This is a genomic window from Kineococcus sp. G2, assembly GCF_037154035.1.
Taxonomy (GTDB): domain Bacteria; phylum Actinomycetota; class Actinomycetes; order Actinomycetales; family Kineococcaceae; genus Kineococcus.
This window is the reverse complement of the sequence record NZ_JBBBEM010000016.1, coordinates 1-57,671: the sequence shown is the minus strand read 5'-3', so window position 1 is coordinate 57,671 and position 57,671 is coordinate 1. Positions and strand designations below refer to the sequence as shown.

Annotated in this window: 50 protein-coding genes and 1 tRNA gene (1 of these 51 running past the window's edge); 28 read left to right on the top strand and 23 right to left on the bottom strand. The window is 74.4% G+C overall.

Going from position 1 to position 57,671, the window contains the following annotated elements; genetic code table 11:
* The 5 genes from V9U69_RS03445 to V9U69_RS03425 all read left to right on the top strand — a co-directional run.
* Positions 1-842 carry the final stretch of a phosphoketolase family protein gene (locus tag V9U69_RS03445; protein ID WP_337059901.1) on the top strand. Its footprint begins 1,612 nt before the window's first position, so the window shows 842 of its 2,454 coding nt (coding positions 1,613-2,454); the start codon falls outside the window, past its left edge; it ends in the stop codon at positions 840-842.
* Between the two features lie 37 nt (positions 843-879).
* Entirely contained in the window at positions 880-1,836 is a 957-nt protein-coding gene (locus V9U69_RS03440; protein ID WP_337059900.1) for a threonine/serine dehydratase, read from the top strand.
* An 86-nt stretch (positions 1,837-1,922) separates the two neighbouring features.
* The gene (panD, locus tag V9U69_RS03435) at positions 1,923-2,330 is read left to right on the top strand and encodes an aspartate 1-decarboxylase (RefSeq protein WP_442907568.1); all 408 of its coding nucleotides are present in this window, start codon (positions 1,923-1,925) and stop codon (positions 2,328-2,330) included.
* A gap of 114 nt (positions 2,331-2,444) precedes the next feature.
* On the top strand, positions 2,445-3,572 hold the full coding sequence (corA, locus tag V9U69_RS03430) for a magnesium/cobalt transporter CorA (protein ID WP_337059898.1): 1,128 nt from the start codon (positions 2,445-2,447) through the stop codon (positions 3,570-3,572).
* Positions 3,573-3,655: 83 nt separating this feature from the next.
* On the top strand, positions 3,656-3,979 hold the full coding sequence (locus V9U69_RS03425) for a chorismate mutase (protein ID WP_337059897.1): 324 nt from the start codon (positions 3,656-3,658) through the stop codon (positions 3,977-3,979).
* A gap of 806 nt (positions 3,980-4,785) precedes the next feature.
* On the opposite strand, the gene V9U69_RS03420 is transcribed toward V9U69_RS03425, so the two are convergent.
* Positions 4,786-5,712 (bottom strand): ABC transporter substrate-binding protein, encoded by a 927-nt coding sequence (locus V9U69_RS03420; RefSeq protein WP_337059896.1) that lies wholly within the window; start codon positions 5,710-5,712, stop codon positions 4,786-4,788.
* 253 nt (positions 5,713-5,965) lie between these two features.
* Here V9U69_RS03420 and V9U69_RS03415 point away from each other — a divergent pair, with 253 nt between their 5' ends.
* The gene (locus tag V9U69_RS03415) at positions 5,966-8,668 is read left to right on the top strand and encodes a putative bifunctional diguanylate cyclase/phosphodiesterase (RefSeq protein ID WP_337059895.1); all 2,703 of its coding nucleotides are present in this window, start codon (positions 5,966-5,968) and stop codon (positions 8,666-8,668) included.
* Between the two features lie 40 nt (positions 8,669-8,708).
* Here the strand turns inward: V9U69_RS03415 and V9U69_RS03410 are convergent, their stop codons facing one another.
* Positions 8,709-10,025, bottom strand: coding sequence for an aminotransferase class V-fold PLP-dependent enzyme (locus tag V9U69_RS03410; RefSeq protein WP_337059894.1), 1,317 nt, complete (start codon positions 10,023-10,025; stop codon positions 8,709-8,711).
* Positions 10,026-10,161: 136 nt separating this feature from the next.
* On the opposite strand from V9U69_RS03410, the gene V9U69_RS03405 reads away from it, so the two are divergent.
* The 6 genes from V9U69_RS03405 (at position 10,162) to V9U69_RS03380 (ending at position 17,181) form a co-directional block, all read left to right on the top strand.
* Positions 10,162-12,255: a putative bifunctional diguanylate cyclase/phosphodiesterase gene (locus tag V9U69_RS03405; RefSeq protein WP_337059893.1), complete on the top strand. Its 2,094-nt coding sequence runs from the start codon at positions 10,162-10,164 to the stop codon at positions 12,253-12,255.
* Between the two features lie 203 nt (positions 12,256-12,458).
* Positions 12,459-13,730, top strand: a complete 1,272-nt coding sequence (locus V9U69_RS03400) for an ABC transporter substrate-binding protein (protein WP_337059892.1) — start codon at positions 12,459-12,461, stop codon at positions 13,728-13,730.
* 5 nt (positions 13,731-13,735) lie between these two features.
* Positions 13,736-14,680, top strand: coding sequence for a carbohydrate ABC transporter permease (locus V9U69_RS03395; RefSeq protein WP_442907569.1), 945 nt, complete (start codon positions 13,736-13,738; stop codon positions 14,678-14,680).
* Complete coding sequence (locus V9U69_RS03390) at positions 14,677-15,594, top strand: carbohydrate ABC transporter permease (RefSeq protein ID WP_337059890.1); 918 nt, start codon at positions 14,677-14,679, stop codon at positions 15,592-15,594. Before V9U69_RS03395 ends, V9U69_RS03390 begins: the two co-directional genes overlap by 4 nt.
* A gap of 3 nt (positions 15,595-15,597) precedes the next feature.
* Positions 15,598-16,212 carry a hypothetical protein gene (locus V9U69_RS03385; RefSeq protein ID WP_337059889.1) on the top strand — a complete coding sequence of 205 codons (615 nt, stop codon included), beginning with the start codon at positions 15,598-15,600 and terminating at the stop codon, positions 16,210-16,212.
* A 54-nt stretch (positions 16,213-16,266) separates the two neighbouring features.
* Positions 16,267-17,181 (top strand): NADP-dependent oxidoreductase, encoded by a 915-nt coding sequence (locus V9U69_RS03380; protein ID WP_337059888.1) that lies wholly within the window; start codon positions 16,267-16,269, stop codon positions 17,179-17,181.
* Between the two features lie 51 nt (positions 17,182-17,232).
* Here the strand turns inward: V9U69_RS03380 and V9U69_RS03375 are convergent, their stop codons facing one another.
* From V9U69_RS03375 to V9U69_RS03355, 5 genes are all read right to left on the bottom strand, one after another.
* Entirely contained in the window at positions 17,233-18,063 is an 831-nt protein-coding gene (locus V9U69_RS03375; protein ID WP_337059887.1) for a DivIVA domain-containing protein, read from the bottom strand.
* Positions 18,060-19,199 (bottom strand): globin domain-containing protein, encoded by a 1,140-nt coding sequence (locus V9U69_RS03370; protein ID WP_337059886.1) that lies wholly within the window; start codon positions 19,197-19,199, stop codon positions 18,060-18,062. Before V9U69_RS03370 ends, V9U69_RS03375 begins: the two co-directional genes overlap by 4 nt.
* A gap of 18 nt (positions 19,200-19,217) precedes the next feature.
* Entirely contained in the window at positions 19,218-19,691 is a 474-nt protein-coding gene (locus V9U69_RS03365; protein ID WP_337059885.1) for a hypothetical protein, read from the bottom strand.
* A 228-nt stretch (positions 19,692-19,919) separates the two neighbouring features.
* Positions 19,920-22,214, bottom strand: coding sequence for an endo-1,4-beta-xylanase (locus V9U69_RS03360; RefSeq protein WP_337059884.1), 2,295 nt, complete (start codon positions 22,212-22,214; stop codon positions 19,920-19,922).
* Positions 22,215-22,368: 154 nt separating this feature from the next.
* The gene (locus V9U69_RS03355; protein ID WP_337059883.1) at positions 22,369-23,583 is read right to left on the bottom strand and encodes a hypothetical protein; all 1,215 of its coding nucleotides are present in this window, start codon (positions 23,581-23,583) and stop codon (positions 22,369-22,371) included.
* A gap of 180 nt (positions 23,584-23,763) precedes the next feature.
* On the opposite strand from V9U69_RS03355, the gene V9U69_RS03350 reads away from it, so the two are divergent.
* The 7 genes from V9U69_RS03350 to V9U69_RS03320 are packed head-to-tail and all read left to right on the top strand — an operon-like array spanning position 23,764 to position 31,220.
* Positions 23,764-24,684, top strand: coding sequence for a carbohydrate ABC transporter permease (locus V9U69_RS03350; RefSeq protein ID WP_337059882.1), 921 nt, complete (start codon positions 23,764-23,766; stop codon positions 24,682-24,684).
* Complete coding sequence (locus tag V9U69_RS03345; RefSeq protein WP_337059881.1) at positions 24,674-25,588, top strand: carbohydrate ABC transporter permease; 915 nt, start codon at positions 24,674-24,676, stop codon at positions 25,586-25,588. Before V9U69_RS03350 ends, V9U69_RS03345 begins: the two co-directional genes overlap by 11 nt.
* Before the next feature lie 59 nt (positions 25,589-25,647).
* Positions 25,648-26,973 carry an ABC transporter substrate-binding protein gene (locus V9U69_RS03340; protein ID WP_337059880.1) on the top strand — a complete coding sequence of 442 codons (1,326 nt, stop codon included), beginning with the start codon at positions 25,648-25,650 and terminating at the stop codon, positions 26,971-26,973.
* Positions 26,974-27,014: 41 nt separating this feature from the next.
* Positions 27,015-28,346, top strand: a complete 1,332-nt coding sequence (locus V9U69_RS03335) for an ABC transporter substrate-binding protein (protein ID WP_337059879.1) — start codon at positions 27,015-27,017, stop codon at positions 28,344-28,346.
* Between the two features lie 45 nt (positions 28,347-28,391).
* Complete coding sequence (locus V9U69_RS03330) at positions 28,392-29,507, top strand: Gfo/Idh/MocA family protein (RefSeq protein WP_337059878.1); 1,116 nt, start codon at positions 28,392-28,394, stop codon at positions 29,505-29,507.
* 34 nt (positions 29,508-29,541) lie between these two features.
* Positions 29,542-30,486 carry a PmoA family protein gene (locus V9U69_RS03325; RefSeq protein WP_337059877.1) on the top strand — a complete coding sequence of 315 codons (945 nt, stop codon included), beginning with the start codon at positions 29,542-29,544 and terminating at the stop codon, positions 30,484-30,486.
* On the top strand, positions 30,483-31,220 hold the full coding sequence (locus V9U69_RS03320) for a cupin domain-containing protein (protein WP_337059876.1): 738 nt from the start codon (positions 30,483-30,485) through the stop codon (positions 31,218-31,220). Before V9U69_RS03325 ends, V9U69_RS03320 begins: the two co-directional genes overlap by 4 nt.
* Before the next feature lie 36 nt (positions 31,221-31,256).
* Here V9U69_RS03320 and V9U69_RS03315 read toward each other — a convergent pair whose 3' ends face one another.
* Entirely contained in the window at positions 31,257-31,496 is a 240-nt protein-coding gene (locus V9U69_RS03315) for a hypothetical protein (RefSeq protein ID WP_337059875.1), read from the bottom strand.
* Between the two features lie 183 nt (positions 31,497-31,679).
* On the opposite strand from V9U69_RS03315, the gene V9U69_RS03310 reads away from it, so the two are divergent.
* The gene (locus tag V9U69_RS03310; protein ID WP_337059874.1) at positions 31,680-32,231 is read left to right on the top strand and encodes a hypothetical protein; all 552 of its coding nucleotides are present in this window, start codon (positions 31,680-31,682) and stop codon (positions 32,229-32,231) included.
* On the opposite strand, the gene V9U69_RS03305 is transcribed toward V9U69_RS03310, so the two are convergent.
* The 7 genes from V9U69_RS03305 to V9U69_RS03275 form a co-directional block, all read right to left on the bottom strand.
* Positions 32,221-32,721, bottom strand: a complete 501-nt coding sequence (locus tag V9U69_RS03305) for a hypothetical protein (protein WP_337059873.1) — start codon at positions 32,719-32,721, stop codon at positions 32,221-32,223. The genes V9U69_RS03310 and V9U69_RS03305 overlap by 11 nt on opposite strands.
* Before the next feature lie 113 nt (positions 32,722-32,834).
* On the bottom strand, positions 32,835-34,160 hold the full coding sequence (locus tag V9U69_RS03300) for an extracellular solute-binding protein (protein ID WP_337059872.1): 1,326 nt from the start codon (positions 34,158-34,160) through the stop codon (positions 32,835-32,837).
* Between the two features lie 95 nt (positions 34,161-34,255).
* Entirely contained in the window at positions 34,256-35,128 is an 873-nt protein-coding gene (locus tag V9U69_RS03295; RefSeq protein WP_337059871.1) for a phytanoyl-CoA dioxygenase family protein, read from the bottom strand.
* 58 nt (positions 35,129-35,186) lie between these two features.
* Positions 35,187-36,080, bottom strand: a complete 894-nt coding sequence (locus V9U69_RS03290; RefSeq protein ID WP_337059870.1) for a carbohydrate ABC transporter permease — start codon at positions 36,078-36,080, stop codon at positions 35,187-35,189.
* Between the two features lie 2 nt (positions 36,081-36,082).
* Complete coding sequence (locus tag V9U69_RS03285) at positions 36,083-37,033, bottom strand: carbohydrate ABC transporter permease (RefSeq protein ID WP_337059869.1); 951 nt, start codon at positions 37,031-37,033, stop codon at positions 36,083-36,085.
* Positions 37,033-38,340: an ABC transporter substrate-binding protein gene (locus V9U69_RS03280; protein ID WP_337059868.1), complete on the bottom strand. Its 1,308-nt coding sequence runs from the start codon at positions 38,338-38,340 to the stop codon at positions 37,033-37,035. Before V9U69_RS03280 ends, V9U69_RS03285 begins: the two co-directional genes overlap by 1 nt.
* Before the next feature lie 62 nt (positions 38,341-38,402).
* A complete protein-coding gene (locus V9U69_RS03275) occupies positions 38,403-40,043 on the bottom strand; it encodes an alpha-N-arabinofuranosidase (RefSeq protein WP_337059867.1) in 1,641 nt (546 codons plus the stop codon).
* Positions 40,044-40,305: 262 nt separating this feature from the next.
* Between V9U69_RS03275 and V9U69_RS03270 the strand changes: the two genes are divergently transcribed.
* A complete protein-coding gene (locus V9U69_RS03270) occupies positions 40,306-41,331 on the top strand; it encodes a LacI family DNA-binding transcriptional regulator (protein ID WP_337059905.1) in 1,026 nt (341 codons plus the stop codon).
* 55 nt (positions 41,332-41,386) lie between these two features.
* Here V9U69_RS03270 and V9U69_RS03265 read toward each other — a convergent pair whose 3' ends face one another.
* The 4 genes from V9U69_RS03265 to V9U69_RS03250 all read right to left on the bottom strand — a co-directional run bounded on the left by V9U69_RS03265 (position 41,387) and on the right by V9U69_RS03250 (position 44,374).
* Positions 41,387-42,466, bottom strand: coding sequence for a nucleotidyl transferase AbiEii/AbiGii toxin family protein (locus tag V9U69_RS03265; protein WP_337059866.1), 1,080 nt, complete (start codon positions 42,464-42,466; stop codon positions 41,387-41,389).
* A complete protein-coding gene (locus tag V9U69_RS03260; RefSeq protein WP_337059865.1) occupies positions 42,457-43,266 on the bottom strand; it encodes a type IV toxin-antitoxin system AbiEi family antitoxin domain-containing protein in 810 nt (269 codons plus the stop codon). Before V9U69_RS03260 ends, V9U69_RS03265 begins: the two co-directional genes overlap by 10 nt.
* Positions 43,267-43,435: 169 nt before the next feature.
* A tRNA-Thr gene (locus V9U69_RS03255) sits at positions 43,436-43,508 on the bottom strand.
* Positions 43,509-43,567: 59 nt separating this feature from the next.
* On the bottom strand, positions 43,568-44,374 hold the full coding sequence (locus V9U69_RS03250; RefSeq protein WP_337059864.1) for a formate/nitrite transporter family protein: 807 nt from the start codon (positions 44,372-44,374) through the stop codon (positions 43,568-43,570).
* Positions 44,375-44,557: 183 nt separating this feature from the next.
* On the opposite strand from V9U69_RS03250, the gene V9U69_RS03245 reads away from it, so the two are divergent.
* Together V9U69_RS03245 and V9U69_RS03240 are read left to right on the top strand one after the other, a co-directional pair.
* Entirely contained in the window at positions 44,558-46,084 is a 1,527-nt protein-coding gene (locus V9U69_RS03245; RefSeq protein WP_337059863.1) for a mannitol dehydrogenase family protein, read from the top strand.
* A complete protein-coding gene (locus V9U69_RS03240) occupies positions 46,081-46,824 on the top strand; it encodes an HAD family hydrolase (protein ID WP_337059862.1) in 744 nt (247 codons plus the stop codon). The genes V9U69_RS03245 and V9U69_RS03240 overlap by 4 nt, the downstream gene beginning before the upstream one ends.
* 52 nt (positions 46,825-46,876) lie before the next feature.
* On the opposite strand, the gene V9U69_RS03235 is transcribed toward V9U69_RS03240, so the two are convergent.
* On the bottom strand, positions 46,877-48,415 hold the full coding sequence (locus V9U69_RS03235; protein ID WP_337059861.1) for an alpha-N-arabinofuranosidase: 1,539 nt from the start codon (positions 48,413-48,415) through the stop codon (positions 46,877-46,879).
* Positions 48,416-48,501: 86 nt separating this feature from the next.
* Between V9U69_RS03235 and V9U69_RS03230 the strand changes: the two genes are divergently transcribed.
* Together V9U69_RS03230 and V9U69_RS03225 are read left to right on the top strand one after the other, a co-directional pair.
* Positions 48,502-48,807, top strand: a complete 306-nt coding sequence (locus V9U69_RS03230) for a GNAT family N-acetyltransferase (RefSeq protein WP_337059860.1) — start codon at positions 48,502-48,504, stop codon at positions 48,805-48,807.
* A gap of 28 nt (positions 48,808-48,835) precedes the next feature.
* Complete coding sequence (locus V9U69_RS03225; RefSeq protein WP_337059859.1) at positions 48,836-49,945, top strand: LacI family DNA-binding transcriptional regulator; 1,110 nt, start codon at positions 48,836-48,838, stop codon at positions 49,943-49,945.
* A gap of 43 nt (positions 49,946-49,988) precedes the next feature.
* Here the strand turns inward: V9U69_RS03225 and V9U69_RS03220 are convergent, their stop codons facing one another.
* On the bottom strand, positions 49,989-51,959 hold the full coding sequence (locus V9U69_RS03220) for a serine/threonine-protein kinase (protein ID WP_337059858.1): 1,971 nt from the start codon (positions 51,957-51,959) through the stop codon (positions 49,989-49,991).
* 196 nt (positions 51,960-52,155) lie between these two features.
* On the opposite strand from V9U69_RS03220, the gene V9U69_RS03215 reads away from it, so the two are divergent.
* Together V9U69_RS03215 and otsB are read left to right on the top strand one after the other, a co-directional pair.
* A complete protein-coding gene (locus V9U69_RS03215; RefSeq protein ID WP_337059857.1) occupies positions 52,156-53,613 on the top strand; it encodes an alpha,alpha-trehalose-phosphate synthase (UDP-forming) in 1,458 nt (485 codons plus the stop codon).
* Positions 53,610-54,389 (top strand): trehalose-phosphatase, encoded by a 780-nt coding sequence (gene otsB, locus V9U69_RS03210; protein WP_337059856.1) that lies wholly within the window; start codon positions 53,610-53,612, stop codon positions 54,387-54,389. The genes V9U69_RS03215 and otsB overlap by 4 nt, the downstream gene beginning before the upstream one ends.
* A 21-nt stretch (positions 54,390-54,410) precedes the next feature.
* Here the strand turns inward: otsB and V9U69_RS03205 are convergent, their stop codons facing one another.
* Entirely contained in the window at positions 54,411-55,598 is a 1,188-nt protein-coding gene (locus tag V9U69_RS03205; protein WP_337059855.1) for a cation:proton antiporter, read from the bottom strand.
* Positions 55,599-55,655: 57 nt separating this feature from the next.
* Complete coding sequence (locus tag V9U69_RS03200; RefSeq protein WP_337059854.1) at positions 55,656-56,138, bottom strand: cation:proton antiporter regulatory subunit; 483 nt, start codon at positions 56,136-56,138, stop codon at positions 55,656-55,658.
* Positions 56,139-56,523: 385 nt separating this feature from the next.
* On the opposite strand from V9U69_RS03200, the gene V9U69_RS03195 reads away from it, so the two are divergent.
* A complete protein-coding gene (locus V9U69_RS03195) occupies positions 56,524-57,600 on the top strand; it encodes an ABC transporter ATP-binding protein (protein WP_337059853.1) in 1,077 nt (358 codons plus the stop codon).
* Positions 57,601-57,671 lie beyond the last annotated feature (71 nt).

Below are 57,671 nucleotides of genomic sequence, written 5' to 3'. Positions count from 1 at the left end.
TGCCCAGCCTGAACGTCCTGCTGACGTCCACCGCCTGGCGCAACGACCACAACGGCTTCTCCCACCAGGGACCGGGCCTGCTGCAGGTGGCGATCACCCAGCGCCCGGAGGTCTCGCGGGTGTACCTGCCGCCGGACGCGAACTGCCTGCTGTCGGTCGCGGACCACTGCTTCCGCTCGCGGAACTACGTGAACCTCATCGTCATCGACAAGCAGCCGCAGCTGCAGTACCTGTCGATCGACGAGGCCGTCGAGCACTGCGCCCGGGGCGCGTCGGTGTGGGAGTGGGCCGGCAACGACGACGGCCGGGCCGACCCGGACGTCGTCCTCGGCTGCGCCGGCGACGTGGTGACGATGGAGACGGTCGCGGCCGCGCAGATCCTGCGCGAGCGGCTGCCGCAGCTGCGCTTCCGCGTCGTCAACGTCGTGGACCTGATGTCGCTGCAACGGCCGAAGGACCACCCGCACGGCATGAGCGAGCTGCGGTTCCGGGAGCTGTTCACCGACACCGTCGACGTGGTGTTCGCCTTCCACGGCTTCCCCGGTGCGATCCACCAGGTCGTGCACGGACGCCCCGACGCCGACCGCTTCCACGTGCGCGGGTTCATGGAGGAGGGGACGACGACCACGCCGTTCGACATGACGGTGCGCAACCGGGCGTCGCGGTACCACCTGGTGATGGACGCCCTGAACAACGCCCGCCGCCTGCCCCCCGGCGCCGGGAAGCTCATGGAGTACTGCGAGGCGCAGCTGGCCCGGCACCGCGAGCACGTCGTGGAGCACCTGGAGGACATGCCCGAGGTGCGGGAGTGGTCCCTGGGCGAGACCACGACGCTGGCCTGATCCGGCACCGCGCGGGAGCGGGGGTAGCGTCGCGGCCGTGACGCACCCCGCCCCCGCCGCCACCACCCGCGAGGACGTCGCGGCCGCCGCCGAGAGGATCGCCGGCCGCGTGCGGCGCACCCCCGTCATCGACGTGACGCTGCCGGTGGGTGGACGGGAGGTGCCGGTCACGCTGAAGCTGGAGCTGCTGCAGCACACCGGGTCCTTCAAGCCGCGCGGGGCGTTCCACCGGGTCCTCACCGCTCCCGAGCTCCCGTCGCTGGTGGTGGCGGCCTCCGGCGGCAACCACGGTCTCGCCGTCGCGCACGCCGCCCGTGCGCTGGGGGTCGCCGCCGAGGTGTTCGTGCCCGTCTCCGCGCCCGCCGTGAAGGTCGAGGGCATCCGGGCCCGCGGCGCTCGCGTCACCCTGGTGGGCGCCTCCTACGCGGAGGCCGCCGCCGCGAGCGCGGAGCGGGCCGGCGCCCCGGGTGCGCTGGCCGTGCACGCCTACGACGACCCGGCGGTGCTGGCCGGGCAGGGCACGGTGGCGCTGGAGCTGTCCGAGCAGGCGCCCGGCCTGGACACCGTGCTGGTCGCCACCGGCGGCGGTGGGCTGATCGGCGGCATCGCCGCCTGGTGCGGCACCGGCACCCGGGTGGTGAGCGTGGAGACGCGCGGGGCGCCGACCCTGCACGCCGCCCTGGCCGCGGGCCGTCCGGTGGACGTGGAGGTCGGCGGCCTGGCGGCGGACTCGCTGGGGGCGCGGCGCATCGGCGAGCACGGCTTCGCGAGCGCGGTGGCGGCCGGGGTGCGGGCGGTGCTGGTGAGCGACGAGGCGGTGCGCGCGGCCCGCAGGTGGTTGTGGCAGGAGCTGCGCGTGACCGCCGAGCCCGGCGGGGCGGTGGCGCTGGCGGCGCTGCTGGACGGGGCCCACGCGCCCGCCGACGGCGAGCGGGTGGGCGTGGTGGTGTGCGGGGGCAACGCGGACCCGCACGAGCTGTCGCAGCCGCGCTGACGGCGCGCGCGGGACCGCGGTGCTCGTGCGGCGATAATGGCGGCACCGGGTGCTGCCCACCCGGGGAGGCGATCACGGGAGCGGTTGTGCGGCGCACGGTCATGCACGGGAAGATCCACCGGGCGACGGTCACGGAGGCCGACCTGCACTACGTCGGCTCCATCACCCTGGACGCCGACCTGTGCCGGGCCGCGGACCTCGTGGAGGGCGAGCGGGTCCAGGTCGTCGACGTCACCAACGGCGCCCGCCTGGAGACGTACGTCATCGTCGGCGAGGCCGGCAGCGGGGACGTGCGCATCAACGGGGCGGCCGCGCACCTGGTGCGCCCGGGCGACCTGGTGATCATCATCTCGTACGTGCAGCTCGACGAGGCGGAGCGCGCCGCGCACCGGCCGAACGTGGTGCACGTGGACGCGGCGAACCGGATCGTCGCGCTCGGCACGGACCCGGCCGAGCCGGTGCCGGGTGCCGAGGACCAGGTGCCCTCGCGCTAGGAGCACCGCCGGCGGTGGGCCGGGCGGGCGGTCCCCGGGCCGGGTGGACCGGCGCACCGCCCCTGCCGGGGGATGATGGGGTGCCCTCGTCCCGCCGAGCCCGGAGGTGCTGCCATGGCCAGGCGCCGAAGTCCCCTGTCGTCCCTGGGGCGTCGCGGGGCGGTCCCGTCCACCCGCAACCTCGCGCAGGACGGCGCGATCCCGTCCGCGCCGCTGGGCCGCAGCAGCCTCGTCGACTCCGGGGTCTACGAGCACGGCAAGCGCGTCGCCTCCCCCGCGACGCTGAGCGACACCTACCGGTGCCTGCACGAGGACGAGGCGCGCGTCGCCTGGATCGGCCTGTACCGCCCCTCCGGCACGGAGCTGGGGTCGCTGGCGCGCGAGTTCGGCCTGCACGAGCTGGCGGTGGAGGACGCGATCGTGGCGCACCAGCGCCCCAAGCTGGAGCGCTACGGCGACACCCTGTTCGTGGTGCTGCGGGCGGCCCGCTACGACGACGCCGCCGAGGAGGTCGAGTTCGGCGAGCTGCACCTGTTCATCGGCCCCGACTTCGTCGTCACGGTGCGGCACGCGGAGTCCCCCGACCTGGCGCAGGTGCGCCGGCGCATGGAGCAGGACCCGGAGATGCTCGCCCTGGGCACCGAGGCGGTGCTGTACGCGATCCTGGACGCCGTCGTCGACGGTTACGCGCCGGTGCTGCGGGGGCTGGAGAACGACATCGACGAGATCGAGGTGCAGGTCTTCGACGGTGACCCGGCGGTGTCGCGGCGCATCTACGAGCTGTCCCGCGAGGTGACGAACTTCCAGCGGGCCGTGCTGCCCCTGACCGCGGTGCTGCAGGGCCTGACGGACGGCTTCGAGAAGTACCGGGTCGACGAGGAGCTGCAGCGGTACCTGCGCGACGTCGCCGACCACGTCACGGTGGCGGCCGAGCGCATCGAGAACTTCCGCAACCAGCTGCGCGACATCCTGACGGTGAACTCCACGCTGGTGGCGCAGCGGCAGAACGAGGAGATGCGGTCGCTGACGGAGGCGAGCTACGCGCAGAGCGAGGAGGTGAAGAAGATCTCCTCCTGGGCGGCGATCCTCTTCGCCCCCACGGTGGTGGCGGGCATCTACGGCATGAACTTCGAGCACATGCCGGAGCTGGACTGGACGTTCGGGTACCCGCTGGCGGTGGCGCTGATGTTCGGCACCTGCTTCGTGCTGTACCACCTGTTCAAGCGGCGGGGCTGGTTGTGAGGCGGTGCGGCCGCACCCTCTGCCACGCCGCGGCCCGCGACCGGTAGCGTCCGCGTCCGGACGAGGACCCGGGGAGGGCAGCCGTGGACGAGGAGCGGGACGAGGCGGAGCAGGCAGCCGCCCACGACGCCGAACTGGCGGCGCTGCGGCGCAGCATCGACAACCTGGACGCCGCGCTGGTGCACCTGCTGGCCGAGCGGTTCAAGCTCACCGAGGCCGTGGGGCACCTGAAGGCGGCGCACCGCCTGCCGCCGGCGGACCCGGCCCGGGAGCGGGAGCAGACCGCGCGGCTGCGGCGGCTGGCGGTGGAGTCGGGGCTGGACCCGGTGTTCGCGGAGAAGTTCCTCGCGTTCGTCATCGCCGAGGTCATCCGCCACCACCGGGCGATCGGTGAAGCCGTGCGCTGACCCGCCGGTCGGTGGACCGGAACGGGTGGGCGCCGGAACGGGTGGGCGCCGGAACGGGTGGGCGCCGGAACGGGTGGGCGCCGGAACGGGTGGGCGCCGGAACGGGTGGGCGCCGGAACGGGTGGGCGCCGGAACGGGTGGGCGCCGGAACGGGTGGGCGCCGGAACGGGTGGGCGCCGGAACGGGTGGGCGCCGGAACGGGTGGGCGCCGGAACGGGTGGGCGCCGGAACGGGTGGGCGCCGGAACGGGTGGGCGCCGGAACGGGTGGGCGCCGGAACGGGTGGGCGCCGGAACGGGTGGGCGCCGGAACGGGTGGGCGCCGGAACGGGTGGGCGCCGGAACGGGTGGGCGCCGGAACGGGTGGGCGCCGGAACGGGTGGGCGCCGGAACGGGTGGGCGCCGGAACGGGTGGGCGCCGGAACGGGTGGGCGCCGGAACGGGTGGGCGCCGGAACGGGTGGGCGCCGGAACGGGTGGGCGCCGGAACGGGTGGGCGCCGGAACGGGTGGGCGCCGGAACGGGTGGGCGCCGGAACGGGTGGGCGCCGGAACGGGTGGGCGCCGGAACGGGTGGGCGCCGGAACGGGTGGGCGCCGGAACGGGTGGGCGCCGGAACGGGTGGGCGCCGGAACGGGTGGGCGCCGGAACGGGTGGGCGCCGGAACGGGTGGGCGCCGGAACGGGTGGGCGCCGGAACGGGTGGGCGCCGGAACGGGTGGGCGCCGGAACGGGTGGGCGCCGGAACGGGTGGGCGCCGGAACGGGTGGGCGCCGGAACGGGTGGGCGCTGGAACGGGTGGCGCCGCGGGTCAGTACGCGCGCGCCTCGATCTGCGCCGCGGTCACGGAGCGGTCGAACCCGCGCCCCGGGACCACGACCCGCTCGGGGACCGGGTCACCGGCCGCCACCCGGCGCAGCACGGCGGCGAGCTGCTCGCCGAAGAGCGGGTCGCACTCGACGACGTGGGCGATCTCCCCGTCGGCGAGGGCGCGCAGCGCCTCGCGCGTTCCGTCGACGGACACCACGCGCACGTCCGCGCCCGGGCGCAGGCCGGCGGCGCGCACCGCCTCCACCGCGCCCAGGGCCATGTCGTCGTTGTGGGCGAAGACCAGGTCGAGCTCCGGCCACGCCTCCAGCGCGGCGGCGGTGACGTCGCGTCCGCCGGCGCGCGTGAAGGCACCGGTGGCCTCCCCGACCACCTGGTCGCCGGCGACGGCGCGGAAACCCCGCTGCCGGCCGACCTGCGCCCCGGAGCCGAGGGTTCCCTGCAGCTCGAACACCCGGGCGTCCGGTGCGTGCTCGCGGACCCAGCGCCCCGCCCGCTCCCCCTCGGCGCGGAAGTCGGCACCGACGCGGGTGGCGTACGCGCCGTCCAGGTCGCTGGTGATGCTGCGGTCGACGACGACGACGGGGACGCCGGCGTCCCGGGCCTCGCGCAGCACCGGGTCCCAGCCGTCCTGCACGACCGGCGAGAACGCGATGACGTCGACGTCGGCGGCGATGAACCGGCGCAGGGCGGCGACCTGCCCCTCCTGCTTGCGCTGGTCGTCGCTGAACGTCAGCTCGAAACCGTCGGCGCGGGTCAGCGCGGAGCGGATCGAGGCGGTGTTCGCCGCCCTCCAGCTGCCCTCGGCGCCCAGCTGCGAGAAACCCACGCGCACGGGGTCGTCACCGCCCGCCCCGCACCCGGCGGGCGCGAGCAGGGCGGCGAGCACCAGGAGCGCGACCGCGCCCACCCGCGCACCCCGCCCGCCCACCGACCCGCGCGCACCGCGCGCACCACGTCGAAGCACCGCGCACCTCCCCCGACGGCATCGGCGGCGACCGGGGCCGGCTTGAACCGGGCCGGCTCGGACCGGGCCATCTCGAACCGGGCCGGCTCGAACGGGGCCGCCCGGGGTGCGCCGATCGGGTGACGTGCGCGCGCCGACCGGTCCCCGCGCCGCGACGCGGCTCACGTCGGCGGCCGGTGGGGCCGATGCCGGGCGGGTGGAACCGACGACGGACCGGGTGCGCGGGCACCGGCTGCGAGCGCGCCCGGTGTGGCAGCACCTCGCGGCCCTCGTCGTCGTGCCGCTGCTGGCCACCGGCGTCGTCACCACCGGCTCGGTGCTCGAGCGGTCCCGGGAGCTCACGGAGGCCGGTCAGGCCGGTTCCCTGATGCGCGCCGCCACGCAGCTGGACGCGGTGCGGCGCGCCGTGGACAGCGAGCTGCTGCCCACGCTGACGCGCAACGTGACCCGCGACCGCGAGCAGGCGCTCGCCGCGGGCTTCGGCGACCAGCGGGCCGTGACCTACCTGACCGCGGTGAACCGGTTGCAGCTGGCGCGGCAGGTGACCGACCGGGCGGTGGCCCGCATCCCCGCCGGCTCCCCCGCCGCGCTGGGCACCGCGCTGGCCGTGGAGCGGCTGCGCACCGTGCGCTCGGCGGCCGACCAGGGCACCTCCAGCACCGACGCCCTCGCGGGGCTGTACCTGGACCTGTCGGACTGGCTGGCGCACGCGGAGGAGGAGGTGATCACGCGCACCACGGCGACGGGCCTGAGCGAGCGCAGCGCGCTCGCCGTCAACGACGTCACCCTCGTCGCCGCCCTCACCCAGCAGGCCAGCCGGGAGGTGCCGGTGACGTTCACCGCGCGCGTCCTCGACGGGGCGCCGCAGGTGCGGGCGCGCCAGCGGTCCGCCCACGTCCTGGGCACCTACCGGGAGCTGGCCGGCGCCGGCGCGGAGCTGTCCACCTCCGCGATGCGGCTGCGCTGGGTCGAGGTGACCCGCAGCGACCCGGCCCGCCGGCTCGCGGAGGCGCTGGCCGCGGAGAGCACGGACCCCGGGCGGCTGAGCGGCCCGGAGCTGCTGCAGCTGACGGACGCGAGCGCGCAGCGCGACCGGGACCTGGCGGCCATGCTGGAGGGCGCCGTGGACACCGCCGTGGGGGCGATCGACGCCGAGCAGGCGAGCGCGGCGCGCAGGCTGAGCACCACGGTGCTCGCCTCGCTGCTCGTGCTGGCCGGGGCCCTGGCCGCGGCGCTGGCGCAGGGGCGCTGGCTGGCCCGCGCGCTGCGCCGCCTGGCCGACGCCGCGGGCCGGGTGGGCCGCGGCGAGCTCGTCGACGTGCCGCAGCGCGGGCCGCGCGAGGTGCGCACCGCGGCGCGCGCCCTGGCGGGTGCGGTGGCGGAGCTGCGGCGGGTGCGGGAGCAGGCCGACGCGCTCTCGCGCGGGGACCTGGCCGGTGCGCTGCGCGAGCACCCGGTGCGCGGGCCGCTGGGCGAGGCCGTGCAGGCGTCGGTGCAGCAGCTCGTGCGGGCGGTGCAGCAGCGCGAGCACCTGCAGGGCGAGCTGGCCCACCAGGCGGCGCACGACCCCCTGACCGGGTTGCCGAACCGCGCGCAGGCGCTGCGCCTGCTCTCGCGGGCGCTGGACGCCTGCACCGCCGGTGCCGCCACGGGCCTGCTGTTCGTTGACCTGGACGGGTTCAAGGCCGTGAACGACACCGCCGGGCACGCCGCGGGCGACGCGGTGCTGCGCGAGGTGGCCGAGCGGCTGCGCGGCTGCGTGCGCGAGGGCGACGTGGTGGGGCGCCTGGGCGGCGACGAGTTCGTGGTCCTCGTGCCCGGCGTGGTGGACGAGGCGGAGCTGGTGCGGCTGGGCGAGCGGCTGGTCGCGGCGGTGCGCCGCCCCGTGGAGGTCGGCGCCGACCGGGCCACGGGGGCGGCCGGTCGCGCGGTGCGGGTGGGGGCGTCCGTGGGCGTGGCGCTGGCCCGGGCGGGCTCGCGGGGGCCGGAGGGCGCCGAGGTGCTGCTGGCGGAGGCCGACTCGGCGGTGTACCGCGCGAAGTCCCGGGGGCGGGGCCGGGTGGAGGTGTTCGACGACGCGCTGCGCGCGGAGCTGGCGGCCCGCTCGGACCTGCAGCACGCGCTGCGCGAGGGGCTGCGGCGCGGGGAGCTGACGCTGCACTACCAGCCGGTCGTGGACCTCGCGGACGGTTCGCTCACCGGGTACGAGGCGCTGGCGCGCTGGGACCGGCCCGGTGTCGGGCCGGTGCGCCCGGACGTGTTCGTGGCCGCCGCGGAGGCGTCCTCGCTGGTGTGCGACCTGGGCCGGTGGGTGCTGCACGAGGCCACGGCGCAGCTGGCGCGCTGGCGCAGCGAGCGGCCGGTGGCGTGGCCGGCACCGGGCGAGGGGGCCGAACCCACGATCGCCGTGAACGTCTCGGGGCGGCACCTGGCCGATCCGCGGCTGCTGGAGGACGTCGCCGACGCGCTCGCGGCGTCGGGGGTGCCGCCGCACCTGCTGGTGCTGGAGATCACCGAGACCGTGCTCGTGGACGACCCGGGCGCCACGGCGCGCCTGCAGCGCTTGCGCGCCACCGGGGTCGCGGTGGCCATCGACGACTTCGGCACGGGGTTCACCTCCATCGGGCAGCTGCCCTCGACGCCCGCGGACACGCTGAAGATCGACCGCAGCTTCGTCGCGTCGGACGACGCGGGCCGGCGCGGGCTGGTGGCGCTGACGGTGCACGCCGCGCACACCTTCGGCCTGCGGGTCGTCGCGGAGGGCGTGGAGGAGCCCGAGCAGGCGCGGTGGCTGCGCGAGCAGGGGTGCGACACGGCGCAGGGGTACCTGTTCGCGCGGCCGCTGCCGGCGGGCGAGGTCGCCGGCTGGCAGCTGCCGGTGGTGCTGGCCCGCCCCTGAAGGGCGGGACGTGGCGGGGCGGGAGCGTCCCGCCCCGGCGTCACCCCACCGGGTGCGCGCAGGAGACGTGCTCGTAGTCGCCGTGCGCGTCGGCCCGGTACTCGCGGGCGACCTGCGGGGTGGCCGCGACCTCGCGCAGCGCAGCACCCAGGGCCTGGACGTCCCCGAGCGTCGTGGTGCGGCCCGCGCTCGCCCGGACCGCCCCGGGCAGCCGGTGGCGCTCGCGGCGGCGCACGTCCTCGTGGAACCGGAGCACCTGCTCCGGGGTCAGCGCCAGGAGCCGCCCGACGTACGGGTGCGCGCAGAAGCAGCCGCTGCGCACGCCGATGCCGTGCTCCTGCGACAGCCGCGCGGCGAGCAGGTCGTGGGGAACGCCCTCCAGGTTGAAGACCGCGACGGGCACGCGGTCGACGCCGGTGGAGCCGTAGCGGCGCAGGCCGGGGACGGTGGCCAGCTCGGCGTCCAGCGCCCGCGTGAGGGCGTCCTCGTGCTCGCGCACCGCCGCCCAGCAGCCGGCGAGGTCGGCGGCCGCGGCCTCCAGCGCCACGACGCCCAGGACGTTCGGCGAGCCCGCCTCCTCGCGGTCGGGCCCGTCGGCCCAGACGACGTCGTCGTGCGAGACGGCGGCGACCGCGCCGCCACCCACGAGCATGGGCTCGCCCTCGGCGAGCAGCCGGCGCGGGACCACGAGCGCTCCGGCGCCGTAGGGGGCGTTCAGCTTGTGCCCGGACAGCGCGAGCACGTCGATCCCCGTGGCGGTCATGTCGATCGGCCGGTGCGGCGCCAGCTGCGCGGCGTCCACCACGACCGGGACCCCGCGGCTGCGGGCCGCCGCCGCGATCTCGGCCAGCGGCGGGACCCACCCGGTGACGTTGGAGGCCCCCGTGACGGCCAGCACCGCCGGGCGCGGTCGCTCGTCCAGCGCCGCGACGACCGCGGCGGTGTCGAACACGCCGTCCTCGCCGACGTCCACGACGCGCAGGCGCGCCTGGCGCTTCCAGGGCAGCAGGTTGGCGTGGTGCTCGACGGCGGTGGTGACGACCACGTCGTCGCGGCGCAGGCCGAGGCGGAAGGCGATGAGGTTCAGCGCCTCGGTGGTGCCGCGCGGGAACAGCACGACGTGCGTGTCCGGGTCCGCCCCGACGAAGCGCAGCAGCGTCTCGCGCGCTCCCTCGTAGCGGGCGCTGGAGCGCCGGGACTTCGCCCCCGCCCCCCGGTGCACGCTCGAGTACCAGGGCAGGAACTCCTCCACGGCCCGCGCCACGACCACCGACGCCGAGCCCGTCGCCGCGTTGTCGAGGTTGACGTACCGGCGCGCGCCTCCTCCCACGACGGGGACGTGGACGTCGTCGCCCACGAGGCGGTCGTGCGCTGGGGTCTGGTGGAGGAGCACCTCGTTCCCATCGGTGCCGCGACCGCCGGGCTTGAGCCGGGACGGGCTCAAGTTCCGGCGCCCTGCCGCCGATCCACCCGGGGTGAGCTCCCAGGCGTCGGTGACCGCACCCCGGACGGGGCTCCGCCGCCCCTTCCGCATCACCCGCAGGGTGTTCTGGGACCTGGCGATCTGCATGGTGGGGCTGGGCCTGGCCGTGGGCGTCGTCTTCCCGCCCTTCGCCGCCCTGCTGGGCGTGCCGCACCGGTACGCCGGCCGGTCCTCCTTCCAGGTGGCCTGCCTCGTCGCGGGGTTCCTCGTCGGCGCCCTGAACTACGCGCTGTGCCGGGTCGTGGTCGGTGGCCGGCTGGCGCTGCTGACGGAGCGGCTGCGGGCGGTGACCGGGACGATCGCGCGCCGCGGCGGTGACTGGTCGACGGCGACGTCGGCCCGCATCGAGGTCGACTCCGACGACCAGCTCGGCACCACCGCCACGGCCTTCAACGACCTGCTCGACGCCCTGGAGGCCGGTGAGCACTTCCGCTCCCTGGTGCGCAACGCCTCCGACGTGATCACGGTGGTCGACGCGGAGGGCGCCATCACCTACCAGACGCCCTCGGTGGGGTGGGTCCTGGGCCACCCGCCGACCTCGCTGGACGGGACGAACTTCCTCGACCTGGTGCACGAGGACGACCTGCCCGCGTTCCGCGAGCACCTGCGCGCCACGCTGGGCAACCGCCCGCAGCCGCCGTCGATCGTCTGCCGCGTGCGGCACCGCGACGGCTCGTGGCGGTGGGCCGAGACGGTGGCCGGGAACCTGGTCGCCGACCCCGCCGTGGCCGGGATCGTCCTGACGACCCGGGACGTCAGCGACCGGCGGCGGCTCGAGGAGCGCCTGCGCACCCAGGCCTACCACGACCCCCTCACCGGGTTGCCCAACCGGGCGCTGTTCATGGAGCGGCTGCGCCTGGCGGAGCAGCGCCCGGCCGGGGAGGAGGACGCCCGGGCGGTCCTGTTCCTGGACCTGGACAACCTCAAGACGGTCAACGACGGGCTCGGTCACGACAGCGGTGACGCCCTCCTGCGGGCCGTGACGGGCAGGCTGGACGACTGCGTGGAGGGGGGCGACGTCCTCGCCCGCCTGTCGGGCCACGAGTTCGCGATCCTGCTCAGCGGGGCGCGCTCGGCCCAGGCGGTCGCGGTCGCCGAGCGGGTCCTGGAGTCGCTGCGCGAGCCGGTCCGCCTGCTGGACCGCTACGTGCACACCGGGGTCAGCATCGGCATCGCCACCTCCGCGACGTGCGCCTCCAGCGGGATCGGGCTGCTGCGCGCCGCGGACGTGGCGATGTACGTCGCCAAGAGCACCGGCAAGGGGCGCTGCGAGGTGTTCCAGCCGGCGCACCACGCGGCGGAGCTGGACCGCGAGCGCCTGCGCGCGGACCTGCACCGGGCGCTCGACGAGGAGCAGTTCACCCTCGCGTTCCAGCCGATCGTGGAACTGGGCACCGGCAGGATCGACGGCTTCGAGGCGCTGCTGCGGTGGAACCACCCGGTGCGCGGCCTGGTGCCCCCGGCCGACTTCGTCCCGCTGGCGGAGGAGAACGCCCTCATCGTGCCCATCGGCCGCTGGGTGCTGCAGGAGGCCTGCGAGCAGGCCGCGCGGTGGGGGGCGGAGCACGGTTCACCGCTGAAGGTGAGCGTCAACGTCTCCGCGCGGCAGTTCCAGCACCCCACCCTGGTGCGGGACATCACCGAGGTCCTCGACTCGACCGGGCTGGACCCGCACCTGCTGACGCTGGAGATCACCGAGACGCTGCTCGTGCAGGACACCTCGCGGACCGCCGGCAAGCTGCGCGACATCAAGGCGCTGGGCGTGCGGATCGCCCTCGACGACTTCGGCACCGGCTACTCCTCGCTGAGCTACCTGCGCCGCTTCCCCATCGACGTGCTGAAGGTCGACAAGTCCTTCATCGACGGGGTGGCGGAGAACCCGGAGGACCGCACGGTCACCGGCGCGGTGGTGCAGCTGGGGCGGACCCTGGCCCTCACCGTCGTCGCCGAGGGGATCGAGAGCGCGGAGCAGGTCAGCACCCTCGTGCAGCTGGGGTGCCCGCTGGGCCAGGGGTACCGCTTCTCGCGCCCGGTGTCGGCCGCCGAGGCGAGCGGCCTGGTGGGCCGGCAGCTGCTCCTGCACGGGGCGGGCGCCACCGGCTGAGGGCCGCCGGTGCCCCGCGGGAGGGCCGGCGGCCAGCAGGCCCGCGGAGCGGGTCCGCGGGGATTCGGAGCGGGTGCGGCGGGCGCGGCGGAGTTGCTTGACGGGTCCGGAGGGGCCACCTATTGTCGCGGTAAGCGCTTACTTTGAATCGATGCAAGCCACGGTGCGGCCCCCTCCGGGCCCCGAGCGACGGAGCTCACACGATGAAGAACCGACACCTCCTCACAGTGGCCGCGGCCCTCTGCGCGAGCACCCTCGGCCTCGCCGCGTGCGGCGGTGACTCCGGCGAGGCGGCGGCCGACGGCCCCGTCAGCCTGGACTACACCTGGTGGGGCAGCCAGGACCGCGCCGACCGCATGACGAAGGCGATCGCCGCGTTCGAGGCGTCCCACCCGGACATCGACATCAACCCCAACTTCACCGACTTCGAGGGCTACTGGCAGAAGCGCGCCACCGAGGCGGCCGGCGGCGGCCTGCCCGACGTGATGCAGTTCGACCTCTCCTACCTGCGCCAGTACGCCGAGCGCGGCGCCCTGCTCGACATCGGCGAACTGGGCGACGCGGTGGACACCAGCACCATCGAGGAGAGCCTGCTGCCCTCCGGCCAGATCGACGGGGCCACCTACGGCGTGCCGATCAGCACCAACGCGTTCGGGCACTTCTACAACCCCGCGATCCTGGAGCAGGCCGGCGTGGCCGCCCCCACCGGCGACATGACGTGGGACGAGTACGACGCCTGGATCCGCGAGGTCACGGAGAAGTCCCCCGAGGGCGTGTTCGGCAGCGGTGACTACACCGGCACCTTCTGGCTGTTCGACACGTACCTGCGCCAGCAGGGCAAGCAGGCCGTCACCGAGGACGGCGAGATCGGCTTCACGAAGGCCGAGCTGAAGGAGTGGTGGGAGTCCACCGCCGACCTGCGCGAGGACGGTGCGCTCATCTCCGCCGAGCGCACCACCCAGCTGGACCCGAAGTCGCCCTTCGGCGCCGGCGAAGCCGCCTCGGAGTTCAGCTGGGACAACTTCCTGGCCGGGTACCTCACGGACACGGGCGCGGAGAAGCTGGAGATCGTCGCCCCGCCCACCGACACCGGCGACCACGGGCTGTTCCTGAAGGCCTCGATGCTGTACGCCATCGGCGCCAACACCGAGCACCCCGAAGCGGCTGCGGAGTTCGTCGACTTCATGGTCAACGACCCGGAGGTCGGTGCCATCTTCGGCACCTCCCGCGGCATCCCCGCCTCGGAGACCCAGCGTGAGGGCGCCACCTTCGAGGGGGCCGACGCGCAGATCGTCGCCTACGAGGAGTCCATCGCCGACGAGCTCGGCGAGAGCCCCGCGCCACTGCCCATCGGTTTCGGCACGCTGGAGAGCAACTTCAAGCGGCTCGCCTCCGACATCAACTACGGCCGCTACACGGTGGACGAGGCCGTGGACCAGTGGTTCGCCGAAGCGGAATCGGCCCTGCAGCAGTGAGCACCCTGCAGACCGGCCAGCCCCGCGGCATTCTCTCCGCCCCCGCGTCCCCCGACTACCGGCGGGCGCGGCGGGCGGAGACCCGGACGGGGTACGCGTTCCTGGCACCGTGGCTGCTCGGGTTCTTCGTCCTCACGGCGGGCCCCATGCTGGCCTCGCTGTACCTGGCGTTCACCGACTACAACCTGTTCCGGGCACCGGAGTGGATCGGGCTGGACAACTTCCGCCAGCTCTTCGACGACCCGCGCTACCTGCAGTCGGTGAAGGTCACCCTCGTCTACGTGCTGGTGGGCACCCCGATCAAGCTGGCCGCCGCCCTCGCGGTGGCGCTGCTGCTGAACAACGCCCTGCGCGGCCAGGGCTTCTACCGGTCGGCGTTCTACGCCCCCTCGCTCATCGGCGCCAGCGTGTCGATCGCCATCGTGTGGAAGGCGATGTTCTCCGACGGCGGCGTCGTCGACCTGGGGCTGACCGGCCTCGGCTTCCCGTCCGAGGGCTGGGTGGGTGACCCCTCGAAGACCATGCCGATGATGATCCTGCTGGCCACCTGGCAGTTCGGCGCCCCCATGGTCATCTTCCTGGCCGGCCTGAAGCAGGTCCCGAGGGAGCTGTACGAGGCGGCCGCGGTCGACGGCGCCGGCAGCCTGCGCCGGTTCTGGAGCATCACCGTCCCGATGCTCTCGCCCGTCATCTTCTTCAACCTGCTGCTGGAGACCATCAACGCCTTCCAGGTCTTCGCCTCCGCGTACATCATCTCCGGCGGCCAGGGTGGGCCCGCGGGCTCCACGCTGTTCTACACGCTGTACCTGTACATCCGCGGGTTCAGCGACTTCCGGATGGGTTACGCCTCCGCGATGGCCTGGGCGCTGGCCCTGGTCATCGGCCTCATCACCCTGGTGATGTTCCGCACCTCCAACGCCTGGGTGCACTACAGCGGGGAGTCCAAGTGAGCACCGCCACCTCCACCACGACCGCCGCGGCCCTGACCGACGACCGGCGCGGCGCTCCCCGCCGGCCGCGGCGGCAGCAGGGGGCGCTGGGGCGGTCCGTGCTGCTGCACGCGCTGTCCCTGGTCATCCTCGCCGTCGCGCTGTACCCGGTGCTGTGGATGCTGGTCTCGTCCCTGAAGCCGACGGACGAGATCGTCGGCGACGCCTCCCTGGTGCCCAGCGACGCGAGCTTCGACAACTACCGCACCGCCCTGGCGGGCATCGGCGGGGTCTCCGCGTGGACCTTCGCGTGGAACTCGCTGGTGCTGGCGGTGCTGTCGGTGATCGGCACGGTGCTGTCCTCCGCGGTCACCGCCTACGCGTTCGCGCGCATCCAGTTCGCCGGGCGCAAGGTGTGGTTCGCGCTGATGATCGGCACGCTCCTGCTGCCGTTCCACGTCCTGATCATCCCGCAGTACATCGTCTTCCAGAAGCTGGGCCTGGTGGGCACGTACGTGCCGCTGCTCATCGGGAAGTTCCTGGCCGCGGAGGCGTTCTTCGTCTTCCTCATGGTGCAGTTCATGCGCAACGTCCCCAGGGAGCTGGACGAGGCCGCCCGCATCGACGGCTGCGGGCACGTGCGGGTGTTCTCCCGCATCATGCTGCCGCTGATGCGGCCGGCCATCATCACCTCGTCGATCTTCGCCTTCATCTGGAGCTGGAACGACTTCCTCGGGCCGCTGCTGTACCTGAACGACCCGCAGAAGTACCCGCTGCCCCTGGCGCTGCGGTTGTTCGTGGACCAGACGAGCGTGTCCGACTACGGGGCGATGATCGCCATGTCCGTGCTGGCCCTGCTGCCGGTGATGCTGTTCTTCCTGGTGTTCCAGCGCTTCCTCGTCGACGGCGTGGCCACCCAGGGCCTGAAGGGCTGAGCCGTGGACCGCAGGCCGGGACGCCCCGGCGCCGCGCGCAGCGGCACCACCGGGTCCGCGAGCACGCGGGACTCCTTCGAGCTATTCGCGGAGACGCTCCTGACGGGTGTCGTCGTGGGGGTGCTCGCGGCACCGCTGGTGACCGCCCTGCCGGCGGTCGCCGGCGGCGCGGAGCACCTGCGCCGCCACCGGAACGGCGAGAGCAGCGGCGTGCGCGTCCTGCTGCGCACGGCGCGGGCCGCGCTGCGCGGCTCCTGGGGCGTCTCGGCCGCCCTGGTCGCCGCCCTGCTCCTGCTGGGGTTCAACGCCGTGCTCGCCGGCGGCCCGCTGCCCGGCGGCGACGTGCTGCTGGTGGCCACGGCCGTGCTGGCGGTCGGTGTCCTGGTCGTCGCGGTGCGAGCCGCCGGGTCCTGGCGACCGGGGGCGTCCTGGCCGCGCCTGGTGCGCACCGCCGCCCGCACCTGCGCGGCCGACCCGGCGGGTTCGGCCCTGCTCGCGTCCGCCGTCGCCTTCGTCGGGGTGCTGGCCTGGATGCTGCCGCCCCTGGCGCTGCCCGGCGCGGGGATCGTGGTGCTGGGGCTCGTGGCGGTGGAGGCGCGCCGCGAGCCCGCCGGCTGAGCGCTCTCGCCGGCTCGGGGTGCGGGCGGACCCGCGAGCGCGTAGGCAGGGGGCGTGCGCGTCGTCGAGGTGAGCGAACCCGGTGGTCCCGAGGTCCTGCGGGTGGTGGAACGGCCCGAGCCCGTGGCGGGAACCGGTGAGGTGGTCGTCGCGGTGGAGGCCGCGGGGGTGAACCCCACCGACCTGGCAGCCCGGCAGGGCATGACCGTCGGGGACTCCGCGTCTCCCCCGTACGTGCTGGGCTGGGACTTCGCCGGGACGGTGCACGCGGTGGGCGAGGGCGTGGACCGGTTCGCGCCGGGCCGGGCGGTGGTCGGGATGGTCCCCTGGTACGCGGTGCACGGCCGCGTCGGTGCCTACGCGGAGCGGATCGCCGTCCCGCAGGAGTGGGTGCTGCCGCGCCCCGAGGGCCTGGGCGCCGTGGACGCCGCCACGGTCCCGCTGAACGCGCTGACCGCCGCGCAGCTGCTCGACCGGCTCCCGGTGCGCCCGGGCTCGCAGGTGCTGGTGACCGGCGCCAGCGGCGCCGTGGGCGGGTACGCCGTGCAGCTGGCCGTGCGGGCGGGGCACCGCGTCACGGCCGTGGCCGGCACCGGCGACGAGGAGTGGGTGCGAGGCATCGGCGCGCACGTCGTGCTGCCCCGGGACACCGACTACTCCGGGGTCGGGGAGTTCTCCGCCGTCGTGGACGCCGTCCCCGTGGGTGAGGCGCTGTTCCCGGCCGTGGCGCGCGGCGGGAAGGTGGTCAGCACCCGGCCCGTGGCCGACGCGCCCGCCGGGGCGGGGATCGTCCAGGAGGTGATGCTCGTCGACCTGGACCTGCCCCTGCTGGAGCGGCTCGTCGGCGAGGTCGCGGCCGGGCGGCTGCGCACCCGGGTGGAGCGGACGTTCCCGCTGGAGGCCGCCGCCGACGCCCACCGCGCCGCCGAGGAGCGCGGGCGCCGCGGCAAGGTGGTCCTCACGCCCTGACGCGACCGCCGGACCACCGGGGCTCCCGGGTCCCGGGGTGGGGCCGCGCTCTCAGCGGCGGGTCGGCACGGCCCCGTCGCCGGTGAGGTCCACGACGGCCGGCCCGCCGTCGGCTGCTCGCGCACCACCCCGCCCCGGCGGCGGCACGTCCGCGGGTGCGCCGTCGTGGTCGCCGCCGTCCCGGCGGGTCAGGACACCCTCGGGCAGGGCCGCGGGGTCGGCCCTGCCCCACTGCGCCTCGACGTCCTCCAGCAGGCCCTCCAGGTAGGCGCGCAGCTGCGCGCGGCAGGCGCGCCCGAACGCCTGCAGGTAGACGACCTGCTCCTGCACCTGCTCCGGCGTCAGCCCGTCCGCGGGGGCGGCGGTCCCGGCCGCGGGGACCACACCCTCCGGGTCGAGCGGTGCGCCCTGCTCGCCGCCGGCCCGGCCGGCGGCGCGCCGCACGATCTCGTCGGCCTCGTCGCGGGCCTGCTGCAGGAGGTTCTCGTACTGCTCGCGCGCCTGGGTGGCCAGCATCCTGCTGAAGCTCTCGGCGTCGGCGACGTACTGGTCGGCCGTCTGCTGGGCGGCGGCGAGGATGCCCACCGCCTGGTCCGTGGGGTCGGGCGGGGAGGGCGCCCCACCAGCTGCCACCGCGCTGCGGCGCAACGCCTGGACCTCCTCGCGCAGGGCGGTCCTCTCGGCGGCCAGCCTGCCCACCTCGCTGCGCACGCGGGCCAGGAAGGCGTCCACCTCGCCGCGGTCGTAGCCGCGCTGCAGCAGCGGGGCGACGGCGAAGTCGGCGCTGAGATCGGCGCTGAGATCGGCGCCGCGCGCCGCGTCGTCCGCGGCGGCCGGTGCGGCGCCCGCCGGCGTGCTGCGCGGGGTTCCCTGGTCGCTCACCGCGACACCTTCCCTCCGACGTCGGGCCCCGAACGGCTCGGGGCGAACACCTGCGCGCGCACGCGCTCGCGCGGCAGGCCCTGGGCGGTCAGCAGCTCGACCGTGCGCTCGACGTCGCGGCGGTCCCCCGCCACGTGGGCGTCGCGGGCGTTCCACGGGCCGTGCTGCAGCACCACCTCCGGCAGGTCGCCGACCGGGTGGGTGGAGCGGCCCCCGTCGGAGACGACGGGCGTCACCGTCAGCCAGGGGTGCTCGGACTCCAGCCGGCGCAGGTCCGGCAGGTCGTACAGCCCCGCGTCGTCGTGGGCGCCGGCGAACAGGTGGACCCGGCGGCCGGGGGGCCCGGCGGCGACCTCGGCGACCAGCGCCTTCGCGGGCGCGAGACCCGCACCGGCGGCCACCACGAGCAGGTCGCGGTCCGAGCCCGGCAGCAGGGCCGGCTCCCCCACCGCCGGCCCCAGCCGCAGCAGATCCCCCACGCCCACGTGCAGGGCCAGCGCGGAGCTCACCGGCCCACCGGCGTGGGCCTGGACGTGCAGCTCCAGCGCGCCGTCGGGGTCGCGCACGCCCGCCGGGCAGTAGTACCGCCACAGGCGCGGGCGCAGTTCCGTCTCCACCGAGATCGCCTGGCCGGCGCGCACGGGCAGGGGCGCGTGCGGCTGCACCCGCAGCACGCTCACGTCGACGGACCGGCGCTCGTGCTCGACGACCTTGGCGTCCCACCACGCGGGCTGGTCGGCCGCGGCGTCCGCGGCCTCCACCATGACCCGAGCGACGAGGTCGTAGGCGGCGGCCCAATCGCGTTCGAGGGCCTCGTCCCACGCGTCGTCGAAGTGCCGCAGCGTGGCCAGCAGGCTGGCGCCGACGGCCGGGTAGTGGGCGGCGAGCGTGCCGAACTTGCGGTGGTCGCGCCCGAGCCCCTGCAGGACGGGCACCAGCGCGTCGAGGTCGTCGACGAGCGCCACCACCTGCCCCAGGGCGCTGAACAGCTTGTCGCGCTGGTGGGCCATCGAGACGGGGAACATCGGCCGCGTCTCGGGGTGCCGCAGGAACAGGTGCGAGTAGAAGTACAGCGGGGCCTCGTCGCCGGCGGCGGCCGCCTTGGCGAAGCTGGCCCGCATGGCCGCGACGTCCACGGGGCCCGTCCGGCCCGCTCAGCCCGCGGCCGGGGCGGGCCGGGCGCCGGCCGCCGCGCCGTCCACGGCCCGGGGGTCGTCGGAGCCCTCGGCGGTGTCCTCGGTGGGGTTCACGGTGGAGCTTCCCGCGCCGGCCGCCGGCGCGGCGCCGGGGTCCCCCTCGGCGAGCGCCAGCAGCCGGCCGGCGAGCTCGCGGGCCTGCTCGCGCGCGGCGGCGCGGGTGCGCTCGATCTCGGCGATCGCCCGCTCGGCCTCCTCCTGCCGGCGGCGGCTCTCCACGTGCAGGGCGAGGGCGGCCTCGCGGGCCTTCTCCTCGGTGGCGCGGGCCCGCTCCTCCGCCTCCGCGACGATCGCCTCGGCTCGCTGCCGGGCGTCGGCGAGCGCCGCGTCGGCGGTGCGCTGGGCGAGCTCGAGCAGGCGGGCGGCCTGCGCCGGGACGTCCGCGGCGTCGGCCCCACCGGTGCGCTGGGTGCCGTCGACGGTCGTGACCATGGTCCCTCCGGTGGACGCGGTGGCGGACGGTGCGCGCCGCGGCCCCGGAGCCCGGGTGCGACGCGCCAGTTCTACCAACCCCGGAGCCCGCTGTCACGAACTCGTCGCCGTCGGTGCGGCACCCGGCGCGGCGGGTGCGGGCACGACGGGGCGCGGGGCCCGGACCGCCGTGCGGTCCGGGCCCCGCCGGCCGGCGTCCCGCGGACGCCGGTCACCCGGTGGTGCGGTTCAGCGCCGCACGTCGATGGTGACGCGGGTCGTGGCGCTGACGGGGGCGCCGAACGCGTCGGTCATCGACACGGTGCAGTCGAACGTCGCGGTGCCGGTCGCGGTGGGCCGCGCCCGCAGGGTGAGGTTCGCGTTCTGGCCCGCGCCGTAGTCGCGGTTGCTCACCTGCCGCGCCGACCCGGGGGCGAGCTCGAGCGCGAACGGCGCGTCTCCGACGGGAGTGCAGCTGTACGAGAAGGAGCTGCCCAGCAGCTTGCCGGAACCGAGGTTGCCGAGCTGGACGACGACCTGGACGGTCTGCTTCGCGTTGGCCCGCACCACGGGGCCGTTGTTCACCTGCTGGTACAGCTCCGTCGTGGTGGGCGGCGGGGTGACGACCACGTCGAAGGAGACCGGCGTGGCCGCGTTCCCGGCGGCGTCGGACACCGAGCAGGTCACCGTCGTGGTGCCGATGGCGAACCACGTGCCGGACGCGGGCGCGCAGTCGGGGGTGAGCACCCCGTCACGGGTGTCGCCGGCCACCGGCGGCGCGTAGTCCACCCGTGCGCCGGCCGGGCTGGTGGAGGCCACCCGCACCGGGTCCTTCGCCGCGATGCGCGGGGCGAGGAAGTCCCCGGGGCGCTCCGGCAGCTTCGAGGGGTCGACGATGCCCCAGTAGGCGGGGGTGACCTGCAGGTCGTCGTCGAAGGGCAGCGGCTGCTCCCAGGGGCGGGCGATCGGCCAGGTGCGCAGCCAGGTGCGGGCGTTGCTGATGCCCCAGAAGGTCACCGACTCGATGGAGCCGGAGTGCTCCTCCAGGACGTCGAACAGGTCGCGGTAGTAGTACCCGTTCTCCGCGGCGGCGGCCGCGTCGTCCTCGGTGGCGCGCGCGGGGGTGCCGCCGCCGCCGACGTCGGCGGAGACGACCTGCTTCGAGGTGCTGACGTCCAGTTCGGTGATGACCTGCAGCAGCGGCTTCCCCTTCTGGGCGCTGAGGCGCTCGAAGGCCGTGAGGGAGTCGCCCAGCCACTGCACGGGGCGGCCGAAGTCGACGTGCACCTGGTGCCCGACGCCGTCGATCGGCACGCCCCGGTCGATGAGCGAGCCGACGAGCTCGACGTAGTCGGCGCGCTTCTCCGGCATCTCGGAGTTGTAGTCGTTGATGAACAGCTCCTGCTGCGGGAAGTACCGGTCCGCGAAGCGGAAGGCGTCGTCGACGAACTGCTCGCCGAGCACCTGGAACCAGCGGCTGTCGCGCATGTCGTGCGGGTTGGCGTTGTCGCCGTCGGCCACCACCTCGTTGACGACGTCCCACGCCCAGATGGGGTGCTTCCCGTCGGGGTAGCGCGCCTTCAGGTGGTCGGCGATGCCCTTGATGTGCGCCTGCATGCGACCGCGCAGGATCGCCTGGTCCTCCGGCGAGCTCGTCAGCGGCCGGGTGCCGTCGAGGAAGAACCACGCGGGGGTCTGCGAGTGCCACACGAACACGTGCCCGTACACCTGGGTGCCGGTGCGGTCCGCGAAGTCGAGCAGCGCGTCGAGGCGGGTGAAGTCGAAGGTGCCCTCGGTGGGCTGGACGGCCTCGGGCTTGCCGTCGTTCTCCGGGGTGATCGCGTTGAAGTGCTTCTGCACGAGCTGCGAGGCGCGACCGGCGGTCTCGCGCTGGTCGACGGCCACGCCGACGTGCTCGAAGCCCTGCGCGCCGAGGACGTCCTTCAGGGCGGGCACGTCCTGGAGGGGCGTCTCGGCGAAGGGGGCCACGCGGACGTCGTCGATCAGGAAGCTGACGCCCGCGGTGCCCTCGACGTACAGCTGCGCGCGGGTCGCTGCCGTGCCGGGGGTGTAGGTGCCCCTCAGCTGCGTCCAGGTGTCGGCGTCGACCGTGGCGCTGGCACCGGCGACGCCGTAGTAGGAGTCCGAGCCGCCGGCGGTGAGCTGCACCGAGGCGTTCAGCGACGCCGGTTCCTGCCCGGGGGTCAGCTTGGCCCAGAACGAGACGGCGACCGCCTGCCCGACGGCCAGGTTCGGCGTGACGTCGACGGTGGCGCCGTGCCAGCCCTGGGTGCGGTTCGTCACGCGCAGCGCGCCGCTGCCGTCCCGGCCGGCGCCGGGGACCTGCTCGACCGTCGCGCCGCCGCGCGGGCCCCAGCCGTCCCGGCCGGTGTCGAAGGTGGAGGTCAGGGTGGGGGTGGCCGTGGCGGCGGTGGTGCTCGCGGTGCTGGTGGCGGCGGCGGACGCGGGCGGCACGGCCGCCAGCGTGAGCCCGGCGAGCAGACCGGAGACGACGGCTCCGGCGCGCAGGCAGCGCTGAGTCATGCGGGGGTTCCCCTCGGGGTGGATCCAGTGGGCGACGGTGCTCGTGATCCTTTCCGGAACAGTTCCGGAACGCCTGGAGTGGAACATCCCCGACCCCGGCCGGTCAAGCGGTGCGCGCCCGCCCCGGCCGGGGGTCGCCCGGGGGCCGAGGGGGTCAGCGGCCGCCGAGGATGTCGCGGATCTGCTGCTTCTGCGCGTCACCCAGGCCGAGGGTGTCGGCGACCGAGTCGAACCACAGCGGTTCGTCCTCCCCGCCGAGCAGCCCGCCCGGGGCGTCCTCCTCCGCGGCGACCGCGGCGGCGAGCGCCGGCCAGTACCCGCGCTCCACGGTCCAGGGCGCGCGGTCGCTGACGAGGCCGAAGGACGCCAGGTCCGCCAGGCGCTCGTGCACCTCCCCCACGGCTGCGGCGGCGGCCGGCCCGAGGTCGGCCCCCTCCTCGACGAGCTCGGTCAGCGCCGCCTCGTCCAGGGGGTCGCCGGCCACCGCGGCCGCCAGCACCGTCGGCAGCACGGCCTCGGCGACGGAGAAACCGCCGTCGAGGGTCGCGGGGTCGTCCAGGAGGAAGCGGCCCACCAGCTCGCGGCGCAGCTCGCGCGCCTCCGGGTCCGCCCCCAGCCAGGCGCCCGCCTCGGGCCCGGGCGCCAGGGCGGTCTCGTCCTCGCCGTCCAGCAGCTCCAGGTCCAGCATCGCCAGGACGACCTGCCGCAACCACGGCACGTCCTCCAGGTGCGGGGCCCCGGGGCCGGGCGCCTCCCGCTCCAGGGCGCTCAGCAGCGCCGCGACGTCCCCGGGCGCGAGCTCCTCGTCGTCGGGCACGGCGACGCCCTCGCCGACGTGGGCCAGCACGGCGCTCGCGACGCGCACGGGGAAGGAGCCCAGGACGGCCGCGTCCTCCTCCTCGGCCCCGACGCCCTCGGCGGCCTCCTGCAGCACCTGCACCAGGTCGACCTCCTCGGGGCCGAGGATGAGCAGGCACGTCTCCAGGTGACCGGCCGGACCGCTCCAGCGGCCGGTCTCGGCGAGGAAGGCGAGGAACTGGTACCAGACCGCCCGCAGGTCCGCCTCCACCTCCTCCGGCTCCGGCGACCCGGTGCTGCGCGCCAGCGCGGGCAGCACCCGGCCGGTCAGCGCCTCCACCTCCTCCGGCGAGAAGCGCGTGACGACGGGTTCGCGCGCCGGTGGGCGCAGGGCCACCAGGCCGCCGAGGGAGGCCGCGAGCGCGTCGACGACGCCGTCGGCGCCGACCTCCTCGTCCACGACGGCGCGCTCGCGCAACCACTCCTCCAGGGGCCCGCGCAGGCCGCGCAGGGCCCGCTCGCCCGTCTCGCGCAGCTCGTCCAGGCCCGGCATCTCGTCTCGCGTCGACACGCCGCCAGCCTCCCACCCCGCCCGGTGGGGCAGCCAGCCGCGACGCACCGGCGACATCCCTTCCACCGGGCGGGGCGGCTTGCTATCGTCCCGGAGGTAAGCGCTATCCCTCGTACGGTCGATGACGACTGGAGAGACCATGGACCACGTTCGAGCCCGCGGCCAAGCGAGGTGGCTCCGATGAGCGCGCTCGGGGAGCTGCGCACGCTCAAGGGCCAGCAGAGCACGGACAAGCGCGACACGAAGGTCGCCTACCTCTTCCTGCTCCCCTGGTTCGCCGGGCTGTTCGTCATCACGATCGGCCCGATGCTCGCCTCGCTGTACCTGTCGTTCACCGACTACAACCTCATCCAGCCGCCGGAGTGGGCCGGCCTGGAGAACTTCCAGCGGATGCTCACGGACGAGCGGCTGCACAACTCGCTGAAGGTGACGTTCCTCTACGTCTTCATCTCCGTGCCGCTGCAGCTGGCGCTGGCGCTGGCGCTGGCCGTGCTGCTGGACCGCGGGCTGCGCGGGCTGCCCATCTACCGCTCGATCTACTACCTGCCCTCCCTGCTGGGCTCCTCGGTGGCGATCGCGGTGCTGTGGCGGCAGATCTTCGGCACCCAGGGCCTGGTCAACCAGGTCCTCGCGCTCGTCGGCATCGACGGCCGCGGGTGGATCTCCGACCCCTCCACCGCGCTGGGCACCATCATCATCCTCAACGTGTGGACGTTCGGCGCCCCCATGGTGATCTTCCTCGCCGGCCTGCGGCAGATCCCCCGCATGTACTACGAGGCCGCCTCCACCGAGGGCGCCGGTCGCTGGCGGCAGTTCCGCTCCATCACCCTGCCGCTGCTGACCCCCATCATCTTCTTCAACCTGGTCCTGCAGCTGATCCACGCGTTCCAGTCGTTCACGCAGGCGTTCGTCGTCTCCGGCGGCACCGGCGGCCCGAGCGACTCGACGATGTTCTACACGCTGTACCTGTACCAGCGCGGCTTCCAGAACTTCGACATGGGCTACGCATCCGCCCTCGCCTGGTTCCTCGTGATCATCATCGGGGTCTTCACCGCCATCAACTTCTACGCGTCGAAGATGTGGGTGTTCTATGACGACTGAGCTGTCCTCCACCCGCCGCGGCGCCAAGGCCCCTGCCGCCGTCCCCGCCCCCGGGGGGCGCGACGAGGCCCCGTGGCCGAGCCGCTTCCGCTCCGGGTTGAAGCACGCCGCCCTGATCCTCACGGCGTTCGTCATGCTCTACCCGGTGCTGTGGATGATCGCCGGCTCGCTGCGCTCGCAGGACCAGATCTTCCAAGCCTCCGGCCTGTGGGTCTCCGACCCGCAGCCGCAGAACTACTCCGACGGCTGGAGCGCGCTGGCGTCACCGTTCGGCCACTACATGGTCAACTCGGCGATCATCGCGATCGGCTGCATCCTGGGCAACCTCGTCTCCTGCTCGCTGGCCGCCTACGCGTTCGCCCGCATGGAGTTCCTGGCCAAGAAGACGCTGTTCGCCGTCATGCTCATGACGATCATGCTGCCGATCCACGTGGTGATCGTCCCGCAGTACATCCTCTACTCGCAGCTGGAGTGGCTGAACACCTTCCTGCCCCTGGTCGTGCCGAAGATCCTCGCCACGGACGCCTTCTTCATCTTCCTCATGGTCCAGTTCATCCGCGGCATCCCGCGCGAGCTGGACGAGGCGGCGCGCATCGACGGCTGCGGCCACTTCCGCATCTTCGGGCGGATCATCCTGCCGCTCATGGTCCCCGCCCTGGCCACCACGGCGATCTTCACGTTCATCTGGACCTGGAACGACTTCTTCAGCCAGCTGATCTTCTTGACTTCCCCGGACATGTACACGGTCCCGGTCGCCCTGAGCTCCTTCATCGACGCGACCTCCGAGTCCTCCTGGGGCTCGCTGTTCGCGATGAGCGTGGTGTCCCTGGCCCCCATCTTCCTGGCCTTCCTCTTCGGCCAGAAGTTCCTCATCAAGGGCATCGCCACCACCGGCGGCAAGTAGCCTCGCCCCCACCCCTCTCGACGTGCCGGGCAGCGACGCCCGGCGGAAGGACGGCTCCCGTGCGCGACTCCGGACAGCGCCCCCGCACCGTCTCCCGGCGCACCTTCGGCGGCCTCGCCGCGAGCGCCGCCGCCACGGCCGGCCTCACCGCCTGCGGCGGCGGCTCCGGCGGCGGCGACTCCGGCCCCGCCCACCTGCGCTTCACCTGGTGGGGCTCCGACGCCCGTCACGAGTACACGCAGGAGATCATCAAGGCCTTCAACGCCGAGAACCCCGACGTCGTGGTCGAGGGCGAGTTCACCGAGTGGTCCGGCTACTGGGACCGCCTGGCCACCACCACCGCGGCCAACGACTCGCCCGACATCATCCAGATGGACGCCGCCTACCTGAAGTCCTACGCGGACCGCGGCGCGCTGCTGGACCTGTCGAAGGAGGACGGCCTCGACACCGGCGGCATCTCCGACGGCGACCTCGCCCTCGGGGAGTCCGACGGCGGTCTGTACGCGATCGTGCAGGGCGTCGTGCCGCACGCGATCGTGACCAACACGCAGATCCTCGAGGCCGCCGGCGTGCCGCTGCCGGACGACAAGACCTGGACGTGGGAGGAGTACGCGCGCCTGGGCAAGGCCGTCACCGACGCCGGCCTGCCGGACGTCTACGGCATCCAGACCGAGGGCGTGCAGGGCCCGCCCATGGAGAACTGGGCCATGCAGATGGGCGAGACCCTGTTCACCGAGGACGGCGGCGTGGGCCTGAACCCGGACACCCTCGCCTCCTTCTGGGAGTACCACCTCGGCCTGGCCGCCTCCGGCGCCGGCACCCCCGTCACCCTGACGATCGAGCGCAACCCCACCTCCTCCGCGCTGGACCAGTCCGGCACCGCGACCAACACCGTCGCCTTCGCGCCGTGGTGGTCCACCCAGCTCACCGCCCTGGCCAAGGCGTCCGGGCAGCCCCTCGTCCTGCTGCGCCCGCCCGCCCAGAGCCCCGGAGGCGACCCGGGCCTGTACTACAAGGCCTCCATGTACTGGGCTGTGTCCTCGCGCACGGAGCACCCCGAGGCCGCCGTCCGGTTCATCAACTACCTCTCCACCGCCGACGCGGTCGCCGACCTCATGCTCACCGAGCGCGGCATCCCGGCGAACCCCGCCTTCCGCGAGCGCATCGTCGACAAGCTCTCCGACACCGACCGGGCGGCGCTGGAGTACGTGAACTCCATCGAGGACGTCGTCAACCCGGCCCCGCCGATCCCCCCGGTCGGCGGATCGTCCTCCGGTGAGATCATGACCCGCATCGGCTCCGACGTGCTGTTCGGCCGCCAGTCGCCCGACGCCGCCGCGCAGGCCTTCGTCGACGACCTGACGGGCCAGATCGAGTCCGCCTGACCCCCGTCCCCGCGAACCACCACGACCCCTGAGGAGAGACGATGACTCCGTCGACGACGCCGGGCACATCGACCGCGTTCCGCCGCCCCCTGACCCGCCGCGCGTTCGGCGCCGGCCTCACCGGCACAGCGCTCACGGCGGGCCTGGCGGCCTGCGGCGGCGGCTCCGAGACCGCCGACGGCAGCGCCTCCCTGCGCTTCACCTGGTGGGGCTCGGACGCCCGCCACGAGATCACCAACCGCGCCATCGAGGCGTTCCAGGCGGAGCACCCCGACATCGCCGTCCAGGGCGAGTTCACCGAGTGGTCCGGCTACTGGGACCGCCTCGCCACGAACGTCGCCGCCAACGACGCCCCGGACGTCATCCAGATGGACGTCCTGCAGCTGCGCTCCTACGCCGATCGCGGTGCCCTGCTGGACCTCGCCGACACCGACATCGACACCAGCGGCATCCCGTCGGAGACCCTGGACACCGGCCGCACCGACGACGGGCTGTTCGCCGTCCCCGTCGGCGTCAACGCGCACGTCATCGTCGCCAACCCCGCGATCTTCGAGGCGGCCGGCGTGCCGCTGCCGGACGACACCACCTGGACGTGGCAGGAGGCGGCCGACATCGCCCTGCGCATCTCGCAGAGCGGGCAGCCGGACGTGCGCGGCTGGCAGACCATGGGCCTGGACGAGGCCAGCCTGCAGCTGTGGGTCTCCCAGCTCGGCGGCGAGTTCTACGGCGACGGCACCGAGGTCACCCTCGACCCCGCGCACGTCGCCTCCTGGTGGCAGTACAACCTGGACACCATCCAGTCCGGTGCGGCCGCCCCGGCGACCCTCGCGGTCGAGCGGCAGGCGGCCGGGCTCAGCCAGTCCGGCACCGCCACCAACACCGCGGCCATGGCCGTGTGGTGGGCGAACCAGGTCACCGCGCTGTCCTCCGCCGCCGGCCAGGAGATGGTGCTGCTCCGGCCGCCGCTGCAGGAGGCGGGCGGCTCTCCGGGCCTCTTCTACAAGGCGTCCATGTTCTGGTCCATCTCCTCGCGCTCCGAGAACCCCGAGGCCGCGGCGACCCTCGTGGACTGGCTCTCCAACTCCCCCGAGGCGGCGGAGATCCTCCTCACCGAGCGCGGCATCCCCAGCGACCCCGAGCTGCGCGAGCGGATCACCCCGCTGCTGCAGCCGTCCGACGCGCAGTCGGCGGAGTACGTGGAGTCCCTCGAGGACGTCGTCGTGCCCGCACCGCCTGCCGCACCCCCCGGCGCCAGCACCGTCCAGGACCTCGTCAACCGCTACGGCTCCGAGGTGCTGTTCGGCGCGCAGACACCGCAGGCGGCCGCCGAGGCCATGGTCGCGGAGCTGCAGGCCAACGTGGCCTCAGCCTGAGACCCACCCCCACCCCCACCCCGCACCGCCCTGGAGGCAGTCCCCGTGACGAGCACCCCGTCCCCCCGCACCGTCGCCGTCGTGGGCACCGGCGGCATCGCCGCCGCCCACGCCCGCGCCCTGACCGCGCTGGGGGACCGGGTGCGCCTCGTGGCCGCGGTCGACGTGGACGCCGGGCGCGCGCAGGCGTTCGCCGAGCAGTGGGGCGTGCCGCGCGCCGCCACCGACCTGGCCGACGTCCTGGCCGACACCCGCGTGGACCTGGTGCACGTGTGCACCCCGCCGAGCGCGCACGTGCCCGTGGCCGAGCAGGCCCTGGCCGCCGGGGCGAGCGTCGTGGTGGAGAAGCCCATCGCCCTGTCCCTGGCGGAGACCGACCGGCTCCTGGCCGCCGAGGCGGCCTCGACGGGTTCCGTGGCGGTGGTCTCCCAGCACCGGTTCGGTTCCGGGATCCGCCGGCTCAGCTCGATCGTCGCCGACGGCACCCTGGGCCGTCCCCTCGTCGCCACCTGCCTGACCCAGTGGTACCGCCCCGACGAGTACTTCCAGGTCCCCTGGCGCGGCACCTTCGAGGTCGAGGGCGGCGGGCCCACCATGGGCCACGGCATCCACCAGATGGACGTGCTGCTGTCGGTGCTGGGGCCGTGGGAGGAGGTCAGCGCGATGGCCTCGCAGGGTTCGCGGCCCACGAGCACCGAGGAGGTCTCCGTCGCCACCGTGCGCTTCGCGTCCGGGGCGCTGGCCAGCGTGGTGAACTCCGTCGTCTCCCCGCGCGAGACGACGATCCTGCGCTTCGACCTGGAACTGGCCACCGTGGAGGTGCACCACCTGTACGGCTACGGCGACGACGACTTCACCGTCACCGCCGCTCCCGGCCACGAGGAGGCCGCCGCCACCGCGTGGGCGCGCGAACCGCAGGGGGTGCGCAGCGGCCACGAGGCGCAGTTCCGCGCCGTCCTCGACGCGCTCGACGCCGGCGAGGTGCCCCCGGTGCCGCTGGCGGGCGCCCGCGACACCCTCGAACTGGTCGCCGCGATCTACCGCTCCGCCTTCACCGGAGGCGCCCCGGTGCGACGCGGTGAGATCGACGCCGAGGACCCGTTCGCCGCCCGCATGGACGGCACGGGCGCCCCCTGGGCCCGGATTCCCAGCGCCCGCTGAACCCCTGCCACTGCCTGAGAGGACCCCACCCCCGATGAGCACCACCACCGCGGCGACGGCGCTCGCGCTGGACGACACGACGCCCGGGCGCCTCGTCGTGCGCGCCGGCGACGTGGACATCGCCACCTACGTCCACGACGGCGACTTCGCCGCGAACGAGTCCCGCAAGCCGTACCTGCACCCGCTGCGCACCCTCGACGGCGCGGTCGTCACCGCCTACCGCCCGAACGACCACCGCTGGCACAAGGGCCTGCAGATGACCGCCTCGCACGTGTCGGGGCAGAACTTCTGGGGCGGCGGAACCTACGTGCACGGGCAGGGCTACGTCCCCCTCGACAACGTCGGGCGGATGCGGCACGACGCCTTCGACGCCGTGGAGGCCACCGCGGACGCCGTGACGTTCACCGAGCGGCTGACGTGGATCGCCTCCACCGGGCAGGAGTGGGCGCGCGAGGTCCGCACCCACGCCTTCGGGTCCGTGGACACCGACCGCGGCACGTGGACCCTGGACTTCAGCACGGAGATCACCAACACGCGCGGTGAGCCCCTCGAACTGGGCAGCCCCACCACGCACGGGCGCCCCGCCGCCGGGTACACCGGGTTCTTCTGGCGCGGCCCGCGCGGCTGGACCGGCGGCGCCATCACCACCCCGGACCGCGAGGGCGAGGACGCCATGGGCACCTCCAGCCCGTGGCTGGCGTACTCCGCCACCCACGACGAGGTGGACGGCGGCGGCACGCTGCTCGTCCTGGCCGGGTCGGCGTCGACCACCTCGAACCCGTCGGTGCCGCTGCACTGGTTCGTGCGGCACCAGCCGTTCCCCGCGATCGCCCCGTCGTTCGCGTTCTCCGACGAGGTCGTCCTCGCCGACGGCGAGTCGCTGCGGCTGCGGCACCGCGTCGTCGTCGGCGACCGGGTCTGGGGCCGGGAGGAGATCGAGGCGGTCGCCGCGGCGAACGCCCTGGACACCGACCGGTGACGGCGGGCGTCCCGGAGTTCCCCGGCGCGGTCGGGCTGTCCGAGCTGAACGTGTACCCGTGGGAGACCGCGGACGACCTGCACGGCGGCTCCCCGCACCTGCACACCACCTGCACGGAGGCGTACGTCGTCGTCGGCGGCCGCGGCGAGCTGCACACCCTGACGGCGTCCGGGTACGCCGAGCACCCGCTGAACCCCGGGGACGTGGTGTGGTTCACGCCCGGCACGATCCACCGCGCGGTGGACGTCGAGGACCTCAAGGTGGTCGTCGTCATGCAGAACTCCGGCCTGCCGGAGGCCGGCGACGCGGTCATGACGTTCCCGCCGGAACACCTGCGCGACGAGGAGGCCTACCGGCGGGCCGCGTCCCTCGCCGGTCCCGACGGCGTCCCGTCGCCGCAGCGGGCGCGCGAGCGCCGCGACCTCGCGGTCGAGGGCTTCACCGAGATCCTGCGGCGCACCCGCGCCGGTGACACCACCGCGCTCGCGGAGTTCCACGCCGCCGCCGCGGCACTGGTGCGCCCGCGCACCGGGCGGTTCCGCGAGCGCTGGCAGCGCGGGGCGGCCGCAGTGGCCCGCCGGACGGGCGAGCAGATCGACGCCCTCGAGCGGGGCGAGCACGCCCACCTCGCCGACGGTGTCGTGACCCGGCTGGAGCGCCCGGAATCCACGACGCTGGGGATGTGCGGGTTCCTGGCCCCCTACGACGCGGCGCGGGTGGCGGCGGGCGCCTGACGGCGGCCCCCGCGCCCCGCAGCCCCGGCGAGGGGGTCAGTCGGTCGGCTCGGACAGCGGCGCACCACCGCCGCCGTCCTGGTCCCCCTCCGCGCCGTCCGGCACGACGTCACCCGACGGCGCGGAGGTGCCGTCCTCCTCGCGGCTGCGCGCGGCGACCCGGCGCACCTCCGCGTCCACGCGCTCCTGGATCTCGTCGACGACCGCGGGCAGGTCCGAGCCGGGGGGCGCGGGCGCCTCCCGGGGAACCGGTGCGCCGTCGGGTCCGGTGCTCATGACTGCGTCCTCTCCGTCGTCGGCTGGCCGCACCACCGTAGCCAGGACGCCCCTGCCCCGCCCCCGCACGCCGGCGCCGGGCCTGCTGCCGCGCCGGGGGGCGCGCCGCCCCGTCCTGGGCCACAGTGGACGCCTCACCCCCTCGCGTCCGCGAGGGGCGGACCCAGCACCGAGGAGGCCTTCGTGTCCGAACGCCAGACCGTCATCCGCTCCCTGCACGACATCGGCCTCGCAGCGTGGTTCGGCGGTTCGCTGTTCGGCGCGGTCGGCCTCAACGGCGCCTCCGCCGCCGTCTCCGACCCGGGCGACCGCACGCACGTGGCCACCGCCGGCTGGGCGCGGTGGGCGCCGGTCAACGCCGCCGCGATCGCCGTGCACAGCATCGGCGGCATCGGGCTCATCCTCGGCAACCGCGGGCGCGTCGTCGGCCAGTCCGGCACCCGCGGCAACACGGTGCTGAAGTCCGCCGTCACGCTGGCCGCGATGGGCGTCACCGCCTACTCCGGCTCCCAGGGCGCCAAGCTCGGCAAGGACTCCCACGCCCCCGCCGAATCCGGCGTCGACCCGGCGCAGGGCACCCCCCAGGAGATCGCGAAGGCGCAGAAGCGCCTCAAGGTGCTGCAGTGGAGCATCCCCGTGCTGACCGGGGTGCTGCTCGTCATGGGCGCGCAGCAGGGTGAGCAGCAGAAGGCCGGGCAGGTCGCCTCCGGGCTGCTGGGGTCGCTCAAGCGCTGAGGCGCCCGGGGCGGCCCGGGGGGACGGCGGGCCGCCCGCACCGCGCCCCACCACGCCGGGTAGACCGCGCCGGCGGAGAAGCCGGGCAGACCCACCCGGTCCGGGTCCACCTGCCACGCGGTGGCGTTCCGGCGCACCAGGCGCAGCGCGGCGCCGCCGTCGGCCAGGGCGTGCGGCCGCCGCTCCCGCGACACCTCCGCGAGGTGGCGCGGTCGCCGAGGCGCCGCACCGCGGCGGCGAGAGCCGCTTCGTCGATGGGGGTGGGCACGAGCCGGTAGCGCAGCACGAACGCGGCGATCCCCCGTTCGGCGAGCCGCTGCGCCACCAGGTCGCCCTCGTGGTCGGCGGCCAGGACGTGCAGGGCGCCGCCGGGGGCGATGACGACGCCGGTTCCCGTGCGCGTCGCCGGGTCGGGCAGGTGGGGGGTCAGCGTGGGCACGGTGACGTTGCGCAGCAGCAGCTCGCCGCCGGCACCGGTGCAGGTGGTCACGGCGGTGTCCTCACCGCGGTGCCCGCCGAGGGGGACGGGGGCCAGTCGCCGCACGCCTGCCCCCCGCGCCGCCGCCGGCTGCGGCGAGGGCGCGAGGGGGTGGGCGGGGGTGGTCACGAAGCGGTGGTGGCGTTCATCGCGTCGGCGAACTGCTGCGGGGTGACGCTGAGGGTGAACAGCTTCTCGATGTTCTCCAGCAGCGCGTCCGCGGCGGTCGGCGACAGCGCCTGGTCCCAGGATTGCTGGAACGTCGGCGCGCCGGACGCGAGGTCGTAGACGAACTGGAGCCACTCGGCGTCCTCGGAGTCGCCGAAGCGGCTGTCGGCGCCGACGACGATGGGCACCGAGCCGGCGGCGATCCAGGCGTCCGTGGTGGCGTCGGTCACCAGTCCCTCGGCGAGGAACTCCTGCGCGGCCGCCTTCGCCTCGTCGGTGGCCGTGGCGGAGAGCGCGTAGTACCCGGACGGGTTGCCCACCGTCGCGGCCGGGTCCCCCTTGCCGCCGGTGACGGTGGGGAAGTTCACGTACCCCAGCTGGCCACCGGTGACGAAGTCGCCGCCGTCGGCCTTCATGGACCCGTACGTCCAGGCGCCGTGCAGCATCATGGCGGCCTTGTCGGTGTAGAGCAGGGCCTGGTCGGCGTTGGAGTCGGCGGCGATGGAGGCGAAGCCGTCGACGAAACCCCCTGCGCGCACCAGGTCCTGTACCTTCGTCAGGGCGTCCAGCGACTCCGGGCGCGACCACGCGTCCGCTTCGCCGTCGTAGATGGCCTGGAAGAGCTCGGCCCCGCCGATGCGGTCGTACAGGTACTCCAGCCACATCATGTTCGTCCACCGGGACTGCCCGCCCAGGGAGACCGGGGCGATGCCCGCTCCCTTGAACACGGGCACCAGCGCCATGAGGTCGTCCCAGGTGGCCGGCGGCTGAGCACCCACCTGGTCGAACAGCTTCTTGTTGTAGTAGAAGACGATCGGGGTGACCGCCTCGCACGGGACGGCGTAGATCTTGCCGTCGACGGTCGCCGCCGCGAAGGCGCTGGAGAACAGCTTGTCCTTCAGGTCGGCGTTCTCCTCGAAGAACGGGGTGAGGTCCTCCACCTTGCCGTTGCTGACGTAGTCGCGCAGGCCGCCCCCGCCCCAGGTGGGCAGGATCGTGGGCGCCTGGTCCGCCCCGATGGCCGTGCGGATCTTCGCCTTGTACGCGTCGTTCTGGAAGGCGGTGAGGGTGATCTCCTGGTCGCCGTTCGCCTCGTTGAAGGTGTCGACGGCGTCGGTGCGGATGCCCTCCCCGGGCTGCCCGGTCAGGATCCACATGGTCGCCCCGCCGCTGGAGGCCTGCCCGGGGCCGGAGGACCCGCAGGCGGCGAGGGCTGAGGCGGCCAGCGGGGTGGCCAGGGCCAGGGCGAGGAACGAGCGGCGGGTGGCCGGGGTGGCGGTCATGGAGGGCTCCGTTGCGCTGTGCCGCGGCGGTGCGGCGGTAGGGGGGCAAGGGAAGCACGCGGAGGGGTGTATCGCTACACCCCTCCGTGTGGTGCTCAGCGGGCCGCGGGCTCCGCCTGGTGCGGGTGGCGCAGCCGCTCGGGCACGACGGCCTCGCGCGGCCCGGTGGGCGTGAAGGGGTGGCGCTCCACGCCGAGCCCGCGCAGCACCGCCCGCTCCACCGGGGAGTGCTCGGCGGCGTCGGCGCGGTCGAAGCGCAGCGGCTCGCGCAGCGCGATCGGCGGGTTGGTGATCAGCCGCTGGGCGCGCAGCACGTTCTGCGAGGTGGCGTGCAGCACGTACGGGTGCATGAGCACCACGTCCCCGGCCCGGCCGGTGATCTCCGTGAACCGCCGGCACCGCTCGATCAGCCGCGTCTGCTGCAGCTGCTCGGGCAGCACCCCCTCGGGGTGCTCGGCCAGGAACCGGGCCACCACGCCGACGGAGTCGGTGGCCACGAAGGTGCCCCCGCCGCGGCTGTGCACGTCCGTCCACAGCACGATCGTCAGCAGGCCCTGCTCGGGCGAGTCCAGGAAGTGCCGGAAGAAGTCCCCGTCCTTGTGCCAGCCGGGCACCGCGGCGCTCGGCTCGCGGAACGGCTCGTCCGCGCCGACGCCGAGGTTCGCGATGAAGCCGTCGCCCCACCGCCAGGGCAGCTCCACCCGCTCGGCACCGCCGAGCAGCTGGCACGCCGCGGCGAAGGCGCGCGGGGCGAACTCCGCAGCGTCCACGTGCTCCTCGGAGGGCAGGTGGACCCGGGGGCGGTCCCAGGTGCCCGGGTCGTCCGGGTCCACGCCCAGGCGCTGCCAGCCGCGCTGGACCCACGCGGCAGCCGCGGCCGGGTCGAAGGCGCCCGGGACCACCACGTAGCCGGTGTCCAGGAAGTGCTCGACCTGGGTGTCGTCGAGCACGGGGGTGTCGTCGGTCATGACCGTCCTTCGGGGTGCACGGGGAGGGTGAGGGGGGTGGGTCGGCTGCACCGCCGGCTCACCCCTTGAAGGCACCGTCCATGATGCCGGAGACCATCTGCTTGCCGAAGAAGGCGAACAGGACGAGCAGCGGGATGGTGACCAGGAACGAACCGGCCATGGCGAGGCCGAGGTCGACGGAGATGTTGCTCTGCAGGGCCTTGATGGCGATCTGCGCGGTGTACATGTCCGGGGACTTCAGGACGATGAAGGGCCACAGGAAGTCGTTCCAGGCGTTGACGAAGCCGAGCAGCCCGAGGACCGCGGCCGCCGGCCGGACGACGGGGAAGGCGATGCGGGCGAAGATCTGCCAGGAGTTCGCCCCGTCCATGCGCGCCGCCTGCAGCAGCTCGTCGCTGATGGTGGCGCTGATGTGCTGGCGCATCCAGAAGATGCCGAACGCGCTGACCAGACCGGGCACGACGAGCGCCTGCAGGGTGTCCACCCACCCCAGGGTGGAGATGACCATGTACTGCGGGATGACGGCGAGCTGGGCCGGGACCGTCATGGTCAGCACGAGGATCAGAAAGAGCACGTCGCGTCCGCGGAACGTCATCTTCGCGAAGGCGAAGCCCGCGAGCGAGCAGAGGAACGCCTGCCCCACGGCGATGAGGGCCGCGACGATGAAGCTGTTGATGAGCGACCGCACGAACGGCACGGTCTCGAAGACGAGCCTCAGCAGGTCGGGGAAGTTGCCTCCGGGAACCACGCGCGGCGGCAGCTGGGTGGCCGCCTCGGAGCCGACGGAGGAGACGACGAACATCCAGTAGACCGGGAAGATGCACGCCGCAGCCGCCAGTCCGAGGATCACGTAGGTGTACCAGCGCACGCGCACGATGCCCCTGCGCCGGCCACGGGCGGTCGCGACCGGCCGGGCGTCGCTGCTCCGACGGGAGTCGGTGGTGGTGGCCATGGTCAGCCCTTCTTCCCCAGACGGCTCGAGAGCAGGAAGTTGATGAACGCCACGACGACGATGATGGCGAACAGCGCGACGCCGACGGCCGAGCCGTAGCCGAACTTGAACGACCCGAAGCCCTGCTCGAAGAGGAACAGCGAGAGGGTCTGGCACTGGCGCGCCGTGCCGCAGGTCAGGGTGCCGTTGGACAGCAGCAGCGGCTCGGTGAAGATCTGCAGGCCGCCGATGGTGGACATGATGACGGTGAAGATGATCACCGGGCGCAGCGACGGCAGGGTGATGTGGAAGAACTGCTTGACGGGACCCGCGCCGTCCACCGCGGCCGCCTCGTACAGGTCGCGCGGAACGGCCTGCAGCGACGCCAGGTACAACAGGGTGTTGTAGCCGAACCACCGCCAGATGACCATGGCCGAGATGAGCACGTGACTGCCCACGGCCGAGGACATGAAGTCGACGTGGCCGAAGCCCAGCAGCTCCAGGAACCAGTTCAGCAGGCCGTAGTCGCGGTTGAACAGCTGGGCGAACACGATCGCCGTCGCCGCCACCGAGGTGATGTAGGGCAGCAGCATGGCCATGCGGAAGAAGTTGGCCAGGCGCAGGAAGGCGTTGTTCAGGACCTGCGCCAGGATCAGCGCGATGATCAGCTGCGGGACGGTCGAGATGATCCAGATGCTGAAGGTGTTGCGCAGCGCGTTCCAGAAGCGCGGGTCGTCGCCGAGCGCGCGGAAGTTCTGCAGCCCGACGAACGTCTTGTCGCCGATCGGGTTCCAGTCGAACAGCGCGACGTAGAAGGTGAACAGCAGCGGGAAGAGGCCGAAGACGAGGAAGAGCACGTAGAACGGAGCCACGTACCCGTAGGGCGCCAGCCGCTCCCAGCGCTTCTCCACCGGCCGGGTCGCTGTGGTTGGCTTGGCCGGCCGCAGCGACCCGGGCGTCAGGGTGGCGCTCATCAGGCGCCGATCGCCGTCTCGATGTTCTGCACGGCGGTGTCCCAGGCGGCGTCGGCGGGAGCGCCGTCGCCCTCGACGCCGTTGAGCGCGTTGAGCAGTTCGGTGCTGATCTCGGTGTTGTACTGGCCGTTGACGAAGGGCTCCAGCCCCAGGACGGCCTGGGTGAAGATCTTGCCCGTGGGCGCGTCGCTGAAGAAGGGGTCGGTGTGGTTCACCAGCTCCGGCTTGTCGTAGTTGACGGGAGTGGTGGGCAGCGACCCGGCGTCGATGAAGTGCTTCAGCTGCTGCTCGGGCGACTGCATCGTCGTGATGTAGTCCCACGCCGCCTGCGGGTTGGCCGCGCGCGCCGGGATCGCCAGGTAGCTGCCGCCCCAGTTGCCGCTGCCGCCGGGGATCGTGGCGATGTCCCACTTGCCCGCGGTGTCGGGAGCCGCGGAGCGGATGGAGCCGAGCATCCACGACGGGGCGGCGAGGGCGGCGAACGCCCCCTTGGCCATGCCGGCGTTCCAGCCCTCGGTGAAGCTCTCCAGCTTCGCGGTGATGCCGGCGGCGATGGCCTGCAGACCCAGGTCGAAGGACTCGCGGACGACGGGGTTGGTGGCGTAGACCACCTCGCCGTCCCTGGAGTAGTACTGCTCCTCACCCTGCGAGACGGCCTGCAGGAAGACCGTCGTGGCGGCGTTGTCGATGAACGCGTTGCCGGTCGCCTCGGTGTAGCGCTGGCCGGTGGCGATGAAGTCCTCCCACGTCGGCCACAGCGCGCTCACCTCGTCCCTGTTGGTCGGGAGCCCGGCGGCGGCCATGAGGTCGGTGCGGTAGGCGATGCCCATGCCGCCGACGTCGGTGGGGATGCCGATGATCTCCCCGGACTGGGCGGTGGCCTGCGCCATCACCCACTCCACGTAGTCGTCCTGGATCTCGTCGGCGCCGAGCGTGGTGAGGTCGACGAAGTTGCCGGGGTTCATCATGAACTTCGGCAGGTCACCGGCCTGGATGAGCACCAGGTCGGGCACCTTGCCGCCGGCCAGGGCGGTGGTCAGGCCCTGCGCGGTCTCCTGCGCGTTGCCGACCTCGGTGAGCTTGACGGTGACCTCGGGGGCGAGCTGCTTGTACTCCTCGACGGAGTCCTTCTGGTTGATGCCGGTGAAGGACCAGAACTCGAAGGTGTTCGGGTCGCTCGAGGCGGACGAGCCGCCCGAGCACGCCGAGGCCGTCAGGGCGGCACCGCCGGCGAGCGCGGACAGCGCCAGCAGGCGGCGGCGGGAGAGCGCGGAGGCGGTGGAGGACAGCAGGGGCACGGTGTTCACGGGGATCCCCTCCCTTGGGGAGTCGTGGTGGACTGCGGCGGCTGCGGCCGGCGCGGCGGGTCTCAGTCGCCGGTGGCGAAGGTGACGGTGGCGAAGGTGACGGTGGCGAAGCTGTGAGCCGGCAGGGTCGCCGTGAGGACACCGTCGCGCAGGTGCACCTCGTCGAGGTCGCGCACGGCCACCGGGGTGGACGTGGCGGTGTTGTGGGCGCTGACGTGGTCCGCGGTCAGCACCCGGGCGTGCGGCGCGGTGACGGTGCCGCCACGCACGTGCAGCGCCACCTCCAGGGGCGCCTCGGCGTCGAGGTTGCTCAGCGAGACGAGCACCTGCCCGTCCTTGGTGCTGGCGGAGGCGGAGAAGGTCGTCAGCTCCTCCTCGCCCGCGCGGCGGCTCGGGGCCGCCCCGCGCACGGTCAGCGGCAGGGAGGTCGCGTCCTGGTGCCCCTTGTTCATGGCGAACACGTGGTAGGTGGGGGTCAGGACCAGCGTGTCGCCGTCGGTGAGCAGCACCGCCTGCAGCACGTTGACGGTCTGGGCGATGTTGGCCATCACGAGACGATCGGCGTGGCGGTGGAAGGCGTCGAAGTGGACGGCGGCGACGAGCGCGTCGCGCACCGTGTTCTGCTGGAACAGGAACCCGGGGTTGGTGCCGGGCTCGACGTCGAACCACGTGCCCCACTCGTCGAGGACGAGGCCGACCCGCTTGTCCGGGTCGTAGGCGTCCATGACGTTCGCGTGCCCGGCGATGATGCGCTCGACCCCGCGGGCCTTGAGCATGGTGCGGTAGTACTCGTCGGTGTCGAAGCCGGTCGCCGAGCCCTTCTCGTCCCACGTCGGACCGGTGATCGTGTAGTGGTGGAACGAGATCGCCTGGTAGGTGTTCGTGCCGTGCCCGCTGACCGGGCCCGCGCCCAGGTAGCGGCCGAGGTTCTGCATGAGCACCTCGGTCCAGCGGTAGTCGGCGTCCGCGGCACCGGCGGCGATGCGGTACAGGTGGTTGTCGCCGTGGTCGAGGCTGTAGGTGCCGAACTGGCGGGCCAGTTCCGCGTAGGCGGCCGCCCCCATCCCCCCGCCGCAACCCCACGGCTCGTTGCCGAGCCCCCAGAAGGGCACGGACCAGGGCTCGTCGCGCCCGTTGGCCCGCCGCAGGCGCGCCATGGGCGAGTCGTCGGCCCGGGTGAGGTACTCGATCCACTCCGCGGCCTCGCGCACCGTGCCGCTGCCCACGTTGGCCGAGACGTACGGGGCGGCGCCCAGCAGCTCGCACAGGGCCATGAACTCGTGGGTGCCGAAGGAGTTGTCCTCCACGACGTCGCCCCAGTGCGAGTTCACCATCGTCGGGCGCTGCTCGCGCGGGCCGACGCCGTCGCGCCAGTGGTAGGTGTCGGCGAAGCAGCCCCCCGGCCAGCGCAGGTTGGGGATGTCCAGCGCGCGCAGCGCCTCCACGACGTCGAGGCGGATGCCGGCCTCGTTCGGGACCTCGGAGTCCTCCCCCACCCAGAAACCGCCGTAGACGCAGTGGCCGAGGTGCTCGGCGAAGTGGCCGTACAGGTGGCGGTTGATGCGCGGGCCGGGCAGGTCCACGTCCAGCACCGCCTGGACCCGCTGGGCGGGAGCGGCGGCGGCGCCCAGCACGCTCGCGGCGGCCGCGGCGGGGGGTGCGGTGGCCGGCGCTGCGGCGGCTCGTTCGTCGTCGATGAGCACGGGGTCCTCACGGGGTCGGTGGGCCGGTCGGTGCGGCAGCTCCGACGTCGAGGGTGGCGCCGTCGACGTCGTCGTGCCGGTGCTGGTGGACCCCCTCCGTCGGAAGCCCGGTCGAACCGGCGTGTATCGATATAGTGAGGACGGCGCCGGGCGCTGTCAAGCGTTTCGCCCCACGTGCACCGCCTGTAGATTCGAGAGCGCGGACCCGCCCGCGGACGATCGCGGCGGCCGAGGGCACGAGGAGAGGTGTGGCGTGGTCACCATGCGCGACGTGGCGACGGAGGCGGGCGTCTCCCCCATGACCGTCTCCAACGCGCTCACCGGCAGGCGCCCCGTCAGCGCGCGCACGCGGCAGCTGGTGATGGAGACCGTCGAGCGCCTCGGCTACCAGGTCAACGTCGCGGCCCGCAGCCTGCGGCAGGGCCGCACAGGCGTCGTCGGCATCGCGGTCCCCACCCTGGACAGCCACTACTACAGCCAGCTCAGCCACCGGCTCGTGCGGGCGTTCTCCCAGGCCGGGCTGGCCACCGTGGTGGAGGAGACGCACGCCAGCAGGGAGGGAGAGCTCGCCGCCTTCCGCGACTCCCGGCTCAACGCCTACGACGGTCTCGTCATCGCTGCCCTCGGTCTGACCGAGCGCGAGATCAACGCCCTCAGCCGCGAGGTCCCCGTCGTCGTGCTCGGCGAGCAGGAGCTGCACCAGACCGTCGACCACGTCAGCATGCCCAACGTCGAGGGGGCGCAGGCCGCCACCCGCCTGCTGGTGGAGCGCGGCTGCCACCGGCTCGCCATCGTGGGCTCTCCTCCGCTGGACGACCTGGAGGGGATCGCGATCCCCGAGGGGCCCGCCTTCACGCTGCGCGCCCACGGTTTCCGCCACGTCGTCCGGGACAGCGGGGTGGACGCCACCGCGGTCCACTGCGGTGTCACGCAGGCCGCAGGCGCGCACTGCGCCCGGCTGCTGCTGCAGCAGCCGGAAACCCCCGACGGGGTCTTCTGCGTCACCGACACGCTCGCGTTCGGGGTCGTGCGCGGACTGGCCGACCACGGCGTCCGCGTTCCCGACGACGTCCTCGTCGTCGGTTTCGACGACGTCGAGGACGCGCGGTACCACATCCCGTCGCTGTCCTCCATCGCCCCGGACCACGAGGCGATCGTCGACCAGGCGGTGCAACTGCTGGCCCGGCGCATCGCCGACCCGACGGCGGAGCCCCGGGACGTGACCGTGGGGTTCGAGCTGGTGGAACGGGAGTCCACCGTCTGCCCCGGGGGGCAGGTTCAGGGGTAGGTGACGAGCGGACGACAGGTCCGGCGAAACGCTGCACCCGTCCCGCTCCTCGCCGTCAGGCGTTCTCCGTGGTCCAGCGCCACATCCTCTCCACCTCGCGCGCCGCATCGGAGGCCGCGACGCGGATGCGGCCCTGGTGAGCCAGGGCCGTCCGCCAGGCACCCTCGTCCGGCGGCGGGGTGAAGGTGGGTGCAGAGCGTCCGAGCGGCCCGTGACGCGTGAACAACGCCGCGGCCTCCGCGTCGAACCAGCCGCTCGACCCCAGCGCCCACAGGTCGTACAGGTCGCGCGGGGAACGTCGATCGTGCCAGGCGCTCACCTTGCCGGCCACGAAAGCCGGGGTGCTCAGCGTGGCCAGGGATGCGGGCGGGGCATCGGAGTAACGCTGGTGCAGCGCCCGCACCTGCCGGGGCCAAGGCGGGTAGGACGTACCGGGCAGCAGTTGGATGCGCACCCGGACGTCACCGAAGACCGCCACGGCCGCCTCGGTGTCGGCGACCTCGCCGAGGCTGGGACCTGCCCAGGTCAAGGCGCCGTGCGTGCGCCGCAGGCAGCGCCGCAGGACCTGCTCGATGGCCGCGGCCATCTCCCGGCGCGGGGCGTAGGTGAGCAGGTCGATGTCCTCGCTCAGGCGCAACGTGGGCAGCACGGTGCGCGCCAACGCGGTGCCGCCGAAGAACACCAGATCGCCGTCGCGCCTGGTCGCACCGTCCACGGTGGCCAAGGCGGCGAGGACGTGGCTGATGGCGTGGTCGCGCAGCACCTGCTCGGGCGCAGCGCCGAACCGCTCGGCCACGTCGATGACCTCCTGCGGCTGCAGCGCGCGCGGGCGCCGCTCCAGCGTGCGGCGCCGGGCCTCCTCACGCTCCGCCTGGATGGTCTCCCCGCGCAGCAGCGCCGCGGTCAGGCGTGCCGCTGCGGCGTCCTGACCGACCAGCTGTGCTTCCTCCTGCTCGCGCCGCAGGTGCTCGCGGCCCGCGGGAGTGCTGGCGTAGGCGCTGGCCACGTCGAGCCAGGCGGCGTCCATCCAGCCCGGCTGCCCCCAGGTCACGTCCGTCCACCAGGCACCCTCGGGCACGGCCCGCTCGTAGCGCAGCCGCAGGCCGGCGACCTCCTCGTCATCGGTCACGCGCACCCGCCGGTCCTCACCAGGTCACCACTGAGGGCGCCCCGGACGTCCCCGTGCACGGCGGCGCGTGGCTCCGGGTCGAAGTGAGCGCCCTGGCGCACCCGCCGGGCGCGGCGCAGCGCCGAGCGTCCCCGCTGGCCCTCGGCGAGGTGCTCGAGCAGTTCCTCGTCGCAGCGCGGCCACAACCCGCGCACGGCCTCCGACACCTCGCCGGGCAGGTCCAGCAGGTCCGGGCGGCGGGCCAGGTCCAGCAGCGTCTGCTCCGGCCCGGTGACCAGGACGGGGCCGAGGTCGGTGCTCATCGACTGCGCATCAAGGGCGTCGGTGTCGCGCTTGACGAACAGCACCTGAGCGTCCTCGCGGTCTTCCAGGGCCAGGGCGGGGTGCTGCCCCGGTACGGCGACGACGGCGCGAGCCAAGGCACGCGGAGTCGCCCCGTGCAGGCGGGCGGCGGACAGGTGCATCAGGACCGGCACGCGCTCGCCGTACAGGGCGGTGGCCACCCCGGCGGCCAGCGCCTCCAGGCTGGGCCGCCACGAAGCGGCGGCGCCTTCGGGGACGGCGTAGTGCAGCCCGCGGGCGGCTCTGCGCACCCGGCCCTGCTTGCGCAGGCGGTGCAGCTGCACGGCGGGCTGGGTGTAGCGGTGCGCGAGGGCCTGGGTCCTGAAGGTCCGCAGGGGTGCGCGGGTGATCTCCTCCGGCAGGGCGGCCATCGACTCCTCCTCGCACCAGGTGGCGTGCGTACGGAGGAGCTTAGCACTTTCAATAAGGATGCCAATACTGTTTGCGGTCCACTCGATGCTCAACCCTCGTCGTCCGGGAACAGTCCGTGCCTGCAGAACACGGCGACGGCGGGGTGCACGGCTCTGGCGCCCCTGGCATCCTGGGGGTGGGTACGGTGCCGACAAGCACGTAGCGTCGCAGCACGGGACCTCGCCGGTCGTCCTCGGACGACGCTGATCCGCGGTGGTGGGGAGCCGACACTCGGACTCGAACCGAGAACCGCCCGATTACAAGTCGGGTGCGCTACCAGTTGCGCCATGCCGGCCAGCCGGGCCCGGAGGGCCCGACACGGCGATCGTAGCCGTCGAGGCCTCCGTCCGCGGCTCAGTCCGCCTCGCGCTGCGCCTCGGCGACGCGGTGCGGCACCCGCAGCAGCCGCACCGCGGTCACGAGCACCACGCCGCCGAGCAGGTTGCCCAGGACCGCCCAGCCCAGGCGCGGCAGCCAGTCGAGGTAGCCGAAGGGGGCGTCGGCGTGGATGGCGGCGAACACCAGCAGCGAGTCCAGCACGGAGTGGAAGAGCTGCCCGCCGGCCAGCAGCGCACCGAAGAGGATCGCCGGCACGATCCGCACCCCGGTGCTCTCGGTGGCGTGCTGCATGCGGGTCATCAAGGTGATCACGAGGCCGGCGAGGACGGCGAGGCAGAACGAGCGCACACCGATGGGCATCGTGGCGTAGTGGGCGCCGGCCTCGACCACCGTGCCGTTCATGTCGGGGAGGGCGGCCACCACCAGCCAGGTGACCACCCAGCCGCCCACGAGGTTCATGGCCAGCGTCACCGCCCACAGCCGCAGCAGGGACACGACGCTGCCCTCGCGCGCCACGACGGCCGTGACGGGGACGAGGAAGTCCTCGGTGAACAGCTCGCTGCGCGCCAGCAGCAGCGCCACGAAGCCGATGGAGAACGCGAGGCCGGCGAGCAGGTGGCTGCCCGTGGCGTGCAGGACCAGCAGGTACGCCAGGACTCCGGTGCCGACGTCGAGGCCGCCGAGGAACCCGGTGCTCACCAGCGGCAGCAGGGGGCGGGCCAGCCGGTCGCGGCCCTCGCTGACGAGCCGGTCGAAGGCGTCCTCGAGCTCCGGCTCCGGGCGCGACGGCGCCTCGGTGGGGTCGGCGGTGTTCTCGGACACGGATCGCTCCTCGGGTGCCGTCGGGGCGGCCGGTGCCACCCTCCGCCCCCACGTACCCGTTCGACGGCGGGCGATGCGCCCGGGCGCCGGGGGTTTGGGCGCGACCGCAGCGGGTACGACACGAGTGCTCCAAGCCAGCGGGCACCACACCCCGCACCGCGGGCACTTCTGCGAGGAGCGACGTTGGCCGATGCGCCCACCCCCGGTCTCGACCGGGCCGTCCCCCTGTCGGACGACACCCTGCACGACCTCCCGAGCGCCGTCTCGGTCCCCGGCTACGACCGCGCCGCGCTCGTGCCCTCCGTCGTCCACATCGGCGTCGGCGGTTTCCACCGGGCCCACCAAGCCGTGTACCTGGACGAGCTGGCCCGCCGCGGCCACCGCGACTGGGGCCTGGTGGGTGTCGGGATGCACAGCCCGCAGATCGGCGAGGTGCTCCAGGCGCAGGACCGGCTGTACACGGTCGTCGAGCGCGGCGCCGAGCAGGAGAGCGCCCGCGTGGTGGGGGTGCTGATCCGCTACCTGCTGACCGCGGACGACCCGGGTGCGGTGCTGGACGTCCTGGCCGACGAGCGCACCCGTGTGGTGACGCTGACGATCACCGGCACCGGTTACCGGATCGACCCGCACAGCGGCGAGTTCGACGCCGACGACGACGCCGTCCGCGCCGACCTGGAGCACCCCGAGCGCCCCGGCACCGTCTTCGGCCTGCTCACCGGTGCGCTGGCCCGCCGCCGCGACGCCGGCACCGGCCCCTTCACCGTGCTGTCCTGCGACAACATGCAGCACAACGGGGCGGCCGCCCGCACCGCCGTGCTGTCCTTCGCCCGGCTGCGCGACGAGCGCCTGGGCGACGACCTCGCGGGCTGGATCGAGGAGAACGTCACCTTCCCCAGCTCGATGGTCGACCGCATCACCCCCACCACCACGCCGGAGGAGCGCGACGCGATCGCCGCCTCCACCGGGGTGGACGACCGCTGGCCGGTCATCACCGAGCCGTTCACCCAGTGGGTCGTGGAGGACTCCTTCTGCGCCGGGCGCCCCCCGCTGGAGGAGGTCGGGGTGCAGTTCGTGGACGACGTGGTGCCGTACGAGACGATGAAGACGCGGCTGCTCAACGCCAGCCACTGCGCCCTCGGCTACCTCGGCCACCTCGCCGGGTACCGCACCATCGACGAGCTCATGGCCGACGACGTCTTCCGCGAGTACCTGGTGCGGCTCATGGGCGAGGAGGTCGCCCCGCTGCTGCCCGAGGTGCCGGGCATCGACCTGGTGGAGTACCAGCGCACCCTCGTGGAGCGCCTGGCGAACCCGCGGATGGGCGATCAGCTCCTGCGGCTGTGCCGGCGCGGCTCGAGCAAGATGCCGAACTACGTCTTCCCCTCCGTTCGGGCCGCGCTGGAGCAGCACCGCCCCCACCAGCTCCTGGTGCTCGCGGTGGCGGGCTGGATGCGGTTCCTGCGCGGGTACGACTACGCCGGGCAGGACTTCCCGGTGGATGGCCCCATGTCCGAGCGCCTCGTGGGCCTGGCGCGCGAGGGCGACGTGGAACCCGAGGCCCTGCTCAGCGAGAGCGCGGTGTTCGACAGCCTCTCCCGCGATGAGCACTTCGTCGCCTCCGTGGAGGTGGCGCTGCGGGCCCTGGAGGAGCAGGGCCCGCGAGAGGTGATCCAGCTGTACCTGACGCTCGACGAGGAGGGCGCTGCGTGACCGACCGCTCCACCGGCTTCGACCCCACCGGGGTGACGACGCTGCTGTGCGACGCCGACGGGACCCTGTTCCCGTCGGAGGAGCCCGCGTACGCCGCCTCGGCGGACGTGACGAACCGGTTCCTGGCCGAGCTGGGCGCGCAGCGCCCGTACTCCCCCGCCGAGCTGCAGTCCATGACCAACGGGAAGAACTTCCGCGCCGCCGCGCAGGAGCTGGCCCGCGGCTACGGGCGCGAACTGGCCCGCGGTGACCTGGAGCACTGGGTGACCGAGGAGAAGGACGTCGTCACCGCCCACCTGCGCACGGTGCTGCACCGGGACCCCGCGGTGCACGACCCGCTGGTGCGGCTGGCGGAACGCTTCGCGCTCGCAGCGGTGACCTCGAGCGCCGCCACCCGGCTGGACGCCTGCCTGGACGTCACCGGCCTCACCGGGTTCTTCGGGGCCGGGCGCCGCTACAGCGCCGAGGACTCCCTGCCGGAGCCCACGAGCAAACCCGACCCGGCGGTGTACGTGCACGCCCTGCAGGACCTGGGGGTCACCCCCGACGAGGCCGTGGCGGTGGAGGACTCCGTCAACGGGGCCCTGTCCGCGGTGGCAGCGGGGGTGCGCACCGTCGGCACCGTGCAGTTCGTGCCCGAGCAGGAGCGGCAGGCCCGCACCGACGCCCTGCGCGAGGCCGGGGCGTTCGCGGTGGTGTCCTCCTGGGACGAGGTCGAGCAGCTGCTGACCCGCGCCTGAGCACGGGCCGGGGGTCCGCACCGGACCCCCGGCCCACCGCACCCGGTGGTGCTCAGCCCACCAGCGGCAGCTGCACCGTCGCGAACGAGTGCGGCGGCAGCTCCACGGTGAGGGTGGAACCCTCCAGGCGGACGCCGTCGAGGGCGCGGGGCTCGACGGCCGCCTCCTGCCCGGGCACGTTGTGCGCGGTCAGGTCGGCGGCGGTGAGCACCTCACCGGTGGGCTCGCCGACGGTGCGCCCGCGCAGGTCCACGGTGAGGGTGACGGGCGCCTCGGTGTCCAGGTTCGTCAGCGACAGCAGGGCCACGCCGTCGCGCACGGACGCGGAGGCGGAGAAGGTGCGCAGCTGCTCACCGTCGACCTCGCGGGCAGGGGCGTCCCCGAGCAGGTGCAGCGGCAGGGTCGCCGCCCCCTGGTGGCGGCGGTTCATCCGGAACACGTGGTACGTCGGCGTCAGGACGAGGTCGGCGCCGTCGGTGAGGACCACCGCCTGCAGCACGTTGACGGTCTGGGCGATGTTCGTCATGACGAGACGGTCCGCGAAGCGGTGGAACACGTCGAAGTGCAGGCTGGCGACCAGCGCGTCGCGCAGGGTGTTCTGCTGGTACAGGAACCCCGGGTTCGTGCCGGGCTCCACGTCGAACCAGGTGCCCCACTCGTCGCAGACGAGGCCGATCCGCTTGTCCGGGTCGTAGGCGTCCATGACCCGCGCGTGGCCGCCGAGGACGCGCTCCATGCCCTGCGCCTTGAGCATGGTGCGGTAGTAGTCCTCGGTGCCGAACTCCGTCGCCGAGCCCTTCTGCTCCCACGACGGCCCGGTCCACGTGTAGTAGTGGAACGAGACGGCCTGGATGGGCGCGTGCCCGTGGCGCTCCTCGACGCCCTTGCCGCCCAGGCCGCTGACGGTCCTCATCAGCGCCTCGGTCCAGGCGTAGTCGTCGTCGCTGGCGCCGGCGGCGATGCGGTACAGCCGGTTGTCGTCCTGGTCGCGGCAGTACGTGGCGAACGTGCGGGCCTGGGCGGCGAACTGCTCGGCGGTCATGTTGCCGCCGCAGCCCCACGCCTCGTTGCCGATGCCCCAGAAGCGGACCTTCCACGGCTCCTCGCGGCCGTTCTCGCGGCGCAGCCGCGCCATCGGGGAGTCGCCGCGGCGGGTGAGGTACTCCACCCACTCGCTCATCTCCCGCACGGTGCCGGAACCGACGTTGCCGGAGACGTACGGCTCGGTGCCCAGCAGCTCGCACAGCGCCATGAACTCGTGGGTGCCGAAGTGGTTGTTCTCCTCCACGTCGCCCCAGTGGGTGTTCACCATGCGCGGCCGGCTCTCCTTGGGGCCGATGCCGTTCATCCAGTGGTACTCGTCGGCGAAGCAGCCGCCGGGCCAGCGCAGGTTGGGGATGTCCAGCGCCTTCAGGGCCTCCACCACGTCCAGGCGGATCCCGCCCTCGTTCGGGATGTCGGAGTCCTCCCCGACGTAGAACCCCTCGTAGATGCAGCGGCCCAGGTGCTCGGCGAAGTGGCCGTACACGTGGGGAGAGATGACGGGGCCGGTCACGTCCAGGTCGACGACGGCGCTGACGGCTGCGGACACTGTTCCTCCAACGTTGTAAGGGTCCGGCCGTCCCGACGCTACCCGTGCCGGGGAAGCACGTCAGCACCCGGGGCGTTCCTCCGTGCGTGAACGACTCCGCCGACCGCCTGTCCGTCACCCGCGACGACGCCCGCCGGCGCTGGGAGGGCCGCCTGGACGGCGAGCTCGTGGCGATCGCCGACTACGTCCCGCAGCAGGACGAGCGCGGCGAGGTGCTGGCGCTGGTGCACACCGAGGTGGTGCCCGAGCACCAGGACGAGGGGCTGGCGAGCGCCCTGGTGGACGCGGCGCTGGAGGACGTGCGCGACCGCGGCCTGCGGGTGGTGCCCGCGTGCTCGTTCGTGCGGCTGCACGTGCGGCGACACCCGGAGCGGTACGCGGACCTCCTCTGAACCCCCTCCGGCACGGCAGGATGGGCCCGTGCCGCAGGAGCCCGAAGCCGCCCCCACCGCCGAACCCGCCGCCGGACCCGGCGTCCGGCGCCGCTCCCGGCGCGCCGCGACCCCCGGCGTGGTGACCCTGCACGACGTGGCCACCGCCGCGGGGGTGTCCCTGGCGACCGCGTCGCGGGTGCTCAACGGCAGCAGCCGGGTGGTCGGCGAGTCGCTGCGGGAGAGGGTCCTGGCGGCGGCGGCCCGGCTGGACTACTCCCCCAACGCCCAGGCGCAGGCGATGGCGCGGGGCCGCTCGAACATCGTGGGCCTGGTCGTGCACGACATCGCCGACCCGTACTTCTCCACGATCGCGGCCGGTGTCATGCAGCGGGCCGCCGCCTCGGACGTCATCGTGACGCTGGCCGTGACCGGTTCCTCGCCGGAGGCGGAGGTCACCCACGTGGCGGCGCTGCGCCGGCAGCGGGTGCGGGCGCTGCTGCTGGCCGGCAGCCGCTGGCGGGACGAGGAGGCGACGGCGGCGCTGCGCGACGAGCTGAACGCCTTCCGCGCCGGTGGCGGCCGGGTCGCGGCGATCAGCCAGGACGTGCTGGGCGTGGACACGGTGCTCATCGACAACCACCGGGAGGCGCGCCGGCTCGCCGAGGAGCTGGTCGGCCTGGGCTACCGGGAGTTCGTGCTGCTGAGCGGCCCGCGGGGCGTGGCGACGGCCGTGGACCGCGCCGCCGGCTTCCGCGCGGCGCTGACCGAGCGCGGCCACCCGCCGGTGCTGGACCTGGAGTGCGCCTTCACCCGCGACGGCGCCCACGGCGCGCTGGGCGAGGTGCTGGCCCGGGGGCTGCCGTCGGCGGGCGGGCGGCCGCCGTGCGTGCTGGCCGTCAACGACGTGATGGCGGTGGGGGCCATGGCGGCGGCCCGGGAGGCCGGGCTGGCCGTGCCGGGCGACGTCGCGGTGGCCGGGTTCGACGACATCCCCACGCTGCGGGACGTCAGCCCGTCGCTGACGACGGTGCGCCTGCCGCTGGCCGAGATCGGCGGCCGCGCCTTCGACCTGGTGGACGAGACGGCACCGCAGCGGCGGGTGGAGCACGTCGACGGCCGGGTGCTGCTGCGCGACAGCACCCCGCCGCTGCGCTGACCGCGCCCGACCGGGGCGGCACGGGCCGCCGCGACCGGGCGGGCTACTGCAGCCGCTCGAACGGCGACTGCGCCAGCGGCCGCCAGTCCGGCGAGTCGCCCTGCAGGACCATGGCGGTGGCGGCCAGCGCCACCAGCAGCAGCAGCCCGATCGCCACGCCCGTCTCGCGCTCGCCGCGCAGCACCGAGCGCACGACGGTGCGCGCACCGCGCTGCAGCGACCGGCTGCCCGGACCGAACCAGGCCACGAGCGTGCCCGCCAGGCCGCCCAGCGCCAGCAGCCTGGGTGCCCCCGGGTCCGCGCCCATCGGCCAGCCCACCACCGTGCCGCCGATGAAGACGACGCTCACCCCGACCAGCAGCGGGACGATCGAGGCGAAGAGCGTGGACACCGCGGCGCGCAGCACGTGCCACGGCGTCGCGGCCGTCACCGCCAGAGCGTCCGTCGAGCGCGGCCCCGCCTCCCAGCGGCGGCGGAACAGCGCCGAGGAGGCGCGGTCCACCGTGCGCGCCAGGACACCGCCGGCGAACGCGAGGACCACGGCGGCCGTGGGCGCCACGGCGAACACCCCGACGAGGGCGAGCAGCCCCGCGAGCAGCGTCCAGGTGCGCTGCGGGCGCGCCGGCTGGCCGTTCGTCCCCAGCCGCGGCGCGGGGCGGTCCTGCTGCGCCGGCCGGGCGGCGCCGGGCGGGCCGAAGGGCGCCGGCGGACCGGAGTGCGCAGGAGGGCCGGAGGGGCCGGCGGGCGGGTGGACCCGCCCCGGACCTGGCGCGCGCGGGATCCAGCCGGGCGGCGCCTGCCACCCGGCCGGCCGCGCGGCCGGTTGCGGCACCGGGGTCGTGGGCGGGGCCACCGGCGGCAGCACGCGCGTGGAGTCGGCGGGCTCGGCGGCCGGCGCGGGAGCCGCGGGCGGCAGCACCGTCGTCTCGCCGGCCGGGGCGTCCGGCCCGATGAGCGAGGCGAAGCGCGAGGGGGGCTCGGCCCGGCCCTCCCCGGCGGCCGCCGGCACCGCCGTGGTCGCCGCGCCCGCCGCCGGGCCGGGCTGGGGGCCGGTGGTGGCCCCGTCCAGGGCGCGCAGCAGCTGCTCGGGGTGCGGGCGGTGGGCGGGGTTGACCGCCAGCGCGGCCAGCAGCGGCCCGCGCAGGTCGGCGGGCACCCCCGCCAGGTCCACGTCGGCGCGCCGCACCCGGTCCAGGACGACCTCCATGGGGCCGGTGCCGAACGGCGGCCGGCCGCTGGCGGCGTAGGCGACGGTGGCCGCCCACCCCCACCAGTCGGTCGCGGTGGACACGCGGCCACCGGCGACGACCTCCGGGGACAGGTACCCGGGCGTGCCCATGACGAGCCCCGTGGAGGTGAGCCGGGCGTCGTCGGCCACGTGCGCGATGCCGAAGTCGATGACGACGGGGGCGCCGTCGAGCAGCAGCACGTTGCCGGGCTTCAGGTCGCGGTGCACCACGCCCGCGGCGTGGATCGCGTGCAGCGCCTCGGCCAGGCCGTGCCCCAGGTCGCGCAGCCGCCCGCCGCGCAGCGGGCCGCGCGAGGAGACCACCGCCTCCAGCGACGGGCCCGGCACGTAGCGCGTCACCAGGTGCGGCCACGCGGAGCCCACGTCGGCGCTGATGACCTCGGCCACGCGCGGGGAGCGCACCCGCTCCAGCGTCTCCACCTCGCGCGCCAGGCGGGCGCGGGCGTGCGGGTCGGCCGCGATGTGCGGCTTGAGGACCTTCAGCGCGACGGCGCGGTGCTCCTCGTCCAGGGCCAGCCACACCACGCCCATGCCGCCCTCGCCGACCACCCGGTCCAGGCGGTAGCCGCCGACGCGGTCACCGGGCGCGGGGGTGTGCGCGGCGGGCCGCCAGCCGGTGCTCGGGGTGCGCGGGTCGGCGGCGGGTGCGGCACCGGGGGCCCAGCCGTCGCGGCGCTGGGCCGGGCGGTCCCACCGGTGGTCCTCGAGGGCCTCCCGCGGGCGCGCCGGCGCCTCGTCCGGGGTGCGCGGGAAGGGGGTGACCACGCCCCCCACGGTACGGCAGGAGGCGCGCCGCGCCGAGGCCCGCGCGCGCTCCGGGACGCCCCGCCGGGGCCCGCGGGCGCACCCGCCGCGGCGCCCGTGCACGAGGTGTGCGCACGCGGTGGACGGCTCGTGGACGGGACCGTCCGTGACCTTGCCGGTAGGGTCGGCCGCAGCGACCCCGAGGAGGATCATCCCCATGCCCGGTGACTACGACCTGGTGGTGGTGGCCAACCGGCTCCCCGTGGACCGCGTCGAGGAACCCGACGGCTCGACGTCCTGGCGGCGCAGCCCCGGAGGCCTGGTGACGGCGCTGGAGCCCGTCATGAAGCGCGAGGACGGCGCCTGGGTCGGGTGGGCCGGCAGCGCCGGCGACGCCCCCGAGCCGTTCGACGCCGAGGGGGTGCGCTGCGTGCCGATCCCCCTGTCGGAGGAGGAGGTCGAGCACTACTACGAGGGCTTCTCCAACGGCACCCTGTGGCCGCTGTACCACGACGTGATCGTCGCCCCCGGCTACCACCGCAGCTGGTGGGACGCGTACGTGGAGGTCAACGAGCGCTTCGCCGAGGCCGCCGCCGGGCAGGCCGCGCGCGGGGCGACGGTGTGGGTGCAGGACTACCAGCTGCAGCTGGTGCCGCGGATGCTGCGCGAGCGCCGCCCGGACCTGCAGATCGGGTTCTTCAACCACATCCCGTTCCCGCCGTTCGAGATCTTCGCCCAGCTGCCCTGGCGCAAGGCGATCATCGACGGGCTGCTGGGCGCGGACCTGGTCGGCTTCCAGCGCGCCGCGGACGCCAGCAACTTCGCCCGGGCCTGCCGCCGCACCAGCAACCTGCCGGCGCGCGCGGGCCGCATCCGCCTGGACGCCGAGGGCGGCCGCGAGGTGCGGGCGGCGTCCTTCCCCATCTCCATCGACTTCCGCGCGCTGGACGAGCTCGCCCAGCGCGAGGACATCAAGGCGCGCGCCGCCGAGATCCGCCGGGACCTGGGCGATCCGGAGCACCTGCTGCTGGGGATCGACCGCCTCGACTACACCAAGGGCATCCTGCACCGGCTGAAGGCGTTCGGGGAGCTGCTCGACGACGGCACCGTCACCGTGGGCGAGGCGGCGCTGGTGCAGGTGGCCACCCCCAGCCGCGAGCGCGTGGAGCAGTACGTGCAGCTGCGCCAGGACGTGGAGGTGACGGTCGGGCGCATCAACGGCACCCACGCCACCATCGCGCACACGCCCGTGCACTACCTGCACCACTCCTACGGGCGCGAGGAGATGGCCGCGCTGTACCTGGCGGCCGACGTGATGCTGGTGACCGCGCTGCGCGACGGGATGAACCTGGTCGCGAAGGAGTACGTGGCCTCCCGCCACGACGAGCGCGGCGTGCTGGTGCTCAGCGAGTTCACCGGTGCCGCCGACGAGCTCGGCGGCCAGGCGCTGATGGTGAACCCGCACGACATCGACGGCCTGAAGGAGACGGTGCTGCGGGCCCTGCGGATGCCCGCGCGGGAGGAGGCGCGCCGGATGCGCGCGCTGCGCCGGCGCGTGGGCGACCACGACGTGCAGCGCTGGGCGGCCTCGTTCCTGGAGGCGCTGGCGGAGCACGCGCCCGATCCGCACGGCACCGCCGCGGAGGTCGCGGCCAGCGCGGAGGCGTCGGCGTGAGCGGGCAGGACGCGGGGCTGGCCGGCGCGCTGGAGGCGTTCGCGGCGCGCGGCCGGGTGCTGGTCGCGCTGGACTTCGACGGCGTGCTGGCGCCCATCGTCGACGAGCCGTCGGCGGCGCGGGCGCTGCCGGAGTCGTCGGCGGCGCTGGCCCGCCTGGTCGCCACGACGGACGTGGCACTGGTGTCCGGCCGGGCCCTGGACGACCTGCGCGCCTGCGCGCAGCCGCCGGAGGGCGTGCTGCTGGTCGGCGGGCACGGCACCCAGTCGTCCCTGGACGCCGACGCGGCGCCGCTGCCGCCGGAGCGGGCGGAGCTGCTGGCCCGCCTGGTCGAGGAGCTCCAGGCGCTGGCCGCCGGCCGCGAGGGGGTGCACGTGGAGCGCAAGCCGATGTCGGCGGTGCTGCACACCCGCCGCGCCGCGAGGGACGTGGCCGCCGAGGTGGCGGAGCTGGCGCTGACCGGGCCGGGGGCGCTGCCGGGCGTGCACGCGCTGCGCGGCAAGGAGGTCGTGGAGCTCGGGGCCGTCGAGCTGGGCAAGGGCGCCGGCGTGCGGCGGCTGCGCGAACGGCTGTCGGCCGCGGGGGCGCCCGTGGAGGCGGTGCTGTTCGCCGGGGACGACGTCACCGACGAGGACGCCTTCGCGGTGCTGTCCCCCGCCGACGGCGACGTGACGGTGAAGGTGGGCGAGGGCGGGACCGCCGCGGCGTGGCGGGTGGGGTCGCCGCAGGAGGTCGCGGAGCTGCTGGGGCGGCTGGCGGACCTGCGCGCGGGCTGAGGCGGGTGACCGGCCGCCGGGTCAGCGGACGGTGACGGCGGCCGCCCGCTCCCGCTGCCGGCGCACCCACCAGCGGCCGAAGGGGTCGGCGTAGCGGGCCAGCACCGGCCCGATCACCGCCATCGACAGCACGTACGCGGCCGCCAGCGCCGCCAGCTGCGGGTCCAGGCCGCCGGCCGTGGCCAGGCCGGCGATGACGATGGAGAACTCCCCGCGGGGGATGAGCGCGGCGCCGGCGCGGATGCGGCCGGGCACCGCGATGCCGACGCGGCGCGCGGCCACCCAGCCGGTGACCAGCTTGGTGACCACGCCGAGCACGACGAGGGCGAGCGCGGGCAGCAGCACCGGCGGCAGGCTCGTGGGGTCCGTCGTCAGCCCGAAGGAGACGAAGAAGACCGCGGCGAACAGGTCGCGCAGCGGCTCCAGGGAGCGGTGCGCCTCCTCCTCCAGGTCGCTGGACAGGCTGATGCCCAGCAGGAACGCGCCGACGGCCGCGGACACGTGCAGGGCCTCGGCGATCCCGGCGACCAGCAGCGCCAGGCCCAGCACGCGCAGCAGCGTCACCTCGGCGGTGCCGGCGGAGACGAAGCGCGAGACGTACGAGCCCCACCGCAGCGCCACGAACAGCGCCACGACCAGGCAGGCGAGGGCGATGAGCACCGAACCGGTGGCCTGCCACACGCCCGAGGCGGCGAGCACGGCGGTGAGGACCGGCAGGTACACGGCCATGCCGAGGTCCTCCAGCACGAGGATCCCCAGGACGCTGGGGGTCTCCCGGTTGCCCAGGCGGCCGGTGTCGGCCAGCACCTTGGCGACGATGCCGGAGGAGCTGACGGCCGTGATGCCGAACATCGCGAGCGCGCCGACGGGCCCGTACCCCAGCAGCAGGCCGACCGCGGCACCGGGCAGGCCGTTGAGGAGCAGGTCCAGGACACCGACCGGCGCCTGGCGCTTGAGGTTGCCCAGCAGGTCCCCGGCGGAGTACTCCAGCCCCAGCAGGAGCAGGAGCATGACCACGCCGATCTGGGAGGCCGCCTCCAGGAAGCCCTCGGGGGCGTTCAGGGGGATGATGCCGCCGGCCCCGAAGGCGAGGCCGGCCAGCAGGTACAGCGGGACGGGCGAGATGCCCAGGCGACCGGCGAGGCGCCCGACGATGCCGAGGCCGACGATGATCGCGCCGAGCTCGATGAGCAGCGCCGCGGCGTGCACCTGTCGACCAGCCTCCCCGTGTGCCGTGGGCCGACCGGCCCGGTCCGTCCCGTGCGCTCAGCCCTGCGCGATCACCTCGGCGGTGGCGCGCACGCCCTCCTGGGTGCCCACGACCACGATCTTGTCACCCGCCCGGAAGCGCTGGGACGGCGCCGGGGACGGGATCAGCTCGCCGTCGCGCACGAGGGCGACGACGGAGGCGCCGGTGCGGGTGCGGATGGCGGCGTCGGCCAGGGTGCGGCCGTCGTAGGGCGAGCCGGCCTCGACGTACACGCCCTCGGTGGCCAGGCCGTCGACCTGCTCGCGCAGGCGGGCCAGGCGCTCGACGACGCGCTGCTGGCCGAGCAGCTCGGCCAGCACCTCGGCCTCCTCCGGCTCCAGGTCCACGACGGAGTGGCAGGCGTCGGGGTCGTCCTGCGAGTAGACGAGCAGCTCGCGCTCCCCGCCGCGCGTGGAGACGACGCCGACGCGCCGGCCGCGCGCGGTGATGAAGTCGTGGCGCAGCCCCACGCCGGGCAGCTTGGTCTCTTCCAGGTCCACGGTGCGAGTGTCCTCCAGGGCAGGGGGAGCCCGTGACAGGGGCACCGGCTGTCCCCCGGACGCCGGAGCGTCCACCGCCCTCAACGTGCGGCGCTCCCCCGCGCATCCCGCCCGCTCGCGCACCGCCACCCACCCGGGTGTGTCCCTGCTCACAGTCCTTGCCCACCGCCGGTGCGTGGGGCAGTATCCGGGGCACCGCGACGCCGCGACCACGTGGGCGACGACGCCGCGGGGGTCGGAGTCGCGGGCGACTCCACGGGCCGACGGCCCGCGAGCGCTCCCGCCGCACCGGTCACAACTCCACACCGCCCGGGAGCAGCAGCGACCGGGTCCGTTCCACTACGGATCGTCCGGCACGTACCTGCCGGTGGAAGGACTGACGACGATGGCCACGGTCACGTTCGACAAGGCGACCCGCATCTACCCCGGCGGCGACAAGCCCGCCGTCGACGCGCTGGACCTGCACATCGAGGACGGCGAGTTCCTCGTGCTGGTCGGCCCGTCCGGCTGCGGCAAGTCCACCTCGCTGCGCATGCTCGCCGGCCTGGAGGACGTCAACGGCGGTCGCATCCTCATCGGCGACCGCGACGTCACCACGGTCCCCCCGAAGGACCGCGACATCGCGATGGTGTTCCAGAACTACGCGCTGTACCCGCACATGACGGTCGCCGACAACATGGGCTTCGCCCTGAAGATCGCCGGCACCCCCAAGGACGAGATCAAGCGCCGCGTGCAGGAGGCGGCCAAGATCCTGGACCTCGAGGCGTACCTGACCCGCAAGCCCAAGGCCCTCTCCGGCGGCCAGCGCCAGCGCGTGGCCATGGGCCGCGCGATCGTGCGCCAGCCGCAGGTGTTCCTCATGGACGAGCCGCTGTCCAACCTGGACGCGAAGCTGCGCGTGCAGACCCGCACCCAGATCGCCTCCCTGCAGCGCCGCCTGGGCGTCACCACCGTCTACGTCACCCACGACCAGGTCGAGGCCATGACGATGGGCGACCGCGTGGCCGTCCTCAAGGACGGCGTGCTGCAGCAGGTGGACACCCCGCGCCGCATGTACGACCACCCGAACAACGTCTTCGTCGCCGGGTTCATCGGCTCGCCCGCCATGAACCTGCTGAGCCTGGACGTCACCGACGGCGGCGTGCGCCTGGGCGACTCCGTCTTCCCGGTCGAGCGCACCTCGCTGGCGGGCACCGGCGACAAGCTCACCCTGGGCGTGCGCCCGGAGGACCTGGAGCTGTCCGACCGCGGCCTGCCGGTGCAGGTGGACGTCGTCGAGGAGCTCGGCGCCGACGCCTACATCTACGGCTCCCTGGCCCAGCCGGGCAAGGAGGACCACCAGGTCATCGCCCGCGTCGACGGCCGCCGTCCCCCGCAGAAGGGCTCGACGGTGCACTTCGTCCCCAAGCAGGGTCACGTGCACCTGTTCGACCAGCACTCCGGCGAGCGCCTGGGCGCCTGACGCCGCAGCACCGCCACGCACGGGCCGCCGCCCCCGGCGCACGGGGGCGGCGGCCCGTGCCACGTCCGGAG

Coding starts and splice junctions, on each gene's coding strand:
- corA (WP_337059898.1), top strand. CDS start 2,445: ATGGCCAGGCGCCGAAGTCCCCTGTCGTCCCTGGGGCGTCGCGGGGCG.
- V9U69_RS03400 (WP_337059892.1), top strand. CDS start 12,459: ATGAAGAACCGACACCTCCTCACAGTGGCCGCGGCCCTCTGCGCGAGC.
- V9U69_RS03365 (WP_337059885.1), bottom strand. CDS start 19,691: ATGGTCACGACCGTCGACGGCACCCAGCGCACCGGTGGGGCCGACGCC.
- V9U69_RS03360 (WP_337059884.1), bottom strand. CDS start 22,214: ATGACTCAGCGCTGCCTGCGCGCCGGAGCCGTCGTCTCCGGTCTGCTC.
- V9U69_RS03350 (WP_337059882.1), top strand. CDS start 23,764: ATGAGCGCGCTCGGGGAGCTGCGCACGCTCAAGGGCCAGCAGAGCACG.
- V9U69_RS03345 (WP_337059881.1), top strand. CDS start 24,674: ATGACGACTGAGCTGTCCTCCACCCGCCGCGGCGCCAAGGCCCCTGCC.
- V9U69_RS03335 (WP_337059879.1), top strand. CDS start 27,015: ATGACTCCGTCGACGACGCCGGGCACATCGACCGCGTTCCGCCGCCCC.
- V9U69_RS03325 (WP_337059877.1), top strand. CDS start 29,542: ATGAGCACCACCACCGCGGCGACGGCGCTCGCGCTGGACGACACGACG.
- V9U69_RS03315 (WP_337059875.1), bottom strand. CDS start 31,496: ATGAGCACCGGACCCGACGGCGCACCGGTTCCCCGGGAGGCGCCCGCG.
- V9U69_RS03300 (WP_337059872.1), bottom strand. CDS start 34,160: ATGACCGCCACCCCGGCCACCCGCCGCTCGTTCCTCGCCCTGGCCCTG.
- V9U69_RS03295 (WP_337059871.1), bottom strand. CDS start 35,128: ATGACCGACGACACCCCCGTGCTCGACGACACCCAGGTCGAGCACTTC.
- V9U69_RS03290 (WP_337059870.1), bottom strand. CDS start 36,080: ATGGCCACCACCACCGACTCCCGTCGGAGCAGCGACGCCCGGCCGGTC.
- V9U69_RS03285 (WP_337059869.1), bottom strand. CDS start 37,033: ATGAGCGCCACCCTGACGCCCGGGTCGCTGCGGCCGGCCAAGCCAACC.
- V9U69_RS03270 (WP_337059905.1), top strand. CDS start 40,306: ATGCGCGACGTGGCGACGGAGGCGGGCGTCTCCCCCATGACCGTCTCC.
- V9U69_RS03215 (WP_337059857.1), top strand. CDS start 52,156: ATGCCCGGTGACTACGACCTGGTGGTGGTGGCCAACCGGCTCCCCGTG.
- V9U69_RS03195 (WP_337059853.1), top strand. CDS start 56,524: ATGGCCACGGTCACGTTCGACAAGGCGACCCGCATCTACCCCGGCGGC.